The organism is Citrobacter sp. Cpo109 (assembly GCF_030332565.1).
GTDB classification, from domain to species: Bacteria; Pseudomonadota; Gammaproteobacteria; order Enterobacterales; family Enterobacteriaceae; genus Citrobacter; species Citrobacter portucalensis.
The window spans coordinates 283,752-340,994 of sequence record NZ_JAOWHQ010000057.1; the positions used below are offsets into that span (position 1 = coordinate 283,752).

Here is a 57,243-nt window from a genome sequence, read left to right on the forward strand (position 1 = left end):
GCCTACTGCCCAGACTTTCGGTACCGATACAGTTTGACTGCGGGAAAGTAGCTCCAGCTGATCGGCTTCTGCCGTAAAGCCGGTTAACAGCTCTCTTTCATCGCATTTGACGAAAAAATCTCGCCCCGCATAGCGTAAATGCCATGCGGCGTGGATCTCTCCGCCGGGCAGTTCATTACGCAGTTCGATTTCGCCTTCACCTAATTGCTCGCTTAAAAGACGACTGATAGCCTGCCACATGATGTCTCTCCCCATGTTGTCTGCCAGATCATAAGGTTAGCGCAAGAATGCGGTTAAAAAACACGAACTGACGCACACCACGGACGCGTCATCGCTGGAAAGGCACTTAATGTTTGTCGTTCTTCTTCACCCCGTACCGTTGTGGAGACACCTGACTGCACATGATTCACTTCTTTGTAATCACGTGATTTTTTAGCATAGACGTATAACCCCCATGCCGACAGTTTTACCGGAACATCCCCCTTCTGTTAAAAGGGGGACGGTGCCATTACTGCGCAAGGTATGCATATATTTTTTGCGTATCGTCCAAAGCGCACAGACGAGTACCCTGATTCAGCGTTGCTGCGCTGCCCGCGGCAACACCGTAACGGACAATATCCTCAAAAGGCGCGTTCTCTGCCAGTTTAAGCGTCATGGCCCCGACCATACTGTCGCCCGCGCCTACGGTACTTTGACTTTTCACCGGTGGCGGAACCACCTGAACGCAGGTATCGCGATCTACGCCCAGCGCCCCTTGCGGCCCAAGCGAGACCACAACGCGGTGCGCTTTCCCACTCTGTACGATTTCCTGCGCGGCCTTGCGCACATCATCGGGTTGAGTGAGTTCGCGGTTTACCAGCGCACTCAGTTCTTTGAGGTTGGGTTTGACCAGTTCGATATTGCCGATGGCTAACGCCGCCGTCAGTGCTTCGCCTGAGCTGTCGACAATACAGCGGATCCCCTGTTTTTGTGCGGTGGTAATGAGCCGGGTCAACTTCTCAAGCTGTACGCCGGGCGGCAAACTGCCGCTGATGACCAGCAGCGCACCAGACTCAATTTCCAGCACCTGATCCTGAAGTTGGTAGAACTCGTCATCGGTCAGCGCAGCGCCTGGCATGACAAAACGATATTGTTCACCGCTGGACTCCACGTGGACATGAAGATTTTGTCGGGTCCAGTCTTTGGCTTCGACGGTAGATACGGGAACATTTTCGTCGGCGAGCAATGCAACAAGATGCTCTCCGGTTGCACCCCCCGCGGGGAAAATCGCCGTTGCGGTTCCGCCAAGATGGGCAATTGCGCGAGCGACGTTGATACCGCCGCCGCCGGGTTCAAAAACCGGCGAGGTACAACGAAGCTTACCTTCCGGGTAAATTTGCGGGGTGATTGTTGCGCTATCGAGAGAGGGCGCAAGTGTTAACGTATAGATACGTACCATCTTTACCTCCTGTTAGGCTGAACTCAGTCTGGCACTTAACCTCCCGAAAGTGAAGTAATTAACAACATGATTTTTCATATCTTTATTTAAAATTATCGTCATAAAGATATATAAATAAAATAAAGGTTTAGGAACGCTCTTATTCAAAAAATGAAATAAGAATTTATTGCTATGTTATTCGAGTCTTTTTATAATTTGTTACCTTTCAGGGGTCTTTTGTCATTGATCCATATGAAAGTTTCCGAGACCGTAATGGTCTCTTTTTTTGTTGTACGGACTCTTAATAAATGAAGCTTTTGAAGACAGTGCCCGCAGCACTACTGCTGACGGGAGGCCTGCTTGCGTCAATGCATGCTGTAGCCGATGATTCCGTTTTTACTGTCATGGATGACCCTTCCAGCGCGAAAAAACCCTTTGAAGGTAACCTGAACGCGGGATATCTCGCCCAGTCAGGCAACACAAAAAGTTCTTCTTTAACCGCAGATACCACCATGACCTGGTACGGCCAAACGACGGCATGGTCTCTGTGGGGAAATGCCAGCAATACCTCCTCAAATGATGAGCGTTCATCGGAGAAATATGCCGTAGGTGGCCGTAGTCGTTACAACATGACCGACTATGACTATCTCTTTGGACAGGCAAGCTGGTTGACCGACCGCTACAACGGCTACCGCGAGCGTGACGTGCTGACCGCGGGTTATGGTCGCCAGTTCCTCAACGGACCTGTGCACAGCTTCCGTTTCGAATTCGGTCCTGGCGTGCGCTATGACGAGCACACGGATGGCACCACCGAAACGCAGCCGTTGGGCTATGCGTCCGGGGCCTATGCATGGCAGATGACGGACAACACCAAGTTTACTCAGGGTGTGTCGGTATTCGGCGCTGACGATACCACACTCAACTCTGAAACAGCCCTCAACGTTGCCATCAACGAACACTTTGGGTTAAAGGTGGCTTACAACGTGACCTGGAACTCTGAACCGCCGGCAACAGCGCCGGAGCATACCGATCGTCGTACTACTGTTTCACTCGGCTACCGGATGTAATGACAAATCGGGTCAAATAATTGGCCCGGTTTTTATCTATTAAAGTTAAGGTTATTTAATATTTAATTTGCGTTTTATTTTTTACCTGGCCATAACACGCTATTTTCAGACAAATTCGATTAATCGATAAATAAACGAAACCGGAACAGTGGGTGAGCGTCATTTAGCCCCAGATCATCGCAGCCCAGCGCAGCATCAACATGGCCGCACAAATAACGAGCAGAATCACAACCATCTTCCAGTGTTTCTTCGCAAAGCGATTTGTGGGCATTGTTTTTTTCCTGCTCAGGTTAGATGACTTTGTGCAAGTGTAACAAAGACGGTTGGGTGTCAGTGAATTGATTTACATCATAGAGCGCACGTTGATTGTTGCTTTGATCGACCCGTAATGCCGTGTACACTGTCAAACGGTGTTATCAAAAAGCGGGTGTAGGTCCAGTGTGGTCTTTAAGGCGACCAGTGACATATTTCGCAGAGTGAAGCGGGAATCAGCCCACACCTTTTTGATAATTTTAAATATTGAATCTTTGTATGTGATCTTACGTGTGGGTCACCACTGCAAATAAGGATATAACATGCCTGTTATTACTCTTCCTGATGGCAGCCAACGCCATTACGACCACGCTGTAAGCCCCATGGATGTTGCGCTGGACATCGGTCCAGGTCTGGCGAAAGCCACTATTGCTGGCCGTGTTGACGGTGAGCTCGTAGATGCTTCCGATCTGATTGAGCATGATGCGAAGCTCTCCATCATTACCGCGAAGGATGAAGAAGGTCTGGAGATCATTCGTCACTCCTGTGCGCACTTGTTAGGGCACGCGATCAAACAACTCTGGCCGCACACCAAAATGGCGATCGGACCGGTTGTTGATAACGGTTTTTACTACGATATCGATCTTGACCGTACGTTAACCCAGGAAGATGTCGACGCGCTCGAGAAGCGGATGCACGAGCTCGCTGAGAAAAACTACGATGTCATTAAGAAGAAAGTCAGCTGGTACGAAGCGCGTGAAACCTTCGTGAAGCGTGGCGAGACCTATAAAGTCTCCATTCTTGATGAAAACATTGCCCATGATGACAAGCCTGGCTTGTACCATCATGAAGAATACGTCGATATGTGCCGTGGCCCGCACGTGCCGAACATGCGTTTCTGCCATCACTTCAAACTGATGAAGACTGCAGGGGCATACTGGCGTGGCGACAGCAATAACAAGATGCTGCAGCGTATTTATGGTACTGCATGGGCAGATAAAAAAGCCCTGAATGCCTACCTGCAACGTCTGGAAGAAGCGGCCAAACGCGATCACCGTAAAATCGGTAAACAGCTTGACCTGTATCATATGCAGGAAGAAGCACCGGGTATGGTGTTCTGGCACAACGATGGCTGGACTATCTTCCGTGAACTGGAAGTATTCGTTCGCTCAAAACTGAAAGAATACCAGTATCAGGAAGTGAAAGGTCCGTTCATGATGGACCGTGTGCTGTGGGAAAAAACAGGTCACTGGGACAACTACAAAGATGCAATGTTCACCACCTCTTCTGAGAATCGTGAATACTGCATTAAGCCAATGAACTGCCCAGGCCACGTGCAGATCTTTAATCAGGGTCTGAAATCCTATCGCGATCTGCCGCTGCGTATGGCTGAGTTTGGTAGCTGCCACCGTAATGAACCGTCAGGTGCGCTGCATGGCCTGATGCGTGTTCGTGGCTTCACTCAAGATGATGCACATATCTTCTGTACTGAAGAGCAGATTCGTGATGAAGTTAACGCGTGCATTCGTATGGTCTACGATATGTACAGCACCTTTGGCTTCGAGAAAATCGTCGTCAAACTGTCCACTCGCCCCGAAAAACGTATCGGTAGCGATGAAATGTGGGACCGTGCTGAAGCTGACCTGGCCGTTGCGCTGGAAGAAAACAACATCCCGTTTGAGTTCCAACTGGGTGAGGGCGCGTTCTACGGTCCGAAAATTGAATTTACCCTGTATGACTGCCTCGATCGTGCATGGCAGTGCGGTACTGTACAGCTGGACTTCTCCCTGCCGTCCCGTTTAAGCGCCTCTTACGTTGGCGAAAACAACGAGCGTCAGGTTCCGGTTATGATTCACCGTGCAATTCTTGGGTCGATGGAACGTTTCATCGGTATCCTGACCGAAGAGTTCGCTGGCTTCTTCCCGACCTGGCTCGCGCCGGTTCAGGTTGTGGTCATGAACATCACCGATTCTCAGTCTGAATACGTTAACGAATTAACGCAGAAACTACAAAATGCGGGTATTCGTGTAAAAGCAGACTTGAGAAATGAGAAGATTGGCTTTAAAATCCGCGAGCACACTTTACGTCGTGTCCCTTACATGTTGGTCTGTGGCGACAAAGAGGTAGAAGCAGGCAAAGTTGCCGTGCGCACCCGTCGTGGCAAAGACTTGGGCAGCCTGGACGTAAATGAAGTGATTGAGAAGCTGCAACAAGAGATTCGCAGCCGCAGTCTTCAACAACTGGAGGAATAAGGTATTAAAGGCGGAAAACGAGTTCAAACGGCACGTCCGAATCGTATCAATGGCGAGATTCGCGCCCTGGAAGTTCGCTTAACAGGTCTGGAAGGCGAAGCTTTGGGTATTGTGAGTCTGAGAGAAGCGATCGAAAAAGCTGAAGAAGCTGGAGTAGATTTAGTTGAAATCAGCCCTAACGCCGAACCGCCAGTTTGTCGTATTATGGACTACGGCAAGTTCCTTTATGAAAAGAGTAAGTCTTCTAAGGAACAGAAGAAAAAGCAAAAAGTTATCCAGGTTAAGGAAATTAAATTCCGTCCTGGCACCGACGATGGCGATTACCAGGTAAAACTCCGCAGCCTGGTACGCTTTCTGGAAGATGGCGATAAGGCTAAGATCACGCTGCGTTTTCGCGGTCGTGAGATGGCCCACCAACAGATCGGTATGGAAGTGCTCAACCGCGTCCGTGACGATCTGAGTGAACTGGCAGTAGTCGAATCCTTCCCTACGAAGATCGAAGGCCGCCAGATGATCATGGTGCTCGCTCCTAAGAAGAAACAGTAAGGCCTTCAAGTAGCAATGTCTGTGGAGCCTACGGGTTCCGCAGCCGTTGTTCGCCTACGTTTCGTTTATTAACAATGCGAAGTGGAAGTTATTAAAATGCCAAAAATTAAGACCGTACGCGGTGCTGCTAAGCGTTTCAAAAAAACCGGTGGTGGTGGATTTAAGCGTAAGCACGCAAACCTGCGTCATATTCTGACCAAAAAATCTACTAAGCGTAAACGTCACCTGCGTCCAAAAGGCCTCGTGTCTAAAGGCGATCTGGGTCTGGTTATCGCGTGCCTGCCGTACGCATAAGCCGTTAACGTTTAATTCATTTTTTTACTAAGAATATAGATACAGGAGAGCACATATGGCTCGCGTAAAACGTGGTGTAGTTGCCCGTGCACGTCACAAGAAAATTTTGAAACAAGCTAAAGGCTACTACGGTGCGCGTTCTCGCGTATACCGCGTTGCCTTCCAGGCTGTTATCAAAGCTGGTCAGTACGCTTATCGTGACCGTCGTCAGAAAAAGCGTCAGTTCCGTCAACTGTGGATTGCGCGTATCAACGCAGCAGCACGTCAGAACGGTATTTCTTACAGCAAATTCATCAACGGCCTGAAAAAAGCCTCTGTTGAAATCGACCGTAAGATCCTGGCTGACATCGCAGTATTCGACAAAGTAGCGTTCACCGCTCTGGTCGAAAAAGCGAAAGCAGCTCTGGCATAAGCCGGTGAAAAGAGGGAGCCTGGCTCCCTCTCTTTTATTTGTAGAGCAATCAATTAGTTGACAATTTATCCGTAAGCCTTTTCAATAAAGGTTGTCCGGTTTTTACCACACAAGGTAACGCAAGCATGAATGCTGCTATTTTCCGCTTCTTCTTTTACTTTAGCACCTGAACTCAGGAGGCTTGCGCGTGAAAGAAGAAACGGAAAACAGCGCCTAAAAGCCTCCCTGGTGGAGGCTTTTTTTATACGCGTCATCCTTCAAGTTGTCTCTATATTGGCTGCATTCGCTCTTTGGCCGCGTTGATACAACTTGAATGATTTTGCGTATATACGAGCGACTAGTGAATATCGCAACATAACGAGGAAAACCATGTCACATCTCGCAGAGCTGGTTGCCAGTGCAACGGCCGCCATTAACCAGGCTTCAGATGTTGCCGCGTTAGACAATGTCCGCGTCGAATATTTGGGCAAGAAAGGGCACTTGACCCTTCAGATGACAACCCTGCGCGAACTGCCGCCAGAAGAGCGCCCGGCAGCAGGTGCGGTGATTAACGAAGCTAAAGAGCAGGTACAGCAAGCGCTGAACGCACGTAAGGCCGAATTAGAAAGCGCTGCACTGAATGCTCGTCTGGCTGAAGAAACGATCGATATCTCCCTTCCTGGGCGTCGTATCGAAAACGGCGGTCTGCATCCTGTAACGCGTACAATCGACAGGATTGAAAGTTTCTTCGGTGAGCTGGGCTTTACCGTGGCGACCGGTCCGGAAATCGAAGATGACTATCATAACTTCGATGCGCTCAACATTCCTGGCCATCACCCGGCGCGCGCTGACCACGACACTTTCTGGTTTGACGCGACGCGTCTGCTGCGCACGCAGACTTCCGGCGTGCAGATCCGCACCATGAAAGAAAAACAGCCGCCGATCCGTATTATCGCCCCGGGCCGCGTATATCGTAACGATTACGATCAGACTCACACCCCAATGTTCCACCAGATGGAAGGGCTGATTGTTGATACCAACATCAACTTCACCAACCTGAAAGGCACGCTGCACGATTTCCTGCGCAACTTCTTTGAAGAAGACCTGCAGGTACGTTTCCGTCCTTCCTACTTCCCGTTTACTGAACCATCTGCGGAAGTTGACGTGATGGGCAAAAACGGCAAATGGCTGGAAGTGCTGGGCTGCGGGATGGTTCACCCGAACGTGTTGCGTAATGTTGGCATCGATCCGGAAATCTATTCCGGCTTTGCATTCGGTATGGGTATGGAGCGTCTGACCATGCTGCGTTACGGCGTTACCGATCTGCGTTCTTTCTTCGAAAACGATCTGCGTTTCCTCAAACAGTTTAAATAAAGGCAGGATAAAACAATGAAATTCAGTGAACTGTGGTTACGCGAATGGGTAAATCCGGCGATTGATAGCGATGCGCTGTCAAACCAAATCACGATGGCGGGTCTGGAAGTTGACGGTGTGGAACCTGTTTCCGGCGCGTTTAACGGCGTTGTGGTAGGTGAAGTGGTTGAATGCGGCCAACACCCTAACGCTGACAAACTGCGTGTCACCAAAGTGAATGTAGGCGGCGACCGCCTGCTGGATATCGTCTGCGGTGCGCCAAACTGCCGTCAGGGGTTGAAAGTGGCTGTGGCAACCGTTGGTGCCGTTCTGCCGGGCGATTTCAAAATTAAAGCCGCGAAACTGCGCGGTGAACCATCTGAAGGCATGCTGTGTTCGTTCTCCGAGCTGGGTATTTCCGACGATCATAACGGGATTATCGAACTGCCTGCCGATGCGCCAATTGGCACCGATATCCGTGAATACCTGAAGCTTGACGACAACACCATCGAAATCAGTGTCACGCCGAACCGCGCCGACTGCTTAGGCATCATCGGTGTAGCGCGTGACGTTGCTGTACTGAACAAAGCCCCGCTGGTTGAGCCGGAAATCGCGCCAGTAGCCGCGACCATTAGCGACGTCCTGCCGATTCAGGTCGAAGCCGTGGAAGCCTGCCCACGCTATCTGGGCCGCGTGGTGAAAGGCATCAATGTTAAAGCGCCGACCCCGCTGTGGATGAAAGAAAAACTGCGCCGTTGCGGTATTCGTTCTATCGATGCCGTGGTCGACGTGACTAACTATGTGCTGCTCGAACTGGGCCAGCCGATGCACGCATTCGACAAGGACCGCATTGAAGGCGGAATTGTTGTCCGTATGGCAAAAGAAGGTGAGACCCTGGTATTGCTGGATGGAAGCGAAGCGAAGCTGAATGCAGATACGCTGGTGATTGCGGACCACAACAAAGCGCTGGCGATGGGCGGCATCTTTGGTGGCGAACATTCCGGCGTGAACGATGAAACACAAAACGTCCTGCTGGAATGTGCATTCTTCAGCCCGCTGTCTATTACCGGTCGCGCGCGTCGTCACGGCCTGCACACCGATGCATCTCACCGCTATGAGCGTGGTGTCGATCCTGCGTTGCAACATAAGGCCATGGAACGTGCAACGCGCCTGCTGATTGATATCTGCGGCGGTGAAGCGGGCCCAGTCATTGACGTGACGAACGAAGCCACGCTGCCAAAACGCGCAACCATTACGCTTCGTCGTAGCAAACTGGATCGTCTGATCGGACACCATATTGCCGATGAGCAGGTGAGCGACATTCTGCGTCGTCTGGGTTGTGACGTGTCGGAAGGGCAGGATGAGTGGAAAGCGGTCGCGCCGAGCTGGCGTTTCGATATGGAAATCGAAGAAGACCTGGTCGAAGAAGTCGCCCGCGTATACGGTTATGACAATATCCCGAACACGCCGATTCAGGCGGGTCTTATCATGGGTACGCATCGTGAAGCGGATTTGTCGCTGAAACGTGTAAAAACCATGCTGAATGACAAAGGCTATCAGGAAGTCATTACCTATAGTTTCGTCGACCCGAAAGTCCAGTCGCTGCTGCACCCGGGTGAAGAAGCGCTGCTGCTGCCAAGCCCAATCTCTATTGATATGTCGGCAATGCGTTTGTCCCTGTGGACCGGCTTGCTGTCTACGGTAGTGTATAACCAGAATCGTCAGCAGAACCGCGTACGTATTTTCGAAACGGGTTTACGTTTCGTGCCAGATACGCAGGCCAACCTCGGGATCCGTCAGGATCTGATGCTGGCTGGCGTGATCTGCGGTAACCGTCATGATGAGCACTGGAATCTGGCAAAAGAGACCGTTGATTTCTATGATCTGAAAGGCGATCTGGAAGCAGTTCTCGACCTGACCGGAAAACTGGGGGACATTCAGTTCAAAGCTGAAGCGAATCCAGCACTGCATCCGGGTCAGTCTGCGGCGATTTATCTGAAAGGTGAACGTATTGGTTTCATTGGGGTTGTTCATCCTGAACTGGAACGTAAACTGGATCTGAACGGTCGCACTTTGGTGTTTGAACTGGAGTGGAATAAGCTCGCAGACCGCGTGGTGCCTCAGGCGCGTGAAGTTTCTCGCTTCCCAGCGAACCGTCGCGATATCGCAGTCGTTGTGGCAGAAAACGTTCCCGCTGCGGATATTTTATCCGAGTGTAAGAAAGTTGGCGTAAATCAGGTAGTTGGCGTAAACTTATTTGACGTGTACCGCGGTAAGGGTGTTGCGGAGGGCTATAAGAGCCTCGCTATCAGCCTGATCCTTCAGGATACCAGCCGTACACTTGAAGAAGAGGAGATTGCCGCTACCGTCGCCAAATGTGTAGAGGCATTAAAAGAGCGATTCCAGGCATCATTGAGGGATTGAACCTATGGCGCTTACAAAAGCTGAAATGTCAGAATATCTGTTTGATAAGCTTGGGCTTAGCAAGCGGGATGCCAAAGAACTGGTCGAGCTGTTTTTCGAAGAGATCCGTCGTGCTCTGGAAAATGGTGAGCAGGTAAAACTCTCTGGTTTTGGTAACTTCGATCTGCGTGATAAGAATCAACGTCCGGGCCGTAACCCGAAAACGGGCGAAGATATTCCCATTACAGCACGGCGCGTGGTGACCTTCAGACCCGGACAGAAGTTAAAAAGCCGGGTTGAAAACGCAACGCCCAAAGAAGAGTGATTTAACGATACGCAGAGTATGACGCGTATAACTAAAAAGGCCGCTATGCGGCCTTTTTCCTTTTCACTACCGAATCAGCACCGTAGAATCACCTCCATCTCTTTTCAGCAGAATGGAAAACATGCTGACTTTCGCCCATCAACAGCAGCGTCGAAACGTACGCTGGATACTGTCACTGTCAGTACTTATGCTACTGGCAACGATTCTAAGCTTGTGCGCAGGAGAACAATGGATCGCTCCCGGCGACTGGTTCAGCGCCCGCGGCGATCTGTTCGTCTGGCAAATTCGACTTCCCCGTACTCTTGCCGTTTTGCTGGTAGGCGCTGCATTGGCCTTATCTGGCGCAGTGATGCAAGCTCTGTTTGAAAACCCGCTCGCAGAGCCTGGATTACTGGGCGTATCTAACGGCGCGGGAGTCGGGCTTATCGCGGCGGTGCTGCTGGGGCAGGGGCAACTCCCCGGCTGGGCGTTGGGCCTTTGCGCCATTGCCGGGGCGCTGATTATCACGCTTATTTTGCTACGTTTCGCCCGTCGACATCTGTCTACCAGCCGTCTGCTGCTGGCGGGGGTGGCGCTGGGGATAATCTGTAGCGCGCTGATGACATGGGCTATCTACTTCTCTACCTCGTTTGACTTACGACAGCTGATGTACTGGATGATGGGGGGCTTCGGTGGCGTAGACTGGCATCAGGCTTGGCTCATGGTGGCGTTGATTCCGGTACTGGTGTGGATCTGCTGTCAGTCGCAGCCGATGAATATGCTGGCGTTAGGAGAGACTTCTGCGCGTCAGCTGGGACTGCCATTATGGTTCTGGCGCAACCTGCTGGTGGTTGCCACAGGCTGGATGGTTGGCGTGAGCGTGGCTCTGGCAGGGGCGATTGGTTTTATTGGGCTTGTGATCCCGCATATTTTGCGACTGTGCGGCCTCACCGATCACCGTGTTTTACTGCCAGGTTGTGCGTTGGCTGGCGCAATCGCATTATTGTTTGCTGATGTTGTCGCGCGTTTGGTGCTGGCCTCGGCTGAGTTACCTATCGGCGTGGTAACGGCCACTATGGGTGCGCCGGTATTTATCTGGCTATTGTTAAAAGCCGCGCGCTAGAACGCGTTGGTTCGGTCTATGATTAAAAACTGAAAATCCACCTGTTGTTCTGGAGATGCTATGCAAAACACTATCCTCGATACAGAAGTGACGACCATCGACGGCGAGGTTACCTCACTGCAGCCGTATTCCGGGAATGTGCTGTTAATCGTCAACGTTGCTTCAAAATGTGGGCTGACGCCGCAGTACGAGCAACTGGAGAATCTGCAGAAAGCCTGGCACCAACAGGGCTTCAGCGTTCTTGGTTTCCCTTGCAATCAGTTTCTGGGCCAGGAGCCGGGCAGCGAAGAGGAAATAAAAACGTACTGCAGTACCACATGGGGCGTAACTTTCCCGATGTTCAGCAAAATTGACGTCAACGGCGAGGGACGCCATCCGCTGTATCAGAAGCTGATTGATGCCGCGCCAACGGCCGTTGCGCCTGCGGACAGTGGGTTCTACGAGCGAATGGCGAGCAAAGGTCGTGCGCCGCTCTACCCGGACGATATCCTGTGGAATTTCGAGAAGTTTTTAGTGGGTCGCGATGGAAAAGTGCTGCAACGATTCTCACCAGATATGACGCCTGAGGATCCCATCCTGGTGCAAACCATCAAGCAGGCGCTGGCAAACTAATGTCTCGATTGATGCAGCTACAGGACGTCGCGGAATCGACCCGTCTCGGCCCGCTTTCTGGTGAGATAAAAGCAGGAGAGATCTTGCATTTAGTGGGACCAAACGGTGCCGGAAAAAGTACGCTGTTGGCGCGTATGGCGGGTCTGACAAACGGAGAGGGCAGTATCACTTTTGGTGATATGCCGTTGGAGGAATGGCCGGCCGCCAGGCTGGCGCAATATCGCGCCTATCTTGCGCAACAGCAAAATCCGCCGTTTGCCATGCCGGTCTGGCATTTTCTGACGCTGCATCAACCCGACAAAGAACGCACCGATCTGTTACAGGAGATCGCCGATGCGCTCGGTCTGGGAGATAAACTGGGGCGCGGCGTGAACCAACTCTCCGGCGGTGAGTGGCAGCGTGTGCGCCTGGCTGCGGTTATCCTGCAGATTTGCCCACAAGCGAATCCATTAGGTCAGCTTTTACTGCTGGATGAGCCGATGAACAGTCTGGACGTCGCGCAACAAAACGCACTGGACCGACTGTTGAGTCAGCTGTGTTTGCAGGGCATAGCGATTGTGATGAGTAGCCATGACCTTAATCACACCTTACGCCATGCGCATAAAGCCTGGCTACTCAAACGCGGGAAACTGCTTGCCAGTGGTTCACGAGATGCGGTACTGACGCCGGCCAATCTGTCTGCGGCCTATGGCGTCAACTTCCGACGTTTGGATATTGAAGGGCACAGAATGCTCATATCAACCACTTAAGTGAAATGGGTTCTTGAAAATCATATAATTTCCACGCTAAATTGGCATAAAAATAAAATTCAGAGGATTCGTACTGAATGCGCTTTTGGCTCCTTTTCATCACAGCATTGTTTTTGGCGGGCTGCAGCAGCCATCGTGCGCCTGCGCCAAATGCCCGCTTGTCGGATTCTATTGCCGTTATCGCCGGTCTTAATGATCAGCTCCAAACCTGGCATGGCACACCCTATCGTTATGGCGGTATGAGTCGTAGTGGGGTGGATTGTTCTGGATTTGTTTTGATGACGATGCGCGATAAATTCGACCTGCAACTTCCGCGCGATACGCGTACGCAATCAAAGATTGGTACCGAAATTGATAAAGATGATTTGCTGCCAGGCGATCTGGTTTTCTTTAAAACCGGGTCTGGGGAAAGCGGTCTGCATGTTGGTATTTACGATACCAATAATCAGTTTATTCATGCTTCAACCAGCCGTGGCGTGATGCGCTCGTCTCTGGATAATGTTTACTGGCGTAAAAACTTTTGGCAGGCACGACGTATTTAATCCCCCGTAACTCCGAGGCTGCCATCGAGTGTGCAGCCTCAACATCACCATTTGAAAGTTAACTTTTATTTCTGCTTTTGGTTAGACAATACCCCTGAACATTAAGAGCGTATCTTGCTAAAAATATGATTTATTCCGAGATATTAAAAAGTGCAAAGCTGGATATTCGCTTATAATCAGGATAAGCTAAAAAAAAGGATTCGATTTACCGGCTAAAAAGGGAAAAATGAAAGGGCCTCTACTTGCATCAGCAGTAACGTATTTCTCCATCCTTTGCTACAGGATGCCGGATAACACCCATGCAGCGGGGCTGGCACGATGATTGTTTCACTGGATAATCTTTACCATTCTGAGTTCTCTTTTCTTCCTGCGAGAAGCGAAAAAGGCGATCTTGAATTCGTCGATATCATCACCAGTTTCGCCAGTGCGCATGGGGATGTGCGTATACCCACCGAGCTGGTCCTACCTCGGATGTCAGACGACGAACAATGTCGTTTATTTGTAGAAAAACTAGAATTAATCGAAACGTGCCAACATTTCTTTATTCAGCGAAAAGTATCCGCCTGGATTAATTTAACGCCAGCAGTTGCTAATACTTTATTATCAGATACTGAACTTGCTTCACAAGTTGAACGATTTTCATTTCTGGAGCTGACTATTAATGAAAGCTATCCGGAGTTAAACAAAGGTAAAGATAATCCAATATTGGCCGCACTTGCTGCGCGATTTCCATTAGTCCTGACAAACTATGGTTCTGGTGGTATATCAACCCGGGCAATTTTTGACGGCCTGTTCAAACGCGTCGTGCTGGATAAAAACTTTGTTCAACAAAGGATTACACATATTTCGTTTGAACCGTTTATGCGGGCTATTCTGGCGCAACTATCGCCCAGCTGTGAGTCAATAATCATTAGCGGAATTGATACACAAGAGATGCTGGAGCGCGTCTTGCCTGTGGGATTCAGTGCCATGCAGGGAGGATTGTGGCCTGCGGTGCCTCCTGCGCAGATAATTTCGCTCGCTAAGATATAACCCTTTTATTTGCTGGTGTTTAACAGGCTATTAACAGTCTACACTAGAGGCAGGAGGCCCTATGACCCTGTCTTTTACCACTCGCTGGCGTGATGAACTACCAGCAACCTATACCGCGCTTTCACCCACCCCTCTGAAAAACGCGCGCCTTATCTGGCATAACGATGCGCTGGCGGAGCAATTAGCAATTCCTGCGGCGCTATTTGATATTCCGACTGGTGCAGGCGTTTGGGGAGGCGAATCGTTGCTTCCCGGGATGTCGCCTTTAGCCCAGGTTTATAGTGGGCATCAGTTCGGCGTCTGGGCTGGTCAGCTTGGCGACGGACGTGGGATCCTGCTGGGCGAACAACAGCTCGCGGATGGTTCAACGTTTGACTGGCACCTGAAAGGCGCCGGACTCACGCCGTATTCCCGCATGGGTGATGGGCGTGCCGTGCTGCGCTCGACCATTCGTGAAAGCCTGGCCAGTGAAGCGATGCATTACCTGGGAATACCGACCACGCGGGCATTGTCGATTGTCACCAGCGACACGCCGGTTTATCGCGAAACGGTCGAAGCGGGGGCGATGCTCATTCGCGTGGCGCAAAGCCATATGCGGTTTGGCCATTTTGAGCATTTTTACTATCGCCGAGAGCCGGAAAAAGTGCGCCAGTTGGCTGACTTTGCGATTCGCCATTACTGGCCGCAATGGCAGGAAGAAGCCGATAAGTATCAGCTGTGGTTTAACGATGTTGTCACGCGTACTGCGACGTTAATCGCTGACTGGCAGGCGGTAGGATTTGCACATGGTGTTATGAACACGGACAACATGTCGATTCTGGGTCTGACGATGGATTACGGTCCATTCGGTTTTCTTGATGATTACGTGCCCGATTATATCTGCAACCACTCTGACAACCAGGGGCGATACAGTTTCGATAATCAACCGGCCGCCGCGTTGTGGAACCTGCAACGTCTGGCGCAAACCCTGTCGCCATTTATCCCGGTCGAGGCGCTCAATGATGCGCTGGACAGTTACCAGCTGGCGCTGTTAACTCGCTACGGTCAGCGGATGCGGCAAAAGCTCGGCTTCTTTAGCGAGCAGAAAGACGATAACGAACTGCTTAGCGAACTGTTTAGCCTGATGGCGCGAGAAAGAAGCGACTATACGCGAACGTTTCGCATGCTCAGCGAAACGGAGCAGCACAGTGCGCAATCTCCGTTGCGCGATGAGTTTATCGACCGCGCAGCATTTGACGACTGGTTCACGCGGTATCGCTCGCGCCTTCAGCAAGACAATATTGCCGATGCAGTCAGACAAACACAGATGAAGGCGGCAAATCCGGCGATGGTATTACGTAACTGGTTGGCGCAACGGGCGATTAGTCAGGCAGAGCAGGGGGATTACGCTGAACTGCATCGGTTGCACCAGGCGTTGCGTACCCCGTTTGCCGATCGTGATGATGACTATGCCAGCCGTCCACCTGACTGGGGCAAACGGCTGGAAGTGAGTTGTTCAAGCTAAGGGGCCAGAAATACCTGCGGGGAGGCGTTGGCCGGATGCTGGCCAACGTGTACCTGAGCACCGTACCAGCGCTTCAGATCATCGGCCTGTAACACAGTTTCCGGTGTTCCCTGCGACACCAGCCTGCCGTTGTGCAGCAGCACTATTCTGTCTGCCCACAGTGCGGCGAGGTTCAAATCGTGAAGCACAATGCACACATGCAGCCCACCCGAAGCGGTTAGCGTTTTTAGCATGCGCAACAAATGCTGCTGGTGGTAAAGATCCAGCGCGGAGGTCGGTTCATCAAGGAATAACCAACCGCGAGGCGCGCCATCGCACCAGAGTTGCGCCAGCGCACGGGCTAACTGCACTCGCTGTTGCTCGCCGCCGGAAAGCGCGGCGTATTGCCGGCCTGCCAGAGGCGTACATCCGGTCATCTCCATTACCTGTGCAATAAGCCCAGGTTCCGGTCGTTGGCTCCAGGGCGCGCGCCCCATCGCGATGACGGCCTCTACCGGCCAGTCAAACCCCAACTGTGTTTGCTGACGCATCACCGCCCGGTGTCGTGACAGCTTCTGGGTAGGCCACTCCTCCAGCGGTTTGCCCGACAGCACGCAGCGCCCGGTAGCCGGTTTCAGAAAACCGGTCAGCAAGCGTAGCAGAGTGGATTTCCCCGCACCGTTTGGGCCGATCAGCGCCACCAGCTCACCTTTTTTAAGGGCGAGCGATACATTGTCAATTACCGCTCTGCCAGCTACGTGATAATGAAGCTCTTCAGCGATGAAATGCTCAGCCATGCGGTCCTCGCTGACGAAAAATAAGCCATAAAAACCACGGTGCGCCGAGAAGACTGGTCAACAGTCCGACCGGCATCTCCGCAGGCGCAACCGCCGTACGGGCCAGTGTGTCTGCAATCAGCAATAAAAACGCGCCCGCCAGCACGGAACCCGGAATAACGGCCCGATGGTCTGAGCCGAGCCACATACGTATTAAATGTGGGATGACCAACCCGATAAAGCCAATCACGCCGCTTACCGCCACGGCTGAGGCAACCAGTAATGCGCTACAAAGCAGCAAAATACGCTGGATTGTACGCACATCAACGCCGAGATAATGCGCCTCTTCCTCACCCAGCTGCAGAAGATTCAGCGCCGGAGCAAGTCGCCAGATGATCAGCACCGTCGGGATTGTCAGTGAAGTGACAGCCAACAGTGTGGACCACTGCGCGGCCCCCAGACTTCCCATTCCCCATAGCGACAGCTGGCGCAGTTGCGCATCATTACTGACCCACGACAAAACGCCAACCGCCGCCCCACAGAGCGCGTTAATGGCAATGCCGACCAGCAGCAGGCGTGAGAGTGAACCGTCGCGCTGTTGGCTAAGGATAAAAATCACTACGGTTGCCGCCAGCGCGCCGAAAAAAGCGGCCAGCATTGGAGCATACAACATCAGCAGCGCGGGCAAAGACACAGGCAGCACCACCCACAGGGCCACAGCGCAGGCGGCCCCGCTGCTTATTCCCAGTAAGCCAGGGTCTGCAAGCGGATTGCGAAACAGTCCCTGCATCACGCAGCCAGCGAGCGCCAGAGAGCCGCCAATCACCAGCGCCAGCAGGACGCGGGGCAGACGAATCGTGAGCCAGATTTGACGCAGTGCCTCATCGCCATCACGCCAGAGCAGACTTACCGGCAGGCGCAACGCGCCAAAACCGGTAGCCAGAACCGTCATTACAACCAGCATCAATGCCAACATCCACAACGAACAGGTGATCCGCCGGGACATCAGGGCAATTGCTCCGCTTTAGCACGAAGCTGCAAAATAGCCTGTGGCGTGCGAACGCTGAAGCCCAACAGCGCCATATCGTCAACCTGCAATACCTGTTTATTCCTGCCGGCAGGTGTTTGCGCAAGTCCCGGTAGCGCCCACAGGTTTGCCTCGCCACCCATCGCCTTAACACCTTCTTGTGAAATCACTACCAGATCGGGCTGGCTGGCAATGACGCCTTCTTGTGACAGCGGTTGATAGCGATTAACGCCCTGCATCGCGTTGCGTAGACCTGCGGCACGAATCGCTGCATCGGCTCCGGTTTGCTGGCCCGCAGCCATCGCGGTCATCCCGCCATGATTGAGAATAAACAGCACACGTTTATTAAGTTCAGACGACGGGAGCGTCGCCAGTTCCTGGCGTAACGTTGCGCGCAGCGTTTCGCCGTTGGCCTCCCGATGAGTAGCCTCGGCGATAACCCGAACTTTTTCATCAATCGCGTTAAGATCGTTGCTTGCCGGGATCGTGACAACCCTGACATTGCTCTGCTCGATCTGTTTTAACACCAGAGAAGGCTGCGCCTGCGCGCTGGCAAGGACCAGCGTAGGGCGTGTGGCAAGGATCCCTTCGGCGTTGAGCTGGCGCAAATAACCAACATCAGGTAACGCGGTTGCCGCAACAGGCCACTGGCTGGTGCTGTCTCTCGCCACAAGGGAGGGTTGTGCTCCCAGTGCGTATACGATCTCGGTGACATCGCCACCGAGGGCAACAACTCGCTCCTCAGGCGCAGCAAGTGCGGCGAAGGGCAGAAGCGCGATCAGGGCCAGCAGTTTTTTCATGCGGCCAGTCCTTTCGGCGTTAGCGCGTCAATCTGTGTGCGCCATTGCGTCTGTTCCGGCTCGCCTTCCGTACGTTGACCATACAGTTGTGCGATTTGCGTACCGTCGGCAGCAAACAGTTCCAGACTGGTGACGTGACCATCGGCGGTCGGTTTGCGCGTCACCCACGTTTCGGCCACGCTCTCTTCCAGCAGATGCAGGGTAAAGGTTGGGTTGAAGATGTTAAGCCAGCCTTTCATCGGTACCAGTTTTTCAATCACGCCGGTAAAAATCTGTACGCAGCCGCGATTACCCACAAAAACCATAATTTCGTTGCCATCCTGACGCGCGGTATCGAGTAACTGCGCCAGTGCACTATTAGAAACCTTACAGGCCAGATCGTCGCCCACCAGATTAAATGCCTGTTGGCGGGTGAGTTCATGGCGTTTCAGCAGACCGAAGAACTGGTGGACATCGGTCATCGCTCGCCACTCTTGATCAACGGTCTGTGCATCGACCGTGACGGCGGCAGGCGCAGAATTGTTGGCGGGTTGCAGCACCAGCGGCGGATTTTCTGCAAAGATGAAACGGGTCAGCAACGCCGCCCATTCCTCAACGAGGGTATTTTGCGTGGTATAGACCTTCAGCAGCGCGTCTCCCTGATGGTCGAAGAACTGAATGCTCTGACGCTCACCATGGGCGGTTGTTTCGCTGATATGAAAGGTGCTGGCCCATTGATTCAGGAACAGACGCAGATCGAGGGCGCGCGGATTGAGAACCAGCCCAGCATGGCCGTTGAGGTGCTGATTGGTAAAAGCACCCACCTGCTCATGTACTGCGTATTCATTGCGGCAAATACATTTGGTTTCGCCCACTGTTTCCAGTGCGCTGAGAATTTCACGCACTTCGCCACGTAAGCGCCAGGCGTCGTGACCGACACGTGCAAAGGTCAGTTCGGCTTCGCTAATATTCATCAACCCCGCAATATCACGTGCGTATTTGCCAGGATTTTCTTTCTTCAGTTCCAGCCAGCGTGTGTAATGATTCATTGTCTCTTCCTTCCAGATTGCGGCCCCGGCGAACCGGGGAAAAGTGATTACCACTGATAACTCACGAAAATTTTGCCATTACGACCATCCTGCGGAATGCCTTGCGGCGACCAGTACTCTTTGTCGAAGGCGTTGCCCAGTACCAGCGTGGTGGTCATGCCTTTCAGCGCTTGTTGGCCCTGATAGCTCACGTAGAAATCGTTTACCGCATAGCCAGGCTGTTTAGTGTAGCTGTTGCTGATATGCGTGGAACGGTCAGCAAATGTCCCTATCCAGCCGACAGAGAAACCGCTGTGCGCAACCGGCACATTCAGTTTGCTGGTGACGGTATCCGGGTTAATGCTGGAAATGTATTCACCTGTGTCAGTATCTTTTCCGCGTGTGCGGTTATAGGCCATGTCGAGGCTGAACAGGTCGGTGGAATATTTCGCCATCACGTCCCAGCCCCAGATTTTGGCATTGGGTACGTTATAGGACGTGGTTGTCGCAGCGGCGAAATCGACGCTGGTGGAGATGTAATCTTTCGCTTTGGTGTCGAAATAGCTGGCTTTAAATTCGAGCGCGTCGCTCGCCATCAGAAGATCGTCAAAGCGCAGGCCAAATCCGTATTCCTGTGTTTCGTTGGTTTCCGGGCGCAGGTTAGGGTTAGGTACCCAGTAGTTGGTGTAAAAACGACCAATCGAGAAGTGTTTCGCATCGTTATACATCTCGCCCATAGTCGGGGCACGGAAAGCCTGAGCGTATGAACCGAACAGCATCAGCCAGTCAGTTGGCGCAACTGTTAATCCGGCGCGGGATGACCATTTATCGGCATCGACATCTTCATAGCCGTCGCTGCTGCCGCGATAAGAGTCATAACGGGTACCGCCCAGCAGCGTAATCGGCAGGTCGCGCAGGGTGATTTCATCCTGTAGCCAGCCGGAGCTGAAATCGATCTTTGCCTCCGGGAAGCCAGTTGTTGCTCCTCCAGGCTGTTGTTCCTGACGATAGTATTCACCGCCGTAGGTCAACAGGTGAGATGCAAAAGAGTCGGTAAACAGGCGGCTGCGGTTGTCGATCTTCCCGCCTTTGGTGGTTTGCTTGCGAAATTCGCTAGTGTTATCTGCATTCTGAGCATTAATGCGCGCTTCGGACCAGTAGATACGGGCGTCAGCGTTCAGCCAGTCATTGTCCGCCGGAGCGAGCGAGTAGGTCAGTTGCGCATCACGCTGGATCGTTGAACGGTTGGTCATCGGGTTGCTGGCATCCGCCGTGCTGGTCTGCGGGTTTTTAGGTTCCCGGGCGTCATTGTTGTAGTAACGCAGCGAACCGGCCAGCGTCTGGGCGCTGTTAATTTTCCAGCTACCTTTCGCCAGCATATTGTTAATTGCTTCGTCATTCGGCGCAGTAGTACCGTCACTCTGGCGTAAATCACCGCGATCGCGGCTGGACCAGGCAAACAGTCCGTCCAGCGTATCGGTACGGCCATACGTGCTGGCGCCCATGCCGAGACTGTGATCGCCGGTCGCCGCGGTACCGAACACGCGATAACTGCTGTTTTGCCCGACTTCCAGTAGATCTTTGGCATCTGCAGTGTCATAGGCGATCACGCCGCCTAGCGCGCCGCTACCGTACAGTAGTGCGGAAGGACCACGCACGACTTCGATGCGTTTGATAAGCGCCGGGTCGAGGAAGGTACTGTTCAGGTGTCCGGTGTCGGTTCCCTGGCGAACGCCGTCAACCAGCACCAGAACGCCGCGTCGATCGTACCCGCGCAGATTCACGTCCTGGCCGTTGGTACGGCCCGTACCGTCAAGGGTCAGGCCTGGAACCCTACGTAACAGGTCGGCAGCTGAGCTGGCGGTTTGGTTTTCTGGGGCGGTGGCGTCAATGACGCTGACCATCATCGGTGCTTCAAAGGCGCTACGGGCATTGCCGGTGGCGGTAACGGTCATATCCTCGGCCGCCGCATAGGCGACGGCGGGCAGGTTACTGACAATCGCCAGCGCCAACAGCGATGGGCGCAGGGAAGCGGTGTGCAGGTAAGGCATAGCAACTCTCCATTAGGAAATCGAAAAGCGCTGGCTGCCTGGGTATGACCTGGGTGGCTGGCGAAATGTGTTGTTTATTTAGTCAGAATGAGTTTTCCGGCTTGGGTCTGGCGCAGCAGGTAGTGCTGACCATCATGTTCTATGATCACGCGTCCTTCGTTACCCAGCAGGGTTTTACTGTCAATTCGTCGGTCGTTTGGCGCGACGGAAGGCGGTGTTTTGTCTTTTGCAGGCGTTGCCGTTGTGTTATCCATACGTGACATAGTGTTTAAAAATAACAATCAATGTAACAATGATAATCATTATCATCAAACTGCAAATTTGCGGCAAGCGTTTTTGTGAAATAATTGTGACGAGAACGTTTTTTGCACAACAATCAAGGGAAAAACAAGGGATTAGCGCCGGGCAAAGTGATATTGCCCGGCGAACAGCATTAAAAACGGCTATCAACTGCAGAGGCGAGTTTTTCAACCAACAGTTCAGTATCTTCCCAGTTCAGGCATGGGTCGGTAATGGACTGACCGTAAACCAGCGGCTGGCCGCTAACGATTTTTTGCGTGCCTTCACGCAGGAAACTCTCCGCCATGATCCCGGCTATTGCCGTTGAACCGTTACGAATTTGCTGGCACACGTCATCACAAACCTCCAACTGACGGCGATGCTGCTTCTGGCAATTACCGTGGCTAAAATCGACCACCAGATGCTCAGGCAGAGAAAATTCGTGCAGGGTATCGCAGGCGGCAGCAATATCTTCAGCATAATAATTCGGCTTTTTACCGCCGCGCATGATGATATGCCCGTAAGGGTTACCGCTGGTCTGATAAATGGTCATCTGGCCGGTTTTATCCGGCGAGAGGAACATGTGACTGGCGCGGGAGGCGCGAATCGCATCGACGGCAATGCGCGTGTTGCCATCCGTTCCGTTCTTAAAGCCAACCGGGCAGGAGAGCGCGGAGGCCATTTCACGATGGATCTGACTTTCGGTGGTGCGCGCGCCAATAGCTCCCCAACTGATTAAATCGGCAATAAACTGGCCGGTCACCATGTCGAGGAATTCAGTCGCCGTGGGGACGCCCAGTTCGTTGACCTGCAACAGCAGTTTTCGCGCCAGTTCAATACCGTGGTTTACACGATAACTGCCGTTCAAATCCGGGTCGGAAATCAGGCCTTTCCAGCCTACGACGGTGCGTGGTTTTTCAAAATAGGTACGCATCACGATTTCCAGACGCGCCTGGTGCTTAGTGCGCAGCGCCTGTAATCGTGTCGCGTATTCCATCGCGGCATCAAGATCGTGAATCGAGCAGGGACCTACGATCACCAGTAAACGGGGGTCTTCACCATTTAAAATTTTTTCTATCCGACGTCGGGAGTCCGTAACATGACGGGCGACGGAGGACGAAACAGGATGCCGTTGCGCAAGCTCTGCTGGAGTGACCAGGTTGTCAATACGCGCAGTACGGAGTTCATCGGTTCTGTTCATTACTTGTCTCAGAAATTTGTTGCTTCAACGGCAGGACTACCGGGAAGTGATGTACATCACAATATCACACTCATCCTGCCTGGTGGCGAGCATAATAACAAAAAATCGAACCAATGCACTAGCATTCTAGTACATGCGGCGATTCAGTCCCATGATATCGAGGATCTTGGTAGCAATCTCTTCTACCGAATAATTGGTACTGTTCAGCCAGGGGATCTGGTTTTTCCGATAAAGCGCTTCCACCTCAGCAACTTCCATACGGCACTGACGCAGCGAGGCATAACGGCTGTTCTCACGGCGTTCTTCGCGGATGGCCGCCAGGCGCTCAGGGTCGATAGTCAGACCGAACAGCTTATGCTGCAACGGCTTCAGGGAAGTGGGCAGCACCAGATTATCCATATCATCGGCAATAAAGGGGTAGTTGGCCGCGCGGATACCAAACTGCATGGCCAGATACAAACTGGTCGGGGTTTTGCCGCAACGGGAAACGCCGAGCAGGATCACCTGCGCCTGATCGAGGTTGCGCAACGAAATACCGTCGTCGTGGGCGAGGGTGTAGTCAATGGCGGCGATGCGCGCGTCGTACTTGTTGAGGTTACCGGGATTCAGACCGTGCGTGCGATGGGCGATAGGCGTAGGGTCGAGTTTCATCTCGTGTTGCAGTGGGGCAACCAGCGCCTGCACGATATCCTGACAAAATCCTTCGCTTTGCAGAATGATCGAGCGAATTTCCGGCAGGACGATGGAGTAAAACACCAAAGGGCGCACACCAGTTTGTTGATAGATCGCGTCAATCTGGTCTTTAACCGCACGCGCACGACTCTCATTTTCCACAAACGGCAGCGTAATACTGCTGATCGTGACAGGAAATTGCGACATCACCGCGTGACCCAATACCTCGGCGGTGATGGCCGTACCATCAGAAATATAAAATACGTGACGATCAACAGCATTATCCATTTTGCTCATCCTGGGGCAGATATAATTCTCTGAAAGCATAAATTAAAATTTGCCAGAAGCGAATATTGCTGCATCTATTTTATAAAATGAAACGGTATTTTTATATTTACTGAAAAGTACATTTCATTTTTCGGAACAAATGTTTATACCGGTCGTTTTTGTGGTGATCCCGTGTGGTTCGCGGGTTTGCGCAAATGCGGAAACAATCTGAAAAAATAAAAAATAAAGTTGCTTGAACGATTCACCGTTTTTTTCGACGGAGTAAATATGCCAAGATAATTACGCAAAATTGAGTTTCCTAACCTCGTTCATATATAAGGATTGTTCGATGTCCAACAATGGCTCGTCACCGCTGGTGCTTTGGTATAACCAACTCGGCATGAATGATGTAGACAGAGTTGGAGGCAAAAATGCCTCCCTGGGTGAAATGATTACTAACCTTTCAGGTATGGGTGTTTCCGTACCGAATGGTTTTGCAACGACCGCCGATGCGTTTAACCAGTTTCTGGACCAGAGCGGTGTAAACCAGCGCATTTATGAGCTGCTGGATAAAACGGATATCGACGATGTCACCGAGCTTGCGAAAGCCGGGGCGCAGATCCGCCAGTGGATTATCGACACTCCTTTCCAGCCAGAGCTGGAAAATGCCGTCCGCGATGCCTACGCGCAGCTGTCAGCGGACGATGCCAATGCCTCTTTTGCCGTGCGTTCTTCCGCTACCGCAGAAGATATGCCAGATGCGTCATTTGCCGGTCAGCAGGAAACCTTCCTCAACGTCCAGGGATTTGATGCCGTACTGGTTGCCATCAAACACGTATTTGCCTCGCTGTTTAACGACCGCGCGATCTCTTATCGTGTTCACCAGGGCTATGACCACCGTGGCGTAGCGCTCTCTGCTGGCGTTCAGCGGATGGTGCGTTCTGACCTCGCATCCTCAGGCGTAATGTTCTCCATCGATACCGAATCCGGTTTCGACCAGGTCGTCTTTATTACGTCTGCTTGGGGTCTGGGCGAAATGGTCGTGCAGGGCGCCGTTAACCCGGATGAATTCTACGTGCACAAACCGACCCTGGCGGCTAACCGTCCGGCGATCGTCCGTCGCACAATGGGTTCGAAAAAAATCCGCATGATTTACGCGCCGACCCAGGAACACGGTAAGCAGGTGACCATTGAAGATGTCCCGCAGGAACAACGTGACATTTTCTCCCTGACTAACGAAGAAGTGCAGGAACTGGCGAAGCAGGCGGTACAAATCGAGAAGCACTACGGTCGTCCAATGGACATCGAATGGGCGAAAGACGGTCATACCTGCAAGCTGTTCATTGTTCAGGCGCGTCCAGAAACCGTGCGTTCTCGCGGCCAGGTGATGGAGCGTTATACGCTGCATGCTCAGGGTAAAATTATTGCTGAAGGTCGCGCCATCGGCCACCGCATTGGCGCGGGTCCGGTCAAAGTCATTCATGACATCAGCGAAATGAACCGTATCGAACCTGGTGACGTACTGGTTACCGACATGACCGACCCGGACTGGGAACCGATCATGAAGAAAGCAGCAGCAATTGTCACTAACCGTGGCGGCCGTACCTGTCACGCGGCGATTATTGCCCGTGAACTGGGGATCCCGGCCGTGGTGGGCTGTGGTGATGCGACCGAGCGCATGAAAGACGGTGAGAAGGTAACCGTCTCCTGTGCCGAAGGTGACACCGGTTATGTCTACGCTGACATGCTCGACTTTAGCGTGAAGAGTTCCAGCGTGGAGACCATGCCGGATCTGCCGTTGAAGGTGATGATGAACGTCGGTAACCCGGATCGGGCTTTCGACTTCGCCTGTCTGCCAAACGAAGGCGTCGGCCTGGCGCGTCTGGAATTTATCATCAACCGTATGATTGGCGTGCACCCGCGTGCGTTGCTGGAGTTTGATGACCAAACGCCTGAGCTGCAAAATGAAATCCGCGCCATGATGAAAGGTTTCGATTCTCCGCGTGAATTCTACGTAGGTCGTCTGACGGAAGGGATCGCGACGCTGGGTGCGGCGTTTTATCCAAAACGCGTCATCGTGCGTATGTCGGACTTTAAGTCCAACGAATATGCCAACCTGGTCGGCGGTGAGCGTTATGAACCGCATGAAGAGAACCCGATGCTGGGCTTCCGTGGGGCGGGCCGTTATGTTGCCGATAGCTTCCGCGACTGCTTTGCGCTGGAATGCGACGCAGTAAAACGTGTCCGTAACGACATGGGCCTGACTAACGTTGAAGTGATGGTACCGTTTGTACGTACCGTTGCTCAGGCGAAAGCGGTGGTGGAAGAGCTGGCACGCCAGGGGCTGAAACGCGGCGAGAACGGACTGAAGATCATCATGATGTGTGAGATCCCGTCTAACGCCTTGCTGGCCGAGCAGTTCCTCGAGTACTTCGACGGCTTCTCCATCGGCTCAAACGACATGACGCAGTTAGCGCTGGGTCTGGATCGTGACTCTGGTGTGGTTTCTGAACTGTTTGATGAGCGTAACGACGCGGTGAAAGCACTGCTGTCGATGGCGATTCGTGCAGCCAAGAAACAGGGTAAATACGTGGGTATTTGCGGCCAGGGACCTTCTGACCACGAAGACTTCGCGGCCTGGCTGATGGAAGAGGGGATCGACAGCCTGTCGCTGAACCCGGACACCGTCGTACAAACCTGGCTGAGTCTGGCTGAACTGAACAAGTAATATCATGCCTTATCCGGCCTATTCAACGTAGGCCGGATAAGATGCGTTAGCATCGCCATCCGGCGCTTTATCCTGTAATACTCTCCACGCTCAAACGCTGAATAATATCCTGACGAAGCTGGTATTTTTGTACTTTACCGGACGCCGTGCGCGGTAATTTCTCCACGATCACAATGTGCTCAGGGTATTTGTACTTTGCCACCCGCTTGCGGCTAAAAAAGGCCACCACTGATTCCAGCGACAACGAATGATGCGGAGGTTTTAGGACCACGTAAGCACACGACCTTTCACCTAAGCGTTCGTCCGGCATCGCGACAACACAAGCATCGTGAATGCGAGGATGCTGCAATAAAATATCCTCAACTTCGCGGCTGCTGATGTTTTCTCCACCACGGACAATGATATCTTTTTTCCGCCCGGTGATTTTGATGTACCCCGCATCGTCCATTCGGCATAAGTCGCCGCTGTAATACCAGCCGTCTTGATCCAGCGCGCGGGCGGTGAGTTCGGGTTCATCGAGGTAGCCCATAAACACATTGGGACCACGCGAAGCTTCTTCACCTTCTACCCCCGCGGGCAACGTATTGCGCGCTTCATCGACGACTTTAATTTCAACGCCTGCAGCGGCATATCCGTCCGTATTCATCATGCGAGAAAGCGAATCATCGAGATTGACCAGCGCATGCGGTGAACTCTCTGTCGAGCCATAAATGCTTAATAATTTTATGCCGAGCTGCTGGCAGTCACGGGCAATCTTCTGTGGAATGGTTGTGCCCCCACATAAGAAAAAGCGTAGCGATGAGAGAACGCGTGGTCGTTTTTCCATGCTACACAACATGTCGTAGACGAAGGGCGTTGCGCCGAGCACACAGGTACAGCGCTGTTGCTCCAGCAGATCAAGACAGGCGGTTGGGGTGAAAATATCTAACAATACGCTGCGTGCGCCGATTAAAAACGGTGCGGTAACGCCATGCAGAAAACCGGTAGCATGTCCCAGTGGTGCGGGCATCAAAAACACATCCTGCCAGGTGAGATTGAGGCGGGCACAGTAGGCACGCTCGCTGGCAAGGATGTTGTTGTGGGTCAGCATTACGCCTTTTGGCATTCCCTCGGTACCGGAGGTAAACAACACCGCCGCCAATTCATCGGCGTGAACATTAATCGTCTGGGTTAAAGGCGGAGCTAAAAGCAGTTGACTGAGCGCCAGCGAGGTAGTTGCCGGAGCCAGTTTATCCACGGCAACGATCTGTTGCAGATGCGGCAACTGGTTTTGTAAGGGGAGGATCAGATCGACCGGTCGGGTCTGTTTAAACAGTGTCGGTGCGAAAAAAATCTTCGCTTTACACTTATTCAGCACCCATACCAGCTCTGCTTCACGCCACGCTGGCAGCAGCGGTACGGAAACGGCCCCGGTTTTCAGGCAGGCCAGGTAGATAATCGTAAACTCGCACCAGCCCGGTAACTGGAAGGCAATGCGATCGCCGGGTTGAATACCGCAGGCTAAAAACCAGGTTGCCAGACTGCTGGCCGCGCTGTCGAGTGCAGCATAGGTGTATGAAGCGCCATGGTTATCAACCACGGCGATTTTATCTGGCATGGCTCTGGCAGTTTGGTTCCAGTAATCGCCAAGCGAAGCATCTCCCCATAAACCCTGTTGTCGCCAGACTTCGCGACGTTCGGCGTTAAACGTTAGTGTGATACTCATGAAGTTATTCCCAGGATGATTTCGGCATACATCTGACCGGATGGCCGGCGTGGCCGATCCGGTGTACTACAGGCAAAATCCATTAGCCGTAGCGAAAATCAACGCCAAATGTTCCGACCGGATATTCCCATTGGTCGAGGATCGTGTCGCCGCACAGTACTCGACACGTTCCGCACTCCAGGCAACCAGCAGAATCAAAATGAATGTTTCCACTCTCATCCTGCTTATACAGCCCGGCGGGGCAGGCTTTCAGCAGCTTGTGAAATTCATTAAGGTCTGGATGTTCGGCCAGGATAATGTGCGGGTGGCCTTCATCGACATTGAATTTATTGACGCCCAGTTTGACGTCAACGTTAACGGTATTGTCCTGATTCATAGTGCAGTTGCCCCCTTGATACCGTCTTTCAGTAAGTTCATCAGCCCGATTTGTTTTGCGTGGGACATAATCATCTTGCGAACCGGTTGATTTGGACGTCCGTCAACGGTGAACATATCGCTCATGATGTCGGCCACCATACGCGGATACTGGGTGAACAGCCGTGGGTTTTCCATTAGCGCCGGGATCTTGCGAAAATGCTGTAAATCACGCATTACACAGCCCTGTTCGAGCGCGCGCTTGTAGTCCATCAGGCTGTTGGCAGAGAAATCCTGGCGTTCTTTTGCTGCAATGGCTGTTTGGGCAGCGGCTTCTGCGGAAGCGATGGCCAAATCCATACCTCGCACCGTGAAACCCAGGTTCAAACAGAAACCGGCGGCATCGCCCACGATCATCACACCGTCATCGACCAGCTTTGGAACCATTGCCAGACCGCCTTCCGGAACCATATGCGCGGAATATTCCAGTAGTTCTCCACCGGCAATCAATGGCCGAATAGTTGGATGTTGCTTAAAGTCTTCCAGCATTTGTGGAATACTTTTTGTGGCATGAGCAATATCCCCCAGACCACACACCAGACCCAGAGAGATGGAGTCCTGGTTGGTATACAAAAATCCGCCTCCCATCAACCCATCAGACGGTGAGCCTGCAAACAGCCAGGCCGCGCCTTCATTACCTGAAAGATTGAAGCGATCTGCAATGACCGCTGGAGGTAAGCCGATCAGCTCTTTTACGCCAACGGCATAGTGATGTGCAGAAGAGGGCGGAACCATCCCCAGGGAACGCCCCAGCATAGAGTTGACGCCATCGGCAAGGATGACAATATTGGCTTCCAGGATATCGTCGCCGGCCTGAACTCCGGTAACCTTATTTCCTTCGCGGATCAGGGCATCGACGCGCACGCCGGGAATGAACTGCACGCCAGCTTGTTCCGCTTTTTCCATTAGCCATGGGTCAAGTCTGTTGCGCAAAACGGTATACGAATCCTGCGTTGGTGCGTCAGCCTTTTCACGATGAAAGTCGAGAGTGACGGCGCTTTCTTCGGTCAGAAAGGAGATTTTTTCGCGGGTGACTTTACGCTCGAGCGGCGCTTCCTGCGCGAACCCCGGCATGATGCGCTCAAGACTATGTGCATAGAGTCTTCCGCCGGTCATATTTTTACTACCTGCACTGTTTCCGCGCTCGATAACCAGCACGTCCAGTCCGGCCTGAGCCATCACGTAGCCTGCAACCGTACCCGCCACGCCAGCACCGACCACAATGGCATCAAATTTTTCATCTGACATGCTTTATGCTCCCTTCCCGCTGCGAGGGCAGCGGGATATGTGCGTTAAAAGTGGGGTTAGCGGCTGAGATGCTCGATAAGAGCCGGAACGACTTTGTAGATGTCGCCGACCAGTCCGTAATCGGCGTAATTGAAAATAGGGGCTTTCTTATCTTTGTTGATGGCGACAATGACTTTCGCGCCGTTACCGCCGACCATATGCTGAATTTGTCCTGAAATGCCGAGGGTGAGGTAAAGGTCCGATTTCAGTAACACGCCAGAAACGCCGATGTAGCGTTCGCGTTCCATCCAGTTTTCGCCTTCGGCAATCGGTCGTGAACAACCCACTTCTGCACCCAGTACAGATGCCAACTGGTGCACCATCTCCAGATCGTTTTGCGCAACCAGGCCGCGGCCCACACCCACCACACGTTTGGCTTTGCTGAGATCCACACTGCTCACGGATTTGGCGCGACGTTCCTGGCACATAATTTCATGGTGCGGTGCGATGTAAGGTGCAGAGACAACAGGGCAGGTATGTGAAGCATTAGCCTCTACCGGTTCAAGTACGCCTGGGGCAAGAGTGATAATTGCCTGAGTTGTTTTGATTTTTTCTTTGCCGAATGCCAGGCCACCGTACATACGGTGTTCTGCGAACAGTGAGCCATCATCAAGCGTTACCGACGTGGCGTCATTTACCATCGCTGCATTGAGTTGAATACTTAACCGTGCACCAAGGGATTTAGCGCGTTTAGTAGCTGGCATCAGCAATAGCCCGGTATGTTCTTGTATCAGGGCGGCGATGGTCTCGGCAAAATTTTCAACACGCTGTAAACCAGACGTTGTTTCAAGCACGACAATCTCATCGGCACCCAGAGGTTTAACCTGATTGGCCTGTTCGTTGCCTTGTACAATAAGGTGTACCTGTTCACCCCACAGACGTGCGCCGGACATTAATTCTGCATAGCGTTCTACGTTATCGCTGAACACCCATACGTTAGCTAATTTACTCATGATAATTTCTCTCCGTTGGGCTTAGTTCAGGGCTTTTTTCAGATGTTCAGCCAGCTCGGCGATGGCTTCTGCTGAGTCATTTTCCAGAATGATGTGCTTACGTTCTGTTTGTGGCGGAACGGTGAGGCTCACCAGTTCTGCTAACGGTGAGGCAGGTGTCCAGCCAATATCGCTGGCTTGCCACGGTGTGACCGGTTTTTTACCTGCGCCCAGAATGGCTTTCATCGAGGGAATACGCGGCGTGTTGATATCCGAGGTTACGCACAGCACGGCGGGGAGCGACAGTTCAATCACTTCAACTTCGTCTTCCAGCGTACGTTCAACCACAATGCGATCGCCGTTACGTTGGATGTTGCTGACGGCGTTAATCACCGGAAGTTGTAAGAGTTCGCCAACCAGTAAGCCAACCTGCTGGGCGTAGATGTCTCCAGACCCTTCGCCGAACAGCATCAGGTCGAATTCAATGTTTTTGGCCGCGCAGGCCAGCGCCTGAGCCGTGTCTCGCGGTAATGAATGCTCCAGTTGGGGATCCTGCACCATAAACAAACTGTCCGGCCCGCGGGACAGTACGTCTTTACGCACTTTGGAGTTTTGCAGTAGCGAGCCGCCAACCGTTAAGGCGACAATTTCATCACCTTCCGCACTAAGTTGCGTCGCGGCCTCTATTGCATTCAAATCAAACTGACTGATTTTGGCATCGGCCCGGTCAAAGTTAAGCGAACGTTGTGGGGTAACAACAATGTCCTGTTCTTCAGGCACCAACTTAAAGCAGGTTATTAGTTTCATGGCATCTCCAGTGATTCTCGTGTGGATGATGACGGGGAGTGCCATCATCAACAGTAGGGAAAATTGACTGAAAATAGTGTGCGGCAGAGGGAGACTGTTTTCGACGGGGCAATCTGTTTTCATTCCCAACAATCTTGCAAAAAAAAGGACTTTAGGAATGCTGAGTTTATGAACGTAAAGAAGACGTCGGGTGTTAAAGTGATAAACATGGAAATAAAATCGAGGCGCTTTTTTGAGAAATGGATCATATTTTTATGCGATTCTGCACGCACTTTGTTTCTGGTGTGTAAATTATTATTGCTGACTTAATAACATTTATACTTTCCTATTATTTTAAAATAAAAACAATTTGCACGAGCAGCGTGCTGGAGTTGGAGGTGTCATCTTGCAGACGACGCAAATAATTTTGTTTCGCCTGGACAGAATAACGTTGTATAACGTCATCATCGTTTTTACTTTTCGATATTAATTATCCGCAAAATAACTGCCTTTCGGTGGAGGTTGTCATGTATCAACGCTGTTTTGATAATGCCATGGAGACCCTTTTTGAACAGGGGAAAACCCCGAGATTTTCGCGATTCGTCATCAGTGATGATCCTAACTGGGAGTCGGGCCATCATGTTCATGACAATGAAACAGAGCTTATCTATGTAAAAAAGGGTGTCGCAAGACTAATTATCGACTCTTCGCTGTATGTCGCGCATGCGGGTGACATCGTGGTGATAGAACAAGGGCGGTTACATGCGGTTGCTTCCGATAGCAGCGCACCTGCAACCACTTACACCTGTGCGCTCTACGACTTTCGTTTCAACGACTGGCAGGAGAACCAACTCTTGCAGATGCACTCATGTCCGGTTATTAGCGTCAGCCAGGGCAAAGAGGTTATTAAAAGTATCTTTAATGAACTGAGTGTTATGCTCCCGCAGAGCAAGAATAACCTGACGTCTTCCGCTTATGACGCCTTCGCTTATGCATTAACCGTTTTATATTACGAAAACTTTAAAAATGCTTATCGTTCTGAGCAGGGATATATTAAAAAAGATATCTTAATTAAAGATGTGTTGGTTTATTTAAATAACAACTTTCGAGAGAAAATCACGCTGGAACAGTTGTCTAAGAAATTTCGTGCCAGCGTGAGCTATATCTGTCACGAGTTTACTAAGGAATATCGTATTTCGCCGATTAATTATGTGATTCAGCGGCGAATGACAGAGGCAAAATTTGCCCTGACGAATACGGAGTCCTCGTTGGCAGAAATTTCCTGGCGGGTAGGGTATGAAAACGTCGATCACTTTGCCAAACTCTTTCAGCGGCATGTGGGTTGTACCCCCAGCGATTATCGTAAGCAGTTTAAAAATAACCTTGTAGAACAGGAATGTCTGATGCCAGAAATATGATTCACCTGGCACGTGCCGGATAACGCATTTGCGCTATCCGGCAAGCATTACTGCTTACTTATTCTGATAATCTTTCAGGATTTGGCGACCCGCGACGTAAATCATGATTTCATCTGTACCACCGCCAATGCGTTCACAGCGGACATCACGCCAGAAGCGGGAAACGCGTGCTTCGTCGGTGTAACCCAGCCCACCCATAATCTGAATGGCGTCATCAATCACTTCCATTGCAGTACGTGCACAATACAGTTTTGCCAGCGCTGCACTGGTGCGCAGAGACTGTTCCTGATCGGCCTGCCAGGCGACTTTTAACACCATATTGCGCATGTTATCGATTTTAATCGCCATCAGCGCCAGTTTTTCCTGGATCATCTGATTGTGACCAATTGGCTTACCGAATGCGATGCGCTGGTTGGCGTAACGGGCGGCATCTTCGAAGGCGCATTCAGCAAAACCGGTACTGCGCGCAGCGTTGATCAAACGTTCCATCTCGAAGTTGTACATGACGTTGAGGAAACCCATGCCTTCCTCTCCGACCATATCACTTTCATCCACTTCAACGTCATCAAGATAGACTTCGCATGTGCTGAGCATATGCCAACCGATTTTGTGCAGCGGATTAACCTTAATGCCGGGTTTCTTCGAATCGACCCACCACAGCGTAAAGGCTTTTTTCGGATCTTTTGGTTCTGGATCGCGGGCCAGTACCAGCATATATGGATACTCTTTCGCGCCGGTGATAAAGGTTTTCTGCCCGTTGAGATAGACCTTACCGTTTTTGCGAGTGTAACTGGTGGTCGCGCTGTTGTTGTCGGAACCCGCTCCCGGTTCGGTTAATGCCAGCGCATACGCTGGATCGCCAGTTTCCATGGTGCTTTCTGCGGTCTTACGCAGCTGTTCGGCGGATCCAAAACGACGCATACTGTGAATGCACTGACCGTTAGTGATTAAAAAAGCGGGTGCGCCGCATTTTGAAACTTCCATCAGCGCCAGCATCTGTGTGACGTAATCCGCCGGGATGCCACCAAACTCTTCCGGAACGCCCAGCATCGAAATACCGTTGTCCGCCAGGGCACGCATAAACTCTTTCGGGTAGGTCGCCGTCTGATCGCAGGTACGGAAATATTCTTCCGGGAAATTGCTGGTAATCAGTTCTCGAATACTGGCAAGTAGCAGTTCTTGTTCTTCAGTTAAAGAAAAGTCCATCATGGTACTCCTTTTAATTGGCGGCGTCGGGTAATACAAAACCCATCGAGGCATCGATAAATAATCTTTCGTCCATCAACTTCAGATTTGGCGAAATAATTGGCGTGAAATCCATCTTGTCCAGGATGTCTTCCTGTAAAGAGACTCCCGGTGCAATTTCGATTAAATGAAGACCATCTGCTTTTAACGTAAATACAGCGCGCTCAGTGATGTAACGCACATCAAGTCCACGTTCGAGAGCAATTTTTCCGCTGAAAGTCACTTCAGGTAATTCGTTGACGAATTTTTTCACCCGACCTTCCTGCACAATATTTAACTTGCCATCGGCAACTTCCGTTTTCAGACTTCCGGCAGTTAACGTGCCGCAGAAAATAATTTTTTTGGAGGTGGCGCTAATATCGATAAAACCGCCGGTACCCATGATTTTGCCATTGAATTTATGTACGCCGACGTTGCCGTGGCGATCCACTTCGGCAAAACTTAAATAGCACACATCCAGCCCGCCACCGTGATAGAAGTCAAACTGGGAGGTCATATCCAGAATGGCGCGGGTGTTGACGTTGGCACCGAAAGCAATACCTTGAGAGGTGATGCCGCCAATCGGACCCGTTTCGACTGTCAGAATAAAATCGTCAGCACAGCCTTCTTCGCGCGCGACGAGACCAATGCCATCCGCAATGCCTACACCAACGTTGCCGACCGCACCTTTGCGCATTTCAAACAGGGCGCGTCGGGCCACCAGTTTACGCTGATTGAGCGGCAGGGAAGTTTGCTGGCTGTCATCAAGAACAAAATCGCCAGAGATAAAGCGGTTAACCGGCGCGCCACCGTACAGTTGCGTTTGGTCGGGGTCGATGACCACAATATCGACCAGATAGCCTGGAATACGTACCGACTTCGGATGCAACGTGGCTTTCTTCACCATTTTTTGCACCTGCATCATAACAATGCCGCCGTTATTGTGTACGGCCTGGGCAATCACCAGCGCATCGAGATACATAACTTCATCTTCAAAGGTGGCGTAACCTTCACTGTCACAGGTGGTGGCGCGAATAAAGGCGATGTTTGGCGCAATGGCTTTGTAATACAGGTACTCTTTGTTATCAATTTCCACCAATTTGATCAGATCTTCGGTGGTCACTTCATTCAGCTTACCGCCCTGTTGGCGAGGATCAACAAATGTACCGATGCCGATATCACTGAGGATACCTGGCTGGTGAGCCGCCGATGCACGCAGGGTTTGGGTTAATACACCCTGAGGATAGTTATAGGCAGCAATTTTATTTTGTTCCGCCAGGTCGGAGATTCGTGGTGATTGTCCCCAGTGTCCGCATAATGCCCATTTGACTAAGCCTTCCTGTGCCAGCGGGCTAATTCCCCGGTCGGCACGGTCACCCAGACCTGTAGGACTAATCAACGCTAAATTTCGTGGTGACTGAGAGTTTTTATATTTTTCAGCCAGTGCATTAATTAATGTTGTTGCTTCGAGAATACCCCCGCCTGCACCTAATACACAAAGAGTTGCTTCATCAGGAATATAATTGACTGCATCTGCAGCGGATAATACGGGTACCCGACCATCTATACGATTTGGTCTTGAAAATTTCATGTGAACTCCAGATTATATGCGTGCGTCTACCTGTCGCTATATTCGACAATAATATTGTGAGTTATATAATAACGCTTAATTACTGGCCAGATATCCGTGGTTAGACGAATATCTGGGGTAGGGCATTACTGATATTTATATGGATATATCTGTAATTAAGCCTGATGCAATATTGTCAATACAGTACGCAGGTCGGTGACCGAAATTTGTCCTGGTGCGGAGGCTTTTTTTACTGCCCCAAAGGTTGCCGCTGAACCGAAAATCTCACCAGACAGACGTGAAATCACCCCTGTTTTAGCCATCGACATGGTGATTATCGGGCGATCGGCATAGCGTTCTTGCATTTCCAGCGTGGCACTAAGCAGCGTCAGAACATCCGCTTTATTTTGCGGCATCAAGGCAATTTTCGGGATATCTGCGCCCAGTTCCTGCATTTTACGCAAGCGCTGAACAATCTCTTCCGCGGCTGGTGTCTTATGAAAATCGTGATTGGACATAATCACAAAGACATTTTTCGCGTGCGCATGCTCGACGGTCGCTTTGACCAGTTCGTCTCCGGTAAACAGTTCCAGATCGATCATATCCACCAGACCGCTGTCTACTGCCGCGCGGTTAAGTGCAATATAGTGCTCAACAGACAGAGCCTGTTCACCGCCTTCTTTGGCGCTACGGAAGGTGAAAAGCAGTGGTTTGTCAGCCATCACATCGCGGATGGTGCGCGCAGCTTCCAACACCGCCTCAATGGAAGAGACATCGGTGAAATGGTCTACGCGCCATTCCAGAATGTCGAAATCCGCTTCGCGATAGGCCAGCGCTTCGCTTTTTACCGTTGCGATGTCTTTACCCATCAGCGAGACAATGATCTTCGGCGCACCCTCGCCAATAACGAGGTTTCTTACGGTTACGGTTTTCATTGATTACCCTTTAACTATTGTACAAATACTTGCCCGTCAGGCGGCAAAACCCATAACCTGTTTCACATACTCCAGTGGGAAATCTTTCCCGGTCCAGAGCTTGAACTGTTCAGCCCCTTGCCACAACAACATGCCGTAACCATCAATTGTTTTGCAACCAGCACTTTGTGCCTGCTGCAATAATTTGGTCATATGCGGGTTGTAGACGCATTCGGTTACCAGCAGTTCCGGACGCAGCAGGGAAGCGTCGGTCACGAGAGATTCATTTTCCAGCGGCTTCATGCCGACTTTAGTGCCGTTGGTCAAAATATCTGCGCTGGCAAGTGCGTCAGCAAAAGCCTGGCGATCGGCGAGATCGATAACGGTGACCACGCAGTCGGTGTTTTCATTGACGCGTTTGGCAAACTCCTGCGCTTTGGTAAAAAATTCATCCTGGCGGTTAAAGAGTTTAATTTCTTTGATGCCTTCAATCGCTGCCTGTGCACCAATCGCCGTCGACGCACCGCCTGCGCCCAACAGTACCATGGTTTTACCTTTGATATCGAAACCACTTTCCTTAATTGCACGAATATGGCCCGTGCCATCGGTATTGTAACCACGCAGGTAACCATCATCATTGACGATAGTGTTAATTGCGCCGACCAGCTTGGCTGCAGGTGTTAATTCATCAACATATTCACATGCCAGCTGCTTGTTGGGCATTGAGACCCCGGTACCCCGCATCTTTAAGGCCTTCAGCCCGGCAATGGCATTAGCAAACGTTGAGTTATCGACTTCAAACGCCATATAAGTGAATGGCAATCCCGCTTTTTCTAATGCCTTATTTTGCATTTCAGGCGACAGACTGTGTCTGATAGGGTAGGCCATCAAACCAATCAGTTCATATTTTGCAGTTACGTCCATTTGATACTCCTTCTAAACAATTTATTGAAAATAACGCTCGCCCAACCGCACATCATTTTTGGGGATATCAAATACGCGGTAGTAACGAATAAAGACGATGATGGCGGTGACAAAAGCCAACAGAGCAAATGCAAGGTCCAGCAAAATAATGTATTGCAGACCAATGTTAGAGAGGTATCCGGTGATTAATGGGATAATAAAGTTAGCTACGCCACCCATCATCATATAAATACTGGTGACTTTGGCTTTGCTCCTGGGAAAGAACTCCGACATCACCGAAACACCGAGCTGTAAAATACCGCCAGCGGCAGAAAACCCAATGAGAAATGAACCGGCGTTACAAACCAGCGGAGATGGGTATAAATAGATAACGGCTGCGGTGATGGTTGCCAGTCCGGCGTTAAATACATTCGCCCAAATAGGCCGTACCCATTTTTTCAACAGTGCGGCAAAGATAAATACGCAGACCAACGAACCCATACTGTAGTAAGAGATTGTTTTCAGGGCGTCGGATTCTGCCATACCGGCAAAGGCCATCGCATATTTCGGCATCCAGACTACGATGACGTAAAAAGTCGAAAAGGCAGCAACACCAAACATGACGGATGCCACACCTTCCAGCCAGACCAACGGTTTACTGTTCATCTGTGGCAGATCTTTCGCGATGCCAGCATCCACCATCTGGCTGGGGAAACGACTTTTTAGCAGCATCAGGGTAATGACTACAAACAACGCACCCGGGATAATGACCGCATAACCGTACCAGATATGGTTGAGCAGCATGGTGCTGACGACGATGGGATAGATCATCTGCCCAAACGATACCATAGCTTTTACCAGGATAACGGCTGAGCCAGAGGCTTTAGGGAAGCATTCCATTAACGCCGGGTACCCACCGGTATCCAGTGCCGAGTTTGCCACGCCAACGCAAACGGCCAGAATAAAGGCAATCATCAGATTAGGGCTGGCGGGAATACCGAAGAAGAACAGTATATAAAGAATCGCCCCTAACAGAATGATAGCCCGACGACCAAATTTATCTGAGAGCACGCCAAAGAATAAGATGCTCACCAGTCGCCCCAGACCAATGCCTGAAATCAAATAGGCAATTCCTGCATTGTCGGTGGAAAACTTTTCTGCAAGAGAGGTCATATTTTGCGCCAGTGTTATGACGCTAATACCGTGTAGGAAATAACTTAAATAAATACAGGTTATCGCCAAAAGAAATGGCGTATTAAAGGTCTTGCTTTGAGACATTTTCACAACTCCTTGCGGATTTTAAAATTGTTCTGTGCTCGTCGATATTGTTTAAATTGCGGCGACCTTGTAATTAATATACCGGGCGGCAGCCACAGAACCTACATAGCATGGCGTTTAAGTTACCAGGTATATTGCATAACACACTGTGAAATTGAACTCTGCCAGCCGGTGTTTTGCTGATGTTTTAAAATATATGCCAATTATTTTGCAGAAGGGGGGAACAATATTGCATCCACGCTATTCTACGGCTTGTATCATTTTTAGCTGATGCTTTGACGCGATGTGGCTGCGATAACCAATAAACAACGCCAACAGGAACCCGACAGCAGCTATGCCAGTATCAAACCACATGATGTGAGCAATACTGGTTTCTGAGAGTTTTGCTGTTATCAATGGAATGGTGAAGGTCGCAATGCTGCCCGCGCTATAGTAAATCCCGGTCGCTTTACCCTTCGCATGCGGAAAGCGTGCGGCCATAAGCGTTAAACCGATTTGCACAACGCCCCCGGCGGAAGAAAAACCGATGACAAACGCAAAGATAATGACCACGTAGGGTGTCGGATGCAGACAAACCATCAGCAGTGCGACAAATGAGATAAACGTATACAGCATCAGCATCGATGTCGCGCGTTCTGCTTTTCGCGCCAGCGGGGCGGTGATCAGCACACACAGTAGAGAGCCGCAGGTATAAATGCTTAACAGTTTGATAGATAACGTATAGGACATTCCGGCGACAAACTGTCCGTATTGCGCCAGCCACTGGCTTACCAGGTAAAATGTTGCCATTGCGATGTAGCCGTACAGGGTGTAACTGGCAAGGTCGAGCAGGGAGCAACGATGTTCAGGTTGTGCGGTTTCCCGTTCTGCAGGTTGAGCCCGGATGACGGTATGAGGCCCGGGGTGTGGCGGAAACCGACAGCGAAACAAAAATACGCCGTTGAGTACCATAACGGCTGCAGCCAGCAGGAAGGACCAGCCAAACCAAAGTTCGGCCCACACCAGCAGACTGATAATCATTGGCAGCAGGAATTGACCGCTGGAGACGAAGGCTTTTATCAAAATATTGGCCGTGCTGGGTGAGCGGGGGAACGCCTCCATCAGGCTGGGATAGGTTCCGGCATCGAGAAAACTGTTTGCCATTCCTGCTAAAAAACCAAAAGCATAGGCAAGAACAATACTGTGAGTATTTATGATGCCAATAAAGAAAATCAGGTAGCAGGTCATACCAAGGATAATAAATGGTCTGCGACCGTAGCGATCGGAAAGCATCCCTGCCACTAATAAAACGCTTAAGCGGCCGATACCGAGTGAGGAAATAACAATCGAGACGCCCGCAGCATTGGTTTGCCACTGTTGTTCCAGCGAAGACATATTGAGGCTCATCAGAATGACCCCCATGCCGTGAACCAGGTAATTTAGGTACAGCCCTATCGCAGTGGAGAAATAGGTGTTTTTCATAATGTGTTACTCAGCGAAGAGGCTAAATAGGTATGGCGTTGCAATCTCTTAACACATACGCTCGAGATCGTGAGCATAGAGTTCAACAGCAGCCGACTGATAGATTTTCCAGTCGAGAAAACCATCGTGGTGATAAACCGCCTGAAAAGCGTTCAGATCGGGGAAAAAACGCATGGTGTTATTACCGATACGGTTATTTATTTTGTCGATAATTGCATTAATTCTTAACTTCCTCCTGGCTTTCATTTCTGAACAAATGCGGATGATGTCGTCTGGAATTTCTCTTTCACCCTTTTCCCATTGTTGCCAGGCGGCAACATTGTCATCGCGCGCGATATACCTCGCGCTTTCTTCCACCGTCATAGCAAAAATATGGCGGATCGCCTGTAGCTCTAATGCGTTCATTATTTGGTCACTTCATAAAAGACGTTAGAATAGTAATAACATTGCTGTGGATATTTCGGCTTGAAGAGAGTCACAGTATTTTGTGCAATATTATTTGTTCCTTGACGGGGAAGATAATGTGTTGGTGCGTTAAGGTTGGTGGAGTGGCGCGCGAAGGATAAAAAAAAGCCCATCGTGGGAGATGGGCAAAGACTACACACAGCAATTCGTTGTTTCACTCAGGGGATTTCCATGCTTATAAATCAATGTGTTGATCTAAAGCCATGGGCTAATAGTAGGCATAGTGATTTTTTACGTCGATCAGATTCATCTCAATAGTTTAAAAACTGTAAAGGATTTGCGACACAAATGATTATTTTAAGAAAGACAAGGTTAGGTCTAATCCCGCAAGAGGGAGGATTGATTAGTATTGTTAAACAATCAGGCGGCGCTGCCGCCTGATGTTGGATTACTTATTGCGTTCGATTTCAGCAATTTCTTCGAGGATTTCATCCGGATTGGTACCTGGCGCAGGGGCTTCGTTTACCCAGGCGGAGAACAGACGCCAGGAAACGGCCAGTACCACTGGGCCGATAAACAGACCAATCATGCCGAAGGCAATCAGTCCACCGATGACCCCGGAGAGAATCAGGATCAGTGGCAAATCGGCACCCATACGAATCAGCATCGGTCGAATCACGTTATCCAGTGTTCCGACCACGCCGCTCCACACCAACAGCACGGTGCCCCAGGTGGAATCCCCCGTCCAGTATAGCCAGATAATGGCCGGAATCAGCACCGGCAACGGCCCCAGTTGCACCAGACAAGACAGGATCATCAATACCGCCAGCAGCGTGGCGTAAGGCACGCCGGTTACCGCCAGACCAATTCCCCCGAGCACTGCCTGCACCAGAGCGGTGACCACAACGCCCAATGCGACGGCGCGAATGGCTTGCGCGGCCAGCAAAATGGCAGCATCGCCACGTTTAGAGGCAAGACGGCAAGCGAAGTGACGAATACCTAATGCGACCTGTTCACCGCGCCAGTACAACAGGGCACTGAACAGCAGCATCAGACCACAGTGCATCATAAAGCGGCCGATATGCGCGGCCTGACCGACGAACCAGGTGGTGGTGGTACCGATATAAGGACGAACCTTGGCCATAATGGCCGAGCCGCCCATATCCAGTAAGCTGTGCCATGCGCCATACATTTTGGCACCCACCAGTGGAATGCTGTTCAACCATGCCAGATCCGGTAGCGTCATATCACCTGCGGTTACGGCATGGATTAGCGGCCCGCTGCCATCGACGATACTGTTAACCAGCAGCGCGATGGGGATGATGAACAACAGCACTAACAACAGCGTCATCACCAGTACGGCAAGTGAACGGCGTCCCCAGAGCAATTTTTGTAAGCGTAGCAGGATAGGCCAGGTCGCAATGACAATCGTGCCTGCCCAGGCAAAACCAAGGATAAAGGGCTGAACAATCCAGAGACAGGCCACAATCAGGATGGCTAAAAACAGCACCGATAGCAGCACTTGTGCAATATCCCTGGGCTGACGGAAATTTACCATAAATACTTTTCACCTTTGTCTTTGCGCCAGAACGTTGACGCGACGTGAATACTTAAATGACACCCTGTAATGATGAGCAATTTCAGCGGTTTTGAACAGGCGGATTCTGCCTGTAAATCTGCTGAGCGTATTAGAAAAAAATGTGATACAACAAACAAAGCAACACGCAAACGATTAAATTCACAACACAGACCGCAGGAAAGGGTCACTATAATGATTCCACAAATTTCTCAGGCGCCAGGTGTCGTTCAACTGGTGCTCAATTTTTTGCAGGCGCTGGAGCAGCAAGGATTCACGGGTGATACGGCAACGAGCTATGCCGATCGTCTGACAATGTCGACGGATAACAGTATTTATCAGCTGCTTCCTGATGCTGTCGTTTTCCCTCGTTCAACCGCAGATGTGGCGCTAATCGCCCGTCTGGCGGCAGAACCGCTTTTCTCGTCGTTGATTTTTACCCCACGCGGCGGCGGCACCGGGACCAACGGTCAGGCGCTGAATCAGGGCATTATTGTTGATATGTCCCGCTATATGAGCCGCATTATTGAAATCAACCCGCAAGAAGGTTGGGTGCGGGTAGAAGCCGGGGTGATAAAAGACCAGCTCAACCAGTTTCTGAAGCCATACGGCTATTTCTTTGCCCCCGAATTATCCACCAGTAACCGGGCAACGCTCGGCGGGATGATCAACACCGATGCGTCCGGGCAAGGATCGTTGGTTTACGGTAAAACTTCCGATCATGTGTTGGGCATCCGTGCGGTGCTGATGGGCGGTGATATTCTGGATACCCAGCCCATGCCGGTCGAGCTTGCCGAAATGCTGGGTAAAAGCAATACCACGATTGGCCGTATCTATAAGACCGTTTATGAGCGTTGTCGTGATAACCGACAGCTGATCATGGATAAATTCCCGAAACTTAATCGCTTCCTGACGGGTTACGATCTGCGGCACGTCTTTAACGATGAGATGACCGAATTTGATTTAACCCGCATTCTTACCGGCTCTGAAGGTACGCTGGCGTTTATCACCGAAGCCCGCCTTGATATCACGCCACTGCCCAAAGTCAGACAGTTAGTTAACGTTAAGTACGATTCGTTTGATTCGGCGTTGCGTAACGCGCCGGTGATGGTGGAAGCGCGCGCACTGTCGGTAGAAACCGTCGACTCCAAAGTACTCAATCTGGCGCGTGAAGACATCGTCTGGCACTCGGTAAGCGAACTGATTACCGATGTAGCGGATAAAGAGATGCTGGGCCTGAATATTGTCGAGTTTGCCGGTGACGACGAAACCTTGATTAATTCGCAAGTCAGCGCACTCTGCGAACGCCTGGATGGGTTAATCGCTCGTCAGGAAGCGGGCGTTATTGGCTGGCAGCTGTGTACCGAGCTGGCGGGTGTCGAACGTATTTACGCCATGCGTAAAAAGGCCGTCGGTCTGCTGGGCAATGCAAAAGGTTCAGCGAAGCCAATTCCATTTGCCGAGGATACCTGCGTTCCACCGGAGCATCTGGCTGACTATATTGCCGAGTTTCGCGCGCTGCTCGACAGCCATGGTCTGAGTTACGGCATGTTCGGCCACGTGGATGCTGGCGTGCTGCACGTCAGACCGGCGTTGGATATGTGCGACCCGCAGCAGGAAGTGCTGATGAAACGCATTTCTGATGATGTGGTCGCGCTGACGGCAAAATATGGCGGTCTGTTGTGGGGTGAGCACGGGAAAGGTTTCCGTGCGGAATACAGTCCGGCATTTTTCGGTGATGAACTGTATCGTGAACTGCGCAAAGTGAAATCGGTGTTTGATCCGCAAAACCGGCTCAATCCCGGCAAAATCTGTCCACCGGAAGACGTTGATGCGCCGATGATGAAAGTGGACGCGGTGAAACGCGGAACGTATGACCGTCAAATCCCGCTGGCCGTACGCCAGGAGTGGCGTGGGGCAATGGAGTGTAATGGCAACGGGTTATGCTTTAACTTCGATGCGAAAAGCCCCATGTGTCCGTCGATGAAAATCAGCCTTAACCGTATCCATTCTCCGAAAGGGCGAGCTACGCTGGTACGTGAATGGCTGCGTCTGTTGGCCGATCGCGGGATCGATCCTGTGCAACTGGAAAAAGAGCTACCGGAGAAACGCGCCAGTTTACGCACGCTGATTACCCGTACTCGCAACAGCTGGCATGCACGCAAGGGCGAATACGATTTCTCGCACGAAGTAAAAGAGGCGATGTCAGGGTGCCTGGCGTGTAAAGCCTGTTCCACACAGTGTCCGATTAAAATTGATGTGCCGGAGTTTCGCTCACGCTTCCTGCAGCTGTACCACACGCGTTATCTGCGCCCGTTGCGCGATCATATGGTGGCGACCGTTGAGAGCTATGCACCGCTAATGGCGCGGGCGCCTAAAACGTTTAACTTCTTCATCAATCAGCCGCTGGTGCGAAATCTGGCTAAAAAGCACATTGGAATGGTTGATTTACCGCTGTTGTCTGCGCCGTCGCTGCAACGCCAACTGGTGGGACATCGTTCCGCCAATATGACGCTGGAACAGCTCGAATTACTCAGCCTCGAGCAAAAAGCCCGTACGGTGCTGGTGGTGCAGGACCCTTTCACCAGCTATTACGATGCGCAGGTGGTCGCTGATTTTATACGTCTGGTAGAAAAACTGGGTATGCAGCCGGTACTGCTGCCGTTTTCGCCAAATGGCAAGGCGCAGCACATTAAAGGCTTTTTAAACCGTTTTGCCAAAACGGCGAAAAAGACATCCGAGTTTCTTAACCGTGTAGCGAAGCTGAATATTCCGATGGTGGGAGTTGATCCGGCGCTGGTGCTTTGTTATCGCGATGAATACAAGCTGGTGCTGGGAGAACTGCGGGGTGATTTCCATGTGCTGCTGGCCAACGAATGGTTATCGAAAGCTGTGGAAACACAGCAGTCAGTCGCTGTTGGCGGTGAACCGTGGTACTTCTTTGGCCACTGTACCGAAGTGACGGCTTTGCCGGGCGCGCCTGCACAGTGGGCGACTATTTTTGCTCGCTTTGGCGCAAAGCTGGAGAACGTCAGCGTGGGATGCTGTGGTATGGCTGGCACCTACGGGCACGAAGTGAAAAATCACCAAAACTCATTGGGGATCTATGAGTTATCATGGCACCAGGCAATGCAACGATTGCCACGTAACCGTTGTCTGGCTACAGGGTACTCCTGTCGCAGCCAGGTTAAACGCGTTGAAGGTACGGGCGTTCGCCACCCATTACAGGCACTGCTGGAGATTATAGGATGATCTGGAAACGTGAAGTCACACTCGAGGCGCTTAATGCCATGGGTCAAGGAAATATGGTTGGGTTGCTCGATATTCGTTTTGTGCACATTGGCGACGATACGCTGGAAGCGACGATGCCGGTGGACCATCGCACCAAACAACCCTTTGGGTTGTTGCACGGCGGCGCATCCGTGGTGCTGGCGGAAAGTATTGGTTCGGTAGCGGGATACCTTTGTACTCAGGGTGAGCAGAAAGTGGTGGGCCTGGAGATCAACGCCAACCATATCCGTTCTGCACGGGAAGGGCACGTCAGGGGCGTATGTCGCGCGTTACATACTGGTTCTCGTCACCAGGTGTGGCAAATAGAAATATTCGATGAGCAGGGACGATTGTGCTGCACGTCGCGTCTGACGACCGCAATTTTGTGATGCATATTGCTTTTGGTCATTATCTGCACAGGGAATGGTGTTATACTGTGCAGGTTTTGAACACAAGCGAGGATGATATGTCTACCCAATTAGACCCGGCCCAACTGGCAATAGAGTTTTTACGTCGTGATAAAACCGATCTTTCACCGGCTCAGTACCTGAAAAGGCTGAAACAGCTTGAGCTGGAGTTTGCAGATCTGTTAGCACTCTCTTCAACTGAACTGAAAGAAGAGATCTATTTTGCCTGGCGCATGGGCGTTCATTGATTCCGGTATGCTTATCGTAACGAAACCCCGACATGTGTTCGGGGTTATTTTTTGCCTTAAATCTTCATTACCACTTCATCTCGCCACTGTTAACCTTCGCACTTAGTTCCAGCGAGCTTACGTCTGCAAGGCCTGGCCATGCTGCCGTCATGGTTTTAATCACATAGTCCGATCCTTTCTTCGCCCCTAGCGCCTGCTCAAACGACTGCAAATAGTCCTGAGTGAAGCGGATCGCTTTATCGCCGGTTGGGCGTTCACCAATGTAATGACCCGGGACCACCTGAGTGGGCTGTAAGCTCTGCATTTCGCTCAGCACGCTACGCCATGCACTACGTTGTTGTTCAGACTGTGTATCCGCCGTCCAGACGTGAATACCTGAAGCCACGCCTGTGCCGCCAATAATGGCCCGATTCGCCGGGATCCAGATATACGCTGCATAATCGTTGGCGTGACGCAGTTCCAGCGTTTCGCCATCAACCGTGAACTGCGTTTGCGTAGTCGCCTGCGGAACGGTGAGCGATGTTGGCGCGCCGTCCTTCATTTGCGGGCCCCAGAACTGCAGCTTGGCCTCTTTGGTGGCGCGGATATGGTCTACCACCTGCGGCGTTGCCAGGACTTTTACCTGTGGGAAGGCTTTGACGATGGGTTGCAGACCAAAATAGAAATCCGGATCGCCGGAAGTGATCACGATAGCCTTCAGCGTTTTACCGCTGGCGCGAATCATCTGAACCAACTGTTCGCCATCTTTGGTGCTGAACTGGGCGTCAAACAAAATCGCCTCTTTTGGGCCAGACACCAGCGTCGAAGAGACCGGGAAAATAGCCTTATCTTGCGGATTATAGACGTCCAGCTGTAGCGGCGCGGCGAAAGCTGAAGACGCAAACAGAGGTAACAGCAGAGCCAGAGTTTTAATTTTCATACCAGGTAACCTTGTGCAGGAAATTGTCTTTTGATAGTTCCCGTATTTTAAGGCAATTCGGATCTGTTAGAATTCCCTCATTAGGACATGCTGAGTTTCATAAAACGATCGGATGGGATGCAATGGACAGAGTGATGGCGGCAACAGTATTCAACCATATCTGTGATTTGGGCAGTCTGAGCGCTGCCGCGCGTGCGCTGGGGCTTTCCCGTCCGATGGTCAGTCGTTACCTTGACGAGATGGAAAAATGGGCAGGTGCAAGGCTTATCCATCGCTCATCGCGTCGCTTGACGATCACGCCAGCGGGTGAAGAGGCATTACTGAAGACGCGTTCTCTGGCGCAACTTTCGCTGGACATAGGTGCCGCCAGTGGGGCGCAAATTCCCTCCGGCACGCTACGTGTGGCCTGCGCCCATTTTACTGCCATGCATATTCTTGCTCCGGTTCTGCCGTCGTTTATGGAGCAATATCCGCAATTACGTATTGAGGTGGAGATCAATAATCAACCGGTAAGCCTTGTGGGGGAACGCATCGATGTGGCGATCCGCATAACGGAAAATCCCGAGCCAGGAACCATCGCCCGTCGGTTGGGCGACTGTAAATCGGTACTTTGCGCGTCCGCAGATTATTTGCATCAACATGGCACGCCTGAGACAATCGACGATCTCACACGGCACAATTGCCTTTACTACAGCGGTTTTGCCGGACAATCCTGGCACTTTGTGGATGCTCAGGGGCAGTCTGTCTCCGTTGCAATCAAAGGGAATTTGAGTGCAGGGATCTCTTCGCTGCTCTGCGAGTCGGCGGTGTCAGGAATGGGGATCGCGTTGGTGCCAGAGCTGGAGGCGCAGGAAGGGCTGGCGCAGGGAAAGCTAATTCGATTACTGCCAGAACTTCAACCTAAATGCCTGCCGATTTATGGTTTATACCTTTCACGTGAACATCAATCCGCAGGGCTACGCCTGCTGCTGGACACGCTCAGTGAGGCACAGTGTTAAATATGTGATTGAACGCGTTTATAAAAGAGTCAAACCGCAATTAGTGTTAAAAAAAACTAATCAGTGTATGAGATTCTTCTTATCGCCCCTTCAAGAGCTAAGCCAATATGAGTGCCGGAGATAAGCGCCGGATGGGGCCGGAACCCTTAAGCCTGCCAACAAGCAGACTTAAGGGTTTTTTGTTGCTTGTTTATTATTTGAATTGTTTTTCCCTACCTTCATCCCCACCTATCCCTTAAATAGACATTTTCTATACATCTTTTGTCATTTGACCTGACTGAACGATTGGATTTTCATAATCCATTATTAATCAATGCATTGAACAAAATAATCCATCCCTGTAAACCCTCGCTGCAGGGGCTATGCTTAGTAAAAGTAGCCAAAAAGGGCGATTAACCCGAATGCCCCTGCTGTTGAGGGGTTGAAGTGATAATCATTATCACTAACATGATGTTATAGCTTTAAAGCTAGTGACTCGAGGTAACCCTATGGAATTGCATTCAGGAACATTTAACCCGGACGATTTTGCCTGGCGTGGACTGACGTTAACGCCAGCGGCTGCGGCGCATATCTGTGAGCTGGTGGCAAAGCAACCTGACATGTTGGGCGTACGGTTAGGCGTGAAGCAAACAGGGTGCGCGGGATTCGGCTACGTGCTGGATACCGTCCGCCAACCTGAAAAAGACGATCTGCTGTTTGAAACGGAGGGCGCCAGACTTTATGTGCCGTTGCAGGCGATGCCGTTCATTGACGGCACAGAAGTCGATTTCGTTCGCGAAGGATTAAACCAGTTATTTAAATTTCATAACCCGAAAGCCCAGAACGAATGCGGCTGTGGCGAAAGTTTTGGGGTATAGGCGGTACTATGTCTCGTAATACTGAAGCAACTGACGATGTCAACACCTGGGCTGGCGGGCACCTTAATTACAAAGAGGGCTTCTTCACCCAACTGCAAACCGATGAGCTGGCAAAAGGGATCAATGAAGATGTCGTGCGCGCGATTTCGGCAAAACGAAATGAACCCGACTGGATGCTGGAATTTCGCCTGAATGCCTTTAAAGCGTGGCTGACCATGGAAGAACCACACTGGCTTAAAGCGCATTACGACAAACTGAATTATCAGGAGTACAGCTATTACTCCGCACCTTCCTGCGGTAACTGCGATGAAACCTGTGCGTCTGAACCGGGAGCGGTACAGCAAACGGGCGCGAATGCATTTTTAAGCAAAGAGGTTGAGGACGCATTCGAACAGCTTGGCGTGCCGGTACGTGAAGGCAAAGAAGTGGCGGTTGATGCTATTTTCGACTCGGTATCGGTAGCGACCACTTATCGCGACAAACTGGCGGAGCAGGGCATTATTTTCTGTTCGTTCGGTGAGGCCATTCACGATCATCCTGAGCTGGTAAAACAGTACATGGGCACGGTTGTCCCCGGCAATGACAATTTCTTTGCCGCGCTGAATGCGGCGGTGGCATCTGACGGCACGTTTATTTATGTACCGAAAGGCGTGCGTTGCCCAATGGAGCTGTCGACCTATTTCCGTATCAATGCGGAAAAAACCGGGCAGTTTGAACGCACCATTCTGGTTGCGGATGAGGGCAGCTACGTCAGCTATATCGAAGGCTGTTCAGCCCCGGTGCGCGACAGTTACCAACTACACGCGGCGGTGGTGGAAGTCATCATCCACAAAGATGCCGAAGTGAAATACTCCACGGTGCAAAACTGGTTTCCCGGCGATGGCAATACGGGCGGTATTTTGAATTTCGTCACCAAGCGCGCACTCTGCGAAGGCGAAAACAGCAAAATGTCGTGGACGCAGTCGGAGACCGGCTCGGCCATTACCTGGAAATACCCAAGCTGCATTTTGCGTGGCGACAACTCGATCGGCGAATTCTACTCAGTCGCGCTGACCAGTGGACATCAGCAGGCCGATACCGGCACCAAAATGATCCACATTGGCAAAAACACCAAATCGACCATTATCTCGAAAGGGATCTCCGCCGGACACAGTCAGAACAGTTATCGCGGCTTAGTGAAAATCATGCCGACCGCTACTAACGCCCGCAACTATACCCAATGCGACTCGATGTTGATCGGTGCGGATTGTGGGGCACACACCTTCCCGTATGTGGAGTGTCGTAACAATAGCGCCCAGCTTGAACATGAAGCCACCACGTCGCGTATTGGTGAAGACCAGTTGTTTTACTGCCTGCAGCGCGGCATCAGTGAAGAGGATGCCATTTCTATGATCGTGAATGGTTTCTGTAAAGACGTGTTCTCTGAACTGCCGCTGGAGTTTGCCGTGGAAGCGCAAAAACTTCTCGCCATAAGTCTTGAGCACAGCGTCGGTTAAATTTTAAGGAAAGCACATGTTAAGCATCAAAGATTTACAGGTCAGTGTGGAAGATAAGGCGATCCTGCGTGGGTTGAGTCTTGAGGTTCGCCCCGGAGAAGTTCACGCCATTATGGGACCAAACGGTTCAGGGAAAAGTACGCTTTCTGCAACTCTCGCTGGACGGGAAGACTACGACGTCACTGGCGGAACGGTAGAGTTCAATGGCAAAGATTTACTGGAACTGTCGCCGGAAGACCGGGCCGGTGAAGGGATCTTCATGGCATTCCAGTATCCGGTGGAAATCCCTGGCGTCAGTAACCAGTTTTTCCTGCAAACGGCGCTGAATGCGGTGCGAAGTTACCGTGGCGAAGAGTCGCTGGACAGGTTCGACTTCCAGGACCTGATGGAAGAGAAAATTGCGCTGCTGAAGATGCCGGAAGATTTGCTCACGCGCTCGGTAAACGTCGGTTTCTCCGGCGGTGAGAAAAAACGTAATGACATTCTGCAAATGGCCGTACTGGAGCCTCAGTTGTGCATTCTTGATGAGTCAGATTCCGGCCTGGATATTGATGCGCTGAAAATCGTTGCGGATGGCGTGAACTCGCTGCGTGACGGGAAACGCTCATTCATTATCGTCACTCACTATCAGCGCATCCTGGACTATATCAAACCCGATTTTGTTCACGTTCTCTACCAGGGGCGAATTGTGAAGTCCGGCGATTTTACGCTGGTCAAACAACTGGAGGAGCAAGGTTATGGCTGGCTTAGCGAACAGCAGTAACGTGCTGCAACAGTGGCACCATCTGTTTGAGACGCAAGGGGAGACACGCTCACACCATGCGCAGCAGCACTTGCAACAGATGCTGCGTCTGGGGCTGCCAACGCGTAAACATGAGGACTGGAAATACACGCCGCTGGAGGGATTAACCAACAGCCAGTTTGTCAGTCATGTCGCTGAGATAACGTCAGCCCAATGTGCAGCGTTGTCGCCGACAATTGATGCTGTACGACTGGTGTTTGTTGACGGGCAATTCTTTCCAACGCTCAGCGACAGCACAGACGGTAGCGGTTTTGACATTACCATTGACGATGCGCGCCAGGCGCTGCCAGCGGCTATCCAACCGGAAGTGTTTTTGCACCTTACCGAAAGCCTGTCCCGTAGCGTAACGTACATTCAGGTGAAGCGTAACCAGCGCCCCGCGAAACCGCTGCTGCTGCTGCATATAACCCAGGGGCTGGCGGGCGACGAGGTGAATACGGCGCACTATCGCCACCATCTGGAGCTAGCGGAAGGCGCAGAAGCCACCGTCATTGAACACTATGCCAGCCTCAGCGAGCGTCGCCATTTCACTGGCGCACGCTTAACGATGAACGTCGCGGCAAACGCCCATTTGCGCCATATCAAACTGGCGTTCGAAAATCCGCTCAGCCACCACTTCGCGCATAATGACATTCAATTGGGCGCGGATGCTACTGCCGTTAGCCATAGTTTCTTGCTTGGTGATGCGGTATTGCGCCATAACACCAGTACGCAGCTTAACGGCGAAAACACCACGCTTCGGCTGAACAGTCTGGCGATGCCGGTGAAAAATGAAGTCTGTGATACACGGACCTGGCTTGAGCACAACAAAGGGTATTGCAACAGTCGCCAGCTGCATAAAACGATTGTCAGCGATAAGGGGCGGGCGGTATTCAATGGTCTGATCAACGTCGCACAGCACGCTATCAAAACCGACGGTCAGATGACCAACAATAATCTGTTGCTCGGAAAGCTGGCGGAGGTGGATACCAAGCCACAGCTCGAAATCTACGCCGACGACGTGAAATGCAGCCACGGGGCGACGGTAGGACGGATCGACGACGAGCAGATGTTCTATCTGCGTTCACGCGGAATCGGTCAGCAGGATGCTCAACACATGATTCTCTATGCGTTTGCCGCTGAGCTGACGGAAGCCCTGGGCGATGAAACGCTGAAACATCAGGTACTGGCGCGGATCGCCCAACGCTTGCCGGGAGGCGCAGCATGACATTTCCCATTGAAAAAGTACGGGCAGACTTTCCGGTCCTGACGCGTGAAGTGAACGGTTTACCGTTGGCGTATCTGGACAGCGCTGCCAGCGCGCAAAAACCCAATCAGGTGATTGATGCCGAGGCCGAGTTTTATCGTCACGGCTATGCGGCGGTCCACCGCGGTATTCATACGCTGAGCGCCCAGGCCACGGAAAAAATGGAAAATGTGCGCAAGCTTGCCTCGTTGTTTATTAACGCCCGCTCAGCGGAAGAGCTGGTGTTTGTTCGTGGTACGACGGAAGGCATCAATCTGGTGGCGAACAGCTGGGGCAGCAGCAATGTGCGAGCGGGCGATAACATTATCATCAGCGAAATGGAGCACCACGCCAATATTGTGCCCTGGCAGATGCTGTGTGCCCGCGTAGGGGCAGAGCTGCGTGTTATTCCGCTCAATGCCGATGGTACATTGCAGCTGGAGACGCTGCCGACGCTGTTTGACGATCGTACGCAACTGCTGGCGATTACCCATGTTTCTAACGTGTTGGGTACCGAGAACCCGTTATCGGAAATGATTGAGCTAGCGCATCAATACGGCGCAAAAGTGTTGGTGGATGGCGCGCAGGCGGTGATGCATCATCAGGTGGATGTCCAGGCACTGGATTGCGATTTTTATGTTTTCTCCGGGCATAAACTTTATGGACCAACCGGTATTGGCGTTCTGTATGCCAGAGAGTCGTTGTTGCAGGAGATGCCACCCTGGGAAGGCGGTGGTTCAATGATTGCGACGGTGAGTTTGAGTCAGGGAACAACGTGGGCCAAAGCCCCCTGGCGTTTTGAAGCCGGAACGCCAAACACCGGAGGTATTATCGGACTCGGCGCGGCTATTGAGTATGTTTCAGCACTGGGGCTTACTGAAATCAGCGAATATGAACAGTTCATGATGCGCTATGCATTGGAGCAGCTGGCAGATGTACCTGATTTGACGCTCTACGGGCCGGATAACCGCCTGGGTGTGATTGCATTTAACCTTGGTAAACATCACGCCTTTGACGTCGGCAGTTTTCTTGATAACTATGGAATAGCCGTGCGGACGGGACATCACTGCGCTATGCCGCTGATGGCCTACTATAACGTTCCTGCTATGTGCCGGGCGTCGATTGCAATGTACAACACCCATGAAGAAGTGGATCGCCTGGTAACGGGCCTCAAGCGTATTCATCATTTACTGGGCTAACAGGGAGGCGTTATGGCTGCGCTACCGGATAAAGAAAAGTTGTTGCGTAATTTTCTGCGTTGCGCTAATTGGGAAGAGAAATACCTGTACATTATTGAGCTGGGTCAGCGTTTGCCGGAATTAAACGACGACCTACGCTGCCCGGAAAATAGCATCCAGGGATGTCAAAGTCAGGTATGGATTGTTATGAACCAGAATGGCGAAGGGATTATTGAATTACAGGGCGACAGTGATGCGGCAATTGTTAAAGGACTTATTGCCGTGGTATTCATTTTGTATGATCGCATGACGGCCCAGGATATTGTGTATTTTGATGTGCGTCCGTGGTTTGAAAAAATGGCGCTCGCACAGCACCTCACACCGTCTCGTTCACAAGGGCTGGAGGCAATGATTCGGGCTATTCGCGCCAAAGCCGCAACTCTTAGCTAAACTGATAAAACACGTTAACTTTCAGACCGACTTGAAAGCGTTCGTGTAAGGCAACGCAGTGACTCGTAAGCCGGATTGGGCGCTCGCCGCGGTCCGGCAAGAACGCCAGGGGGGTGAGTGAGTATGAAACGCGCGTCTGTTATTACGTTAATGCTAATCGGCGCTTACAGCGCTATTCAGGCCGCATGGGCGGTCGATTATCCTTTGCCCCAGGCGAATAGCCGCCTTGTTGGGCAAAACCAAACCTACACCGTGCAGGAAGGCGATAAAAATCTACAGGCGATAGCCCGTAAGTTTGATACCGCTGCCATGCTGATCCTTGAAGCCAACAATACTATTGCCCCCGTACCTAAACCCGGAACCCTGATTACTATTCCCTCACAATTACTGCTGCCGGATGCACCACGCGAAGGCATTATTGTGAATCTGGCGGAACTGCGTCTGTATTACTTCCCGCCGGGAGAGAATATTGTTCAGGTATTCCCAATTGGTATCGGTTTGCAGGGGCTGGAAACGCCGGTAATGGAAACCCGGGTTGGGCAGAAAATCCCGAATCCTACCTGGACCCCTACACCAGGCATCCGTAAACGCTCTCTGGAGCGCGGCATCACATTACCGCCTGTTGTACCTGCCGGGCCAAATAACCCGTTAGGACGCTTTGCACTGCGTCTGGCGCATGGAAACGGTGAGTATCTGATCCATGGCACCAGCGCGCCGGACAGCGTGGGCCTGCGTGTGAGTTCTGGTTGTATTCGCATGAACGCGCCGGACATTAAAGCACTGTTTGCTCAGGTCCGCACAGGCACGCCGGTCAGGGTGATTAATGAGCCGATAAAATATTCGATTGAGCCGAACGGCATGAGGTATGTCGAAGTGCATCGACCGCTGTCGCCGGAAGAGGAACAAAACGTCCAGACCATGCCGTATGTGCTGCCAGCCGGATTTACCCAGTTTAAAGACAATAAAGCGGTGGATAACAATCTGGTGGAAAGGGCGTTGTATCGTCGCGCAGGTTATCCGGTCACCGTCACTGCCGGGCAAGCATCGGTCGCGAGCAATGGGCCAGAAGTGAAGTCTGCGCAAAATGGCGTGCCGGGAGGAGATGCTGAGGTACGCGCTACGCAATAACAGGGAAGGGGAATTCAGAGCAAAAAAAAATGGCGCACAAAGTGCGCCATTTTTATTACACAGATACTATTACTTGCGGTATTTAGTAGCTGCGTTGTCCAGACGCTGGTTAGCGCGAGCTGCGTCATCTTTAGCAGCCTGAACGTCGGAACGCATTGCGTTCACGTCGTTGCTCAGCTGGTCAACTTTAGCGTTCAGAGTCTGAACGTCAGAAGACAGCTGATCGATTTTAGCGTTGCTGGAGCAACCTGCCAGCAGAGTAGAACCCAGGATTACCGCGCCCAGTACCAGTTTAGTACGATTCATTATTAATACCCTCTAGATTGAGTTAATCTCCATGTAGCGTTACAAGTATTACACAAACTTTTTTATGTTGAGAATATTTTTTTGATGGGAATGCACTTATTTTTGATCGTTCGCTCAAAGAAGCATCGAATTGTGCAAAAACGGCTAAAAACCCGAGTGAAAACAGAAAGCTTCCATCGGATTCATCTTAGATAATCACGGATTAGATAGTGAAATCCGATTTGATTTTTTATTAATTGTGGCTATCGATAAAATAAAAAAAGCGCCACCAGGGCGCTTTTTTAAGCAAATTAATTCGCGATGGAATTATTACAGCACGTGAACGGATGCGGTGTTGGTGGTGCCGCTCGGAACCAGTGCACCAGAAACCATAACCACAACGTCACCTTTTTGAGCCAGACCGCTTTCCAGAGCGACTTCTTTACCCAGACGATAGAAATCATCGGTAGAGCTGATTTCTTTAACCACCTGTGCAACAACGCCTTTGCTCAGCACCAGCTGACGCGCGGTAGTTTCGTTGGTGGTCAGCGCCAGGATGGTGGCATCCGGGAAGTATTTACGTACTGCGCGAGCAGATTTACCACCCTGGGTTGCGACGACGATCAGCGGCGCGTCCAGTTTTTCAGCAGTTTCAACCGCGCCACGGCAAACGGCTTCGGTGATGCGCAGTTTGCGGCTGTCGTTGTTGAAGTCCAGACGGCTGGTCATCACACGGTCAGTACGCTCACAGATGGTCGCCATGATGGTAACGGCTTCCAGAGGGTATTTACCTTTTGCAGACTCGCCAGACAACATTACTGCGTCGGTACCGTCGAGGATGGCGTTCGCTACGTCACCGGCTTCAGCGCGGGTCGGACGCGGGTTTTTGATCATGGAGTCCAGCATCTGGGTCGCAGTGATAACGACTTTACGTGCACGGATACATTTTTCGATGATCATCTTCTGCGCGAAGATAACTTCTTCAACCGGGATCTCAACGCCCATATCGCCACGCGCAACCATGATGCCGTCAGACGCTTCGAGGATTTCGTCGAAGTTATTCAGGCCTTCCTGGTTTTCGATTTTGGAGATGATCTGGATGTTTTCGCCGCCGTGCGCTTTCAGGTGCTCACGGATTTCAACGACGTCAGAACGTTTACGGATAAAGGACGCTGCAACGAAGTCAACGCCTTGCTCGCAACCGAAGATCAGGTCTTGTTTGTCTTTTTCAGCCAGTGCTGGCAGCGCGATGGAAACGCCCGGCAGGTTAACGCCTTTGTTTTCGCCCAGGTCGCCGTTGTTCAGCACTTTACAGATAACTTTGTTACCTTCGATAGCGGTAACTTCCATGCCGATCAGACCATCGTCAACCAGAACGGTGTTGCCGACGGACAGATCTTTAGTGAAGCCTTCATAAGTAACAGCAACGATTTCGTTGTTGCCTACGACAGATTTGTCGGTGGTGAAGGTGAAGGTCTG

Annotated in this window: 55 protein-coding genes, 1 other RNA gene and 1 other annotated feature (2 of these 57 running past the window's edge); of the genes, 28 read left to right on the forward strand and 28 right to left on the reverse strand. The window is 51.4% G+C overall.

The features are described from left to right. Positions 1–240: the 5' end (the start) of a fructosamine kinase family protein gene (locus tag OGY71_RS12205; protein WP_003030598.1), read on the reverse strand. It extends 621 nt beyond the left edge of the window; the window shows 240 of its 861 coding nt (coding positions 1–240); its start codon is at positions 238–240; its stop codon lies beyond the left edge, outside the window. A 268-nt stretch (positions 241–508) separates the two neighbouring features. Beyond that, a complete protein-coding gene (pfkB, locus tag OGY71_RS12210; protein ID WP_079933929.1) occupies positions 509–1,438 on the reverse strand; it encodes a 6-phosphofructokinase II in 930 nt (309 codons plus the stop codon). Positions 1,439–1,725: 287 nt separating this feature from the next. Here pfkB and OGY71_RS12215 point away from each other — a divergent pair, with 287 nt between their 5' ends. Continuing rightward, the gene (locus OGY71_RS12215) at positions 1,726–2,484 is read left to right on the forward strand and encodes a DUF481 domain-containing protein (protein WP_003832568.1); all 759 of its coding nucleotides are present in this window, start codon (positions 1,726–1,728) and stop codon (positions 2,482–2,484) included. 163 nt (positions 2,485–2,647) lie between these two features. Here OGY71_RS12215 and yniD read toward each other — a convergent pair whose 3' ends face one another. Beyond that, positions 2,648–2,755, reverse strand: coding sequence for a small membrane protein YniD (yniD, locus tag OGY71_RS12220; RefSeq protein ID WP_003030590.1), 108 nt, complete (start codon positions 2,753–2,755; stop codon positions 2,648–2,650). Between the two features lie 304 nt (positions 2,756–3,059). On the opposite strand from yniD, the gene thrS reads away from it, so the two are divergent. The 14 genes from thrS to selO all read left to right on the forward strand — a co-directional run bounded on the left by thrS (position 3,060) and on the right by selO (position 15,841). Then, complete coding sequence (gene thrS / locus OGY71_RS12225; protein ID WP_003832572.1) at positions 3,060–4,988, forward strand: threonine--tRNA ligase; 1,929 nt, start codon at positions 3,060–3,062, stop codon at positions 4,986–4,988. 3 nt (positions 4,989–4,991) lie between these two features. Beyond that, on the forward strand, positions 4,992–5,534 hold the full coding sequence (gene infC / locus OGY71_RS12230; RefSeq protein ID WP_048997935.1) for a translation initiation factor IF-3: 543 nt from the start codon (positions 4,992–4,994) through the stop codon (positions 5,532–5,534). A gap of 96 nt (positions 5,535–5,630) precedes the next feature. Continuing rightward, the gene (rpmI, locus tag OGY71_RS12235) at positions 5,631–5,828 is read left to right on the forward strand and encodes a 50S ribosomal protein L35 (protein ID WP_003030583.1); all 198 of its coding nucleotides are present in this window, start codon (positions 5,631–5,633) and stop codon (positions 5,826–5,828) included. A 55-nt stretch (positions 5,829–5,883) separates the two neighbouring features. Beyond that, on the forward strand, positions 5,884–6,240 hold the full coding sequence (rplT, locus tag OGY71_RS12240; RefSeq protein ID WP_003030578.1) for a 50S ribosomal protein L20: 357 nt from the start codon (positions 5,884–5,886) through the stop codon (positions 6,238–6,240). A 120-nt stretch (positions 6,241–6,360) separates the two neighbouring features. Next, positions 6,361–6,485: a sequence feature (Phe leader region), on the forward strand. Then, a complete protein-coding gene (gene pheM / locus OGY71_RS12245; RefSeq protein WP_001386830.1) occupies positions 6,366–6,410 on the forward strand; it encodes a pheST operon leader peptide PheM in 45 nt (14 codons plus the stop codon). It overlaps the preceding feature by 45 nt. A 124-nt stretch (positions 6,486–6,609) precedes the next feature. After that, on the forward strand, positions 6,610–7,593 hold the full coding sequence (gene pheS / locus OGY71_RS12250; RefSeq protein ID WP_003832580.1) for a phenylalanine--tRNA ligase subunit alpha: 984 nt from the start codon (positions 6,610–6,612) through the stop codon (positions 7,591–7,593). 15 nt (positions 7,594–7,608) lie between these two features. Continuing rightward, complete coding sequence (gene pheT / locus OGY71_RS12255) at positions 7,609–9,996, forward strand: phenylalanine--tRNA ligase subunit beta (protein WP_126956215.1); 2,388 nt, start codon at positions 7,609–7,611, stop codon at positions 9,994–9,996. A gap of 4 nt (positions 9,997–10,000) precedes the next feature. Further along, on the forward strand, positions 10,001–10,300 hold the full coding sequence (ihfA, locus tag OGY71_RS12260; protein WP_003030571.1) for an integration host factor subunit alpha: 300 nt from the start codon (positions 10,001–10,003) through the stop codon (positions 10,298–10,300). Positions 10,301–10,421: 121 nt separating this feature from the next. Then, positions 10,422–11,402, forward strand: a complete 981-nt coding sequence (gene btuC, locus OGY71_RS12265; protein ID WP_003832584.1) for a vitamin B12 ABC transporter permease BtuC — start codon at positions 10,422–10,424, stop codon at positions 11,400–11,402. A 60-nt stretch (positions 11,403–11,462) separates the two neighbouring features. Beyond that, positions 11,463–12,014, forward strand: a complete 552-nt coding sequence (locus tag OGY71_RS12270; protein ID WP_003832585.1) for a glutathione peroxidase — start codon at positions 11,463–11,465, stop codon at positions 12,012–12,014. Next, positions 12,014–12,763: a vitamin B12 ABC transporter ATP-binding protein BtuD gene (gene btuD / locus OGY71_RS12275; protein WP_003832588.1), complete on the forward strand. Its 750-nt coding sequence runs from the start codon at positions 12,014–12,016 to the stop codon at positions 12,761–12,763. The genes OGY71_RS12270 and btuD overlap by 1 nt, the downstream gene beginning before the upstream one ends. A 77-nt stretch (positions 12,764–12,840) precedes the next feature. Continuing rightward, a complete protein-coding gene (locus OGY71_RS12280) occupies positions 12,841–13,305 on the forward strand; it encodes an NlpC/P60 family protein (RefSeq protein ID WP_003832591.1) in 465 nt (154 codons plus the stop codon). A gap of 318 nt (positions 13,306–13,623) precedes the next feature. Then, positions 13,624–14,337 (forward strand): EAL domain-containing protein, encoded by a 714-nt coding sequence (locus OGY71_RS12285; RefSeq protein ID WP_003832592.1) that lies wholly within the window; start codon positions 13,624–13,626, stop codon positions 14,335–14,337. A 61-nt stretch (positions 14,338–14,398) separates the two neighbouring features. Continuing rightward, a complete protein-coding gene (selO, locus tag OGY71_RS12290) occupies positions 14,399–15,841 on the forward strand; it encodes a protein adenylyltransferase SelO (protein ID WP_003832593.1) in 1,443 nt (480 codons plus the stop codon). On the opposite strand, the gene OGY71_RS12295 is transcribed toward selO, so the two are convergent. From OGY71_RS12295 to ppsR, 8 genes are all read right to left on the reverse strand, one after another. Next, positions 15,838–16,617, reverse strand: coding sequence for a heme ABC transporter ATP-binding protein (locus OGY71_RS12295; RefSeq protein ID WP_003832594.1), 780 nt, complete (start codon positions 16,615–16,617; stop codon positions 15,838–15,840). The two genes, selO and OGY71_RS12295, sit on opposite strands and share 4 nt — an antisense overlap. Further along, positions 16,610–17,602, reverse strand: coding sequence for a FecCD family ABC transporter permease (locus OGY71_RS12300; RefSeq protein ID WP_003832595.1), 993 nt, complete (start codon positions 17,600–17,602; stop codon positions 16,610–16,612). Before OGY71_RS12300 ends, OGY71_RS12295 begins: the two co-directional genes overlap by 8 nt. After that, positions 17,602–18,423 carry a heme/hemin ABC transporter substrate-binding protein gene (locus OGY71_RS12305; protein WP_003832596.1) on the reverse strand — a complete coding sequence of 274 codons (822 nt, stop codon included), beginning with the start codon at positions 18,421–18,423 and terminating at the stop codon, positions 17,602–17,604. The genes OGY71_RS12300 and OGY71_RS12305 overlap by 1 nt, the downstream gene beginning before the upstream one ends. Continuing rightward, a complete protein-coding gene (chuS, locus tag OGY71_RS12310) occupies positions 18,420–19,451 on the reverse strand; it encodes a hematinate-forming heme oxygenase ChuS (protein WP_003832597.1) in 1,032 nt (343 codons plus the stop codon). The genes OGY71_RS12305 and chuS overlap by 4 nt, the downstream gene beginning before the upstream one ends. A 47-nt stretch (positions 19,452–19,498) precedes the next feature. Continuing rightward, a complete protein-coding gene (locus tag OGY71_RS12315) occupies positions 19,499–21,481 on the reverse strand; it encodes a TonB-dependent hemoglobin/transferrin/lactoferrin family receptor (RefSeq protein ID WP_286613371.1) in 1,983 nt (660 codons plus the stop codon). A 74-nt stretch (positions 21,482–21,555) separates the two neighbouring features. Further along, positions 21,556–21,744: a hemin uptake protein HemP gene (hemP, locus tag OGY71_RS12320; RefSeq protein WP_003832599.1), complete on the reverse strand. Its 189-nt coding sequence runs from the start codon at positions 21,742–21,744 to the stop codon at positions 21,556–21,558. Between the two features lie 170 nt (positions 21,745–21,914). Then, positions 21,915–22,961, reverse strand: a complete 1,047-nt coding sequence (aroH, locus tag OGY71_RS12325) for a 3-deoxy-7-phosphoheptulonate synthase AroH (RefSeq protein WP_003832600.1) — start codon at positions 22,959–22,961, stop codon at positions 21,915–21,917. Between the two features lie 126 nt (positions 22,962–23,087). Then, positions 23,088–23,921 (reverse strand): posphoenolpyruvate synthetase regulatory kinase/phosphorylase PpsR, encoded by an 834-nt coding sequence (gene ppsR, locus OGY71_RS12330; protein ID WP_003832602.1) that lies wholly within the window; start codon positions 23,919–23,921, stop codon positions 23,088–23,090. 328 nt (positions 23,922–24,249) lie between these two features. Here ppsR and ppsA point away from each other — a divergent pair, with 328 nt between their 5' ends. After that, positions 24,250–26,628, forward strand: coding sequence for a phosphoenolpyruvate synthase (gene ppsA, locus OGY71_RS12335; protein WP_286613372.1), 2,379 nt, complete (start codon positions 24,250–24,252; stop codon positions 26,626–26,628). A gap of 67 nt (positions 26,629–26,695) precedes the next feature. On the opposite strand, the gene fadK is transcribed toward ppsA, so the two are convergent. The 5 genes from fadK to OGY71_RS12360 all read right to left on the reverse strand — a co-directional run bounded on the left by fadK (position 26,696) and on the right by OGY71_RS12360 (position 31,773). Next, complete coding sequence (gene fadK / locus OGY71_RS12340) at positions 26,696–28,333, reverse strand: medium-chain fatty-acid--CoA ligase (RefSeq protein WP_063941504.1); 1,638 nt, start codon at positions 28,331–28,333, stop codon at positions 26,696–26,698. Positions 28,334–28,415: 82 nt separating this feature from the next. Further along, the gene (locus tag OGY71_RS12345) at positions 28,416–28,709 is read right to left on the reverse strand and encodes a ferredoxin family protein (RefSeq protein ID WP_063941505.1); all 294 of its coding nucleotides are present in this window, start codon (positions 28,707–28,709) and stop codon (positions 28,416–28,418) included. After that, a complete protein-coding gene (locus OGY71_RS12350) occupies positions 28,706–29,995 on the reverse strand; it encodes an FAD-dependent oxidoreductase (RefSeq protein ID WP_003832610.1) in 1,290 nt (429 codons plus the stop codon). Before OGY71_RS12350 ends, OGY71_RS12345 begins: the two co-directional genes overlap by 4 nt. A gap of 56 nt (positions 29,996–30,051) precedes the next feature. After that, positions 30,052–30,987 carry an electron transfer flavoprotein subunit alpha gene (locus OGY71_RS12355; protein WP_063941506.1) on the reverse strand — a complete coding sequence of 312 codons (936 nt, stop codon included), beginning with the start codon at positions 30,985–30,987 and terminating at the stop codon, positions 30,052–30,054. 21 nt (positions 30,988–31,008) lie between these two features. Then, positions 31,009–31,773 carry an electron transfer flavoprotein gene (locus OGY71_RS12360; RefSeq protein WP_003832614.1) on the reverse strand — a complete coding sequence of 255 codons (765 nt, stop codon included), beginning with the start codon at positions 31,771–31,773 and terminating at the stop codon, positions 31,009–31,011. Between the two features lie 506 nt (positions 31,774–32,279). On the opposite strand from OGY71_RS12360, the gene OGY71_RS12365 reads away from it, so the two are divergent. After that, positions 32,280–33,170: an AraC family transcriptional regulator gene (locus OGY71_RS12365; protein ID WP_149335775.1), complete on the forward strand. Its 891-nt coding sequence runs from the start codon at positions 32,280–32,282 to the stop codon at positions 33,168–33,170. 54 nt (positions 33,171–33,224) lie between these two features. Here OGY71_RS12365 and OGY71_RS12370 read toward each other — a convergent pair whose 3' ends face one another. The 9 genes from OGY71_RS12370 to ydiK all read right to left on the reverse strand — a co-directional run bounded on the left by OGY71_RS12370 (position 33,225) and on the right by ydiK (position 42,483). Next, the gene (locus OGY71_RS12370; RefSeq protein WP_003832619.1) at positions 33,225–34,376 is read right to left on the reverse strand and encodes an acyl-CoA dehydrogenase; all 1,152 of its coding nucleotides are present in this window, start codon (positions 34,374–34,376) and stop codon (positions 33,225–33,227) included. A 13-nt stretch (positions 34,377–34,389) separates the two neighbouring features. Next, positions 34,390–35,985, reverse strand: a complete 1,596-nt coding sequence (locus OGY71_RS12375; protein ID WP_126318305.1) for an acyl CoA:acetate/3-ketoacid CoA transferase — start codon at positions 35,983–35,985, stop codon at positions 34,390–34,392. A 155-nt stretch (positions 35,986–36,140) separates the two neighbouring features. Further along, positions 36,141–36,899: a type I 3-dehydroquinate dehydratase gene (aroD, locus tag OGY71_RS12380; RefSeq protein WP_003832623.1), complete on the reverse strand. Its 759-nt coding sequence runs from the start codon at positions 36,897–36,899 to the stop codon at positions 36,141–36,143. Positions 36,900–36,935: 36 nt separating this feature from the next. Next, positions 36,936–37,802, reverse strand: a complete 867-nt coding sequence (gene ydiB, locus OGY71_RS12385) for a quinate/shikimate dehydrogenase (RefSeq protein WP_191227386.1) — start codon at positions 37,800–37,802, stop codon at positions 36,936–36,938. A 21-nt stretch (positions 37,803–37,823) separates the two neighbouring features. Then, entirely contained in the window at positions 37,824–39,059 is a 1,236-nt protein-coding gene (locus OGY71_RS12390; RefSeq protein ID WP_003832627.1) for an MFS transporter, read from the reverse strand. A 240-nt stretch (positions 39,060–39,299) separates the two neighbouring features. Further along, positions 39,300–40,520, reverse strand: coding sequence for an MFS transporter (locus OGY71_RS12395; protein ID WP_003832629.1), 1,221 nt, complete (start codon positions 40,518–40,520; stop codon positions 39,300–39,302). 48 nt (positions 40,521–40,568) lie between these two features. After that, the gene (locus OGY71_RS12400) at positions 40,569–40,925 is read right to left on the reverse strand and encodes a YdiL family protein (RefSeq protein WP_003832631.1); all 357 of its coding nucleotides are present in this window, start codon (positions 40,923–40,925) and stop codon (positions 40,569–40,571) included. A 157-nt stretch (positions 40,926–41,082) separates the two neighbouring features. Then, an RNA gene (gene rprA / locus OGY71_RS12405) (antisense sRNA RprA) lies at positions 41,083–41,190 on the reverse strand. A gap of 183 nt (positions 41,191–41,373) precedes the next feature. Next, positions 41,374–42,483 carry an AI-2E family transporter YdiK gene (gene ydiK / locus OGY71_RS12410; protein WP_003832632.1) on the reverse strand — a complete coding sequence of 370 codons (1,110 nt, stop codon included), beginning with the start codon at positions 42,481–42,483 and terminating at the stop codon, positions 41,374–41,376. A gap of 213 nt (positions 42,484–42,696) precedes the next feature. On the opposite strand from ydiK, the gene ydiJ reads away from it, so the two are divergent. From ydiJ to OGY71_RS12425, 3 genes are all read left to right on the forward strand, one after another. Then, complete coding sequence (gene ydiJ, locus OGY71_RS12415) at positions 42,697–45,753, forward strand: D-2-hydroxyglutarate dehydrogenase YdiJ (protein ID WP_063941510.1); 3,057 nt, start codon at positions 42,697–42,699, stop codon at positions 45,751–45,753. After that, positions 45,750–46,160, forward strand: a complete 411-nt coding sequence (menI, locus tag OGY71_RS12420) for a 1,4-dihydroxy-2-naphthoyl-CoA hydrolase (protein ID WP_003832637.1) — start codon at positions 45,750–45,752, stop codon at positions 46,158–46,160. The genes ydiJ and menI overlap by 4 nt, the downstream gene beginning before the upstream one ends. Positions 46,161–46,237: 77 nt before the next feature. Beyond that, positions 46,238–46,426 carry a YdiH family protein gene (locus OGY71_RS12425; RefSeq protein ID WP_003030540.1) on the forward strand — a complete coding sequence of 63 codons (189 nt, stop codon included), beginning with the start codon at positions 46,238–46,240 and terminating at the stop codon, positions 46,424–46,426. A 67-nt stretch (positions 46,427–46,493) separates the two neighbouring features. On the opposite strand, the gene OGY71_RS12430 is transcribed toward OGY71_RS12425, so the two are convergent. After that, positions 46,494–47,345 carry a Vmh family MBL fold metallo-hydrolase gene (locus OGY71_RS12430; protein WP_003832641.1) on the reverse strand — a complete coding sequence of 284 codons (852 nt, stop codon included), beginning with the start codon at positions 47,343–47,345 and terminating at the stop codon, positions 46,494–46,496. Positions 47,346–47,467: 122 nt separating this feature from the next. Between OGY71_RS12430 and OGY71_RS12435 the strand changes: the two genes are divergently transcribed. The 8 genes from OGY71_RS12435 (at position 47,468) to ldtE (ending at position 55,479) form a co-directional block, all read left to right on the forward strand. After that, the gene (locus OGY71_RS12435) at positions 47,468–48,343 is read left to right on the forward strand and encodes a LysR family transcriptional regulator (protein WP_003832643.1); all 876 of its coding nucleotides are present in this window, start codon (positions 47,468–47,470) and stop codon (positions 48,341–48,343) included. A gap of 488 nt (positions 48,344–48,831) precedes the next feature. After that, a complete protein-coding gene (gene sufA / locus OGY71_RS12440; RefSeq protein WP_286613373.1) occupies positions 48,832–49,200 on the forward strand; it encodes a Fe-S cluster assembly scaffold SufA in 369 nt (122 codons plus the stop codon). Positions 49,201–49,208: 8 nt separating this feature from the next. Continuing rightward, the gene (gene sufB, locus OGY71_RS12445) at positions 49,209–50,696 is read left to right on the forward strand and encodes a Fe-S cluster assembly protein SufB (protein WP_286613374.1); all 1,488 of its coding nucleotides are present in this window, start codon (positions 49,209–49,211) and stop codon (positions 50,694–50,696) included. A gap of 16 nt (positions 50,697–50,712) precedes the next feature. Continuing rightward, entirely contained in the window at positions 50,713–51,459 is a 747-nt protein-coding gene (gene sufC / locus OGY71_RS12450; protein ID WP_003832649.1) for a Fe-S cluster assembly ATPase SufC, read from the forward strand. After that, on the forward strand, positions 51,434–52,705 hold the full coding sequence (gene sufD, locus OGY71_RS12455) for a Fe-S cluster assembly protein SufD (RefSeq protein ID WP_286613375.1): 1,272 nt from the start codon (positions 51,434–51,436) through the stop codon (positions 52,703–52,705). Before sufC ends, sufD begins: the two co-directional genes overlap by 26 nt. After that, positions 52,702–53,922: a cysteine desulfurase SufS gene (sufS, locus tag OGY71_RS12460; protein ID WP_008784609.1), complete on the forward strand. Its 1,221-nt coding sequence runs from the start codon at positions 52,702–52,704 to the stop codon at positions 53,920–53,922. The genes sufD and sufS overlap by 4 nt, the downstream gene beginning before the upstream one ends. 12 nt (positions 53,923–53,934) lie before the next feature. Then, complete coding sequence (gene sufE, locus OGY71_RS12465; protein WP_286613376.1) at positions 53,935–54,351, forward strand: cysteine desulfuration protein SufE; 417 nt, start codon at positions 53,935–53,937, stop codon at positions 54,349–54,351. A gap of 123 nt (positions 54,352–54,474) precedes the next feature. Then, entirely contained in the window at positions 54,475–55,479 is a 1,005-nt protein-coding gene (gene ldtE / locus OGY71_RS12470; protein WP_003832656.1) for a L,D-transpeptidase LdtE, read from the forward strand. Between the two features lie 69 nt (positions 55,480–55,548). Here ldtE and lpp read toward each other — a convergent pair whose 3' ends face one another. Together lpp and pykF are read right to left on the reverse strand one after the other, a co-directional pair. Continuing rightward, positions 55,549–55,785 (reverse strand): murein lipoprotein Lpp, encoded by a 237-nt coding sequence (lpp, locus tag OGY71_RS12475; RefSeq protein ID WP_003029373.1) that lies wholly within the window; start codon positions 55,783–55,785, stop codon positions 55,549–55,551. Between the two features lie 309 nt (positions 55,786–56,094). After that, positions 56,095–57,243: the 3' portion of a pyruvate kinase PykF gene (gene pykF, locus OGY71_RS12480; RefSeq protein WP_003029366.1), read on the reverse strand. The gene runs 264 nt beyond the window's last position; only the last 1,149 of its 1,413 coding nucleotides appear in the window; its start codon lies beyond the right edge, outside the window; the stop codon is at positions 56,095–56,097.

What these genes read in the sequence shown, in the direction of transcription:
- pfkB (WP_079933929.1), bottom strand. Translation starts at nt 1,438, where the DNA reads ATGGTACGTATCTATACGTTAACACTTGCGCCCTCTCTCGATAGCGCA.
- OGY71_RS12215 (WP_003832568.1), top strand. Translation starts at nt 1,726, where the DNA reads ATGAAGCTTTTGAAGACAGTGCCCGCAGCACTACTGCTGACGGGAGGC.
- yniD (WP_003030590.1), bottom strand. Translation starts at nt 2,755, where the DNA reads ATGCCCACAAATCGCTTTGCGAAGAAACACTGGAAGATGGTTGTGATT.
- thrS (WP_003832572.1), top strand. Translation starts at nt 3,060, where the DNA reads ATGCCTGTTATTACTCTTCCTGATGGCAGCCAACGCCATTACGACCAC.
- rpmI (WP_003030583.1), top strand. Translation starts at nt 5,631, where the DNA reads ATGCCAAAAATTAAGACCGTACGCGGTGCTGCTAAGCGTTTCAAAAAA.
- rplT (WP_003030578.1), top strand. Translation starts at nt 5,884, where the DNA reads ATGGCTCGCGTAAAACGTGGTGTAGTTGCCCGTGCACGTCACAAGAAA.
- pheS (WP_003832580.1), top strand. Translation starts at nt 6,610, where the DNA reads ATGTCACATCTCGCAGAGCTGGTTGCCAGTGCAACGGCCGCCATTAAC.
- pheT (WP_126956215.1), top strand. Translation starts at nt 7,609, where the DNA reads ATGAAATTCAGTGAACTGTGGTTACGCGAATGGGTAAATCCGGCGATT.
- ihfA (WP_003030571.1), top strand. Translation starts at nt 10,001, where the DNA reads ATGGCGCTTACAAAAGCTGAAATGTCAGAATATCTGTTTGATAAGCTT.
- btuC (WP_003832584.1), top strand. Translation starts at nt 10,422, where the DNA reads ATGCTGACTTTCGCCCATCAACAGCAGCGTCGAAACGTACGCTGGATA.
- OGY71_RS12270 (WP_003832585.1), top strand. Translation starts at nt 11,463, where the DNA reads ATGCAAAACACTATCCTCGATACAGAAGTGACGACCATCGACGGCGAG.
- btuD (WP_003832588.1), top strand. Translation starts at nt 12,014, where the DNA reads ATGTCTCGATTGATGCAGCTACAGGACGTCGCGGAATCGACCCGTCTC.
- OGY71_RS12280 (WP_003832591.1), top strand. Translation starts at nt 12,841, where the DNA reads ATGCGCTTTTGGCTCCTTTTCATCACAGCATTGTTTTTGGCGGGCTGC.
- OGY71_RS12285 (WP_003832592.1), top strand. Translation starts at nt 13,624, where the DNA reads ATGATTGTTTCACTGGATAATCTTTACCATTCTGAGTTCTCTTTTCTT.
- selO (WP_003832593.1), top strand. Translation starts at nt 14,399, where the DNA reads ATGACCCTGTCTTTTACCACTCGCTGGCGTGATGAACTACCAGCAACC.
- OGY71_RS12295 (WP_003832594.1), bottom strand. Translation starts at nt 16,617, where the DNA reads ATGGCTGAGCATTTCATCGCTGAAGAGCTTCATTATCACGTAGCTGGC.
- OGY71_RS12300 (WP_003832595.1), bottom strand. Translation starts at nt 17,602, where the DNA reads ATGTCCCGGCGGATCACCTGTTCGTTGTGGATGTTGGCATTGATGCTG.
- OGY71_RS12305 (WP_003832596.1), bottom strand. Translation starts at nt 18,423, where the DNA reads ATGAAAAAACTGCTGGCCCTGATCGCGCTTCTGCCCTTCGCCGCACTT.
- chuS (WP_003832597.1), bottom strand. Translation starts at nt 19,451, where the DNA reads ATGAATCATTACACACGCTGGCTGGAACTGAAGAAAGAAAATCCTGGC.
- OGY71_RS12315 (WP_286613371.1), bottom strand. Translation starts at nt 21,481, where the DNA reads ATGCCTTACCTGCACACCGCTTCCCTGCGCCCATCGCTGTTGGCGCTG.
- hemP (WP_003832599.1), bottom strand. Translation starts at nt 21,744, where the DNA reads ATGTCACGTATGGATAACACAACGGCAACGCCTGCAAAAGACAAAACA.
- aroH (WP_003832600.1), bottom strand. Translation starts at nt 22,961, where the DNA reads ATGAACAGAACCGATGAACTCCGTACTGCGCGTATTGACAACCTGGTC.
- ppsR (WP_003832602.1), bottom strand. Translation starts at nt 23,921, where the DNA reads ATGGATAATGCTGTTGATCGTCACGTATTTTATATTTCTGATGGTACG.
- ppsA (WP_286613372.1), top strand. Translation starts at nt 24,250, where the DNA reads ATGTCCAACAATGGCTCGTCACCGCTGGTGCTTTGGTATAACCAACTC.
- fadK (WP_063941504.1), bottom strand. Translation starts at nt 28,333, where the DNA reads ATGAGTATCACACTAACGTTTAACGCCGAACGTCGCGAAGTCTGGCGA.
- OGY71_RS12345 (WP_063941505.1), bottom strand. Translation starts at nt 28,709, where the DNA reads ATGAATCAGGACAATACCGTTAACGTTGACGTCAAACTGGGCGTCAAT.
- OGY71_RS12350 (WP_003832610.1), bottom strand. Translation starts at nt 29,995, where the DNA reads ATGTCAGATGAAAAATTTGATGCCATTGTGGTCGGTGCTGGCGTGGCG.
- OGY71_RS12355 (WP_063941506.1), bottom strand. Translation starts at nt 30,987, where the DNA reads ATGAGTAAATTAGCTAACGTATGGGTGTTCAGCGATAACGTAGAACGC.
- OGY71_RS12360 (WP_003832614.1), bottom strand. Translation starts at nt 31,773, where the DNA reads ATGAAACTAATAACCTGCTTTAAGTTGGTGCCTGAAGAACAGGACATT.
- OGY71_RS12365 (WP_149335775.1), top strand. Translation starts at nt 32,280, where the DNA reads ATGTATCAACGCTGTTTTGATAATGCCATGGAGACCCTTTTTGAACAG.
- OGY71_RS12370 (WP_003832619.1), bottom strand. Translation starts at nt 34,376, where the DNA reads ATGGACTTTTCTTTAACTGAAGAACAAGAACTGCTACTTGCCAGTATT.
- OGY71_RS12375 (WP_126318305.1), bottom strand. Translation starts at nt 35,985, where the DNA reads ATGAAATTTTCAAGACCAAATCGTATAGATGGTCGGGTACCCGTATTA.
- aroD (WP_003832623.1), bottom strand. Translation starts at nt 36,899, where the DNA reads ATGAAAACCGTAACCGTAAGAAACCTCGTTATTGGCGAGGGTGCGCCG.
- ydiB (WP_191227386.1), bottom strand. Translation starts at nt 37,802, where the DNA reads ATGGACGTAACTGCAAAATATGAACTGATTGGTTTGATGGCCTACCCT.
- OGY71_RS12390 (WP_003832627.1), bottom strand. Translation starts at nt 39,059, where the DNA reads ATGTCTCAAAGCAAGACCTTTAATACGCCATTTCTTTTGGCGATAACC.
- OGY71_RS12395 (WP_003832629.1), bottom strand. Translation starts at nt 40,520, where the DNA reads ATGAAAAACACCTATTTCTCCACTGCGATAGGGCTGTACCTAAATTAC.
- OGY71_RS12400 (WP_003832631.1), bottom strand. Translation starts at nt 40,925, where the DNA reads ATGAACGCATTAGAGCTACAGGCGATCCGCCATATTTTTGCTATGACG.
- ydiK (WP_003832632.1), bottom strand. Translation starts at nt 42,483, where the DNA reads ATGGTAAATTTCCGTCAGCCCAGGGATATTGCACAAGTGCTGCTATCG.
- ydiJ (WP_063941510.1), top strand. Translation starts at nt 42,697, where the DNA reads ATGATTCCACAAATTTCTCAGGCGCCAGGTGTCGTTCAACTGGTGCTC.
- menI (WP_003832637.1), top strand. Translation starts at nt 45,750, where the DNA reads ATGATCTGGAAACGTGAAGTCACACTCGAGGCGCTTAATGCCATGGGT.
- OGY71_RS12425 (WP_003030540.1), top strand. Translation starts at nt 46,238, where the DNA reads ATGTCTACCCAATTAGACCCGGCCCAACTGGCAATAGAGTTTTTACGT.
- OGY71_RS12430 (WP_003832641.1), bottom strand. Translation starts at nt 47,345, where the DNA reads ATGAAAATTAAAACTCTGGCTCTGCTGTTACCTCTGTTTGCGTCTTCA.
- OGY71_RS12435 (WP_003832643.1), top strand. Translation starts at nt 47,468, where the DNA reads ATGGACAGAGTGATGGCGGCAACAGTATTCAACCATATCTGTGATTTG.
- sufA (WP_286613373.1), top strand. Translation starts at nt 48,832, where the DNA reads ATGGAATTGCATTCAGGAACATTTAACCCGGACGATTTTGCCTGGCGT.
- sufB (WP_286613374.1), top strand. Translation starts at nt 49,209, where the DNA reads ATGTCTCGTAATACTGAAGCAACTGACGATGTCAACACCTGGGCTGGC.
- sufC (WP_003832649.1), top strand. Translation starts at nt 50,713, where the DNA reads ATGTTAAGCATCAAAGATTTACAGGTCAGTGTGGAAGATAAGGCGATC.
- sufD (WP_286613375.1), top strand. Translation starts at nt 51,434, where the DNA reads ATGGCTGGCTTAGCGAACAGCAGTAACGTGCTGCAACAGTGGCACCAT.
- sufS (WP_008784609.1), top strand. Translation starts at nt 52,702, where the DNA reads ATGACATTTCCCATTGAAAAAGTACGGGCAGACTTTCCGGTCCTGACG.
- sufE (WP_286613376.1), top strand. Translation starts at nt 53,935, where the DNA reads ATGGCTGCGCTACCGGATAAAGAAAAGTTGTTGCGTAATTTTCTGCGT.
- ldtE (WP_003832656.1), top strand. Translation starts at nt 54,475, where the DNA reads ATGAAACGCGCGTCTGTTATTACGTTAATGCTAATCGGCGCTTACAGC.
- lpp (WP_003029373.1), bottom strand. Translation starts at nt 55,785, where the DNA reads ATGAATCGTACTAAACTGGTACTGGGCGCGGTAATCCTGGGTTCTACT.